Annotated in this window: 42 protein-coding genes, 4 tRNA genes, 1 rRNA gene and 1 other RNA gene; 20 read left to right on the top strand and 28 right to left on the bottom strand. The window is 65.8% G+C overall.

Annotation, left to right across the window (positions count from 1 at the left end):
• Window positions 1–320 precede the first annotated feature (320 nt).
• The 18 genes from darG to HNQ07_RS22570 form a co-directional block, all read right to left on the bottom strand.
• A complete protein-coding gene (darG, locus tag HNQ07_RS22655) occupies window positions 321–1,409 on the bottom strand; it encodes a type II toxin-antitoxin system antitoxin DNA ADP-ribosyl glycohydrolase DarG (RefSeq protein ID WP_221275298.1) in 1,089 nt (362 codons plus the stop codon).
• A 37-nt stretch (window positions 1,410–1,446) separates the two neighbouring features.
• Window positions 1,447–2,076 (bottom strand): type II toxin-antitoxin system toxin DNA ADP-ribosyl transferase DarT, encoded by a 630-nt coding sequence (darT, locus tag HNQ07_RS22650; protein WP_184116074.1) that lies wholly within the window; start codon window positions 2,074–2,076, stop codon window positions 1,447–1,449.
• 457 nt (window positions 2,077–2,533) lie between these two features.
• Window positions 2,534–2,869, bottom strand: coding sequence for a hypothetical protein (locus HNQ07_RS22645; protein WP_184116072.1), 336 nt, complete (start codon window positions 2,867–2,869; stop codon window positions 2,534–2,536).
• Window positions 2,870–2,908: 39 nt separating this feature from the next.
• On the bottom strand, window positions 2,909–6,058 hold the full coding sequence (locus HNQ07_RS24480) for a type I restriction endonuclease subunit R (protein ID WP_184116071.1): 3,150 nt from the start codon (window positions 6,056–6,058) through the stop codon (window positions 2,909–2,911).
• Window positions 6,051–8,960 carry a DUF262 and DUF1524 domain-containing protein gene (locus HNQ07_RS22635; RefSeq protein WP_184116069.1) on the bottom strand — a complete coding sequence of 970 codons (2,910 nt, stop codon included), beginning with the start codon at window positions 8,958–8,960 and terminating at the stop codon, window positions 6,051–6,053. The genes HNQ07_RS24480 and HNQ07_RS22635 overlap by 8 nt, the downstream gene beginning before the upstream one ends.
• Window positions 8,957–10,264, bottom strand: coding sequence for a restriction endonuclease subunit S (locus tag HNQ07_RS22630; RefSeq protein WP_184116067.1), 1,308 nt, complete (start codon window positions 10,262–10,264; stop codon window positions 8,957–8,959). The genes HNQ07_RS22635 and HNQ07_RS22630 overlap by 4 nt, the downstream gene beginning before the upstream one ends.
• Window positions 10,245–11,999: a type I restriction-modification system subunit M gene (locus tag HNQ07_RS22625; RefSeq protein WP_229832329.1), complete on the bottom strand. Its 1,755-nt coding sequence runs from the start codon at window positions 11,997–11,999 to the stop codon at window positions 10,245–10,247. The genes HNQ07_RS22630 and HNQ07_RS22625 overlap by 20 nt, the downstream gene beginning before the upstream one ends.
• A 421-nt stretch (window positions 12,000–12,420) precedes the next feature.
• The gene (locus HNQ07_RS22620; RefSeq protein ID WP_184116065.1) at window positions 12,421–12,897 is read right to left on the bottom strand and encodes a hypothetical protein; all 477 of its coding nucleotides are present in this window, start codon (window positions 12,895–12,897) and stop codon (window positions 12,421–12,423) included.
• Between the two features lie 127 nt (window positions 12,898–13,024).
• Window positions 13,025–13,300, bottom strand: a complete 276-nt coding sequence (locus HNQ07_RS22615; protein ID WP_184116062.1) for a hypothetical protein — start codon at window positions 13,298–13,300, stop codon at window positions 13,025–13,027.
• Between the two features lie 257 nt (window positions 13,301–13,557).
• The gene (locus HNQ07_RS22610) at window positions 13,558–14,544 is read right to left on the bottom strand and encodes an AAA family ATPase (protein ID WP_184116060.1); all 987 of its coding nucleotides are present in this window, start codon (window positions 14,542–14,544) and stop codon (window positions 13,558–13,560) included.
• Between the two features lie 129 nt (window positions 14,545–14,673).
• Entirely contained in the window at window positions 14,674–15,228 is a 555-nt protein-coding gene (locus HNQ07_RS22605; protein ID WP_184116058.1) for a hypothetical protein, read from the bottom strand.
• 343 nt (window positions 15,229–15,571) lie between these two features.
• Window positions 15,572–16,438: a phosphotransferase family protein gene (locus HNQ07_RS22600; protein WP_184116056.1), complete on the bottom strand. Its 867-nt coding sequence runs from the start codon at window positions 16,436–16,438 to the stop codon at window positions 15,572–15,574.
• The gene (locus HNQ07_RS22595; protein WP_184116054.1) at window positions 16,435–17,331 is read right to left on the bottom strand and encodes a tyrosine-type recombinase/integrase; all 897 of its coding nucleotides are present in this window, start codon (window positions 17,329–17,331) and stop codon (window positions 16,435–16,437) included. The genes HNQ07_RS22600 and HNQ07_RS22595 overlap by 4 nt, the downstream gene beginning before the upstream one ends.
• Before the next feature lie 125 nt (window positions 17,332–17,456).
• Window positions 17,457–17,532, bottom strand: a tRNA-Phe gene (locus tag HNQ07_RS22590).
• Between the two features lie 23 nt (window positions 17,533–17,555).
• A tRNA-Asp gene (locus HNQ07_RS22585) sits at window positions 17,556–17,631 on the bottom strand.
• A 98-nt stretch (window positions 17,632–17,729) separates the two neighbouring features.
• Window positions 17,730–18,491, bottom strand: coding sequence for a metallophosphoesterase (locus HNQ07_RS22580; RefSeq protein ID WP_184116052.1), 762 nt, complete (start codon window positions 18,489–18,491; stop codon window positions 17,730–17,732).
• A gap of 79 nt (window positions 18,492–18,570) precedes the next feature.
• Window positions 18,571–19,830, bottom strand: coding sequence for a sensor histidine kinase (locus HNQ07_RS22575; protein WP_229832328.1), 1,260 nt, complete (start codon window positions 19,828–19,830; stop codon window positions 18,571–18,573).
• Window positions 19,827–20,423, bottom strand: coding sequence for a hypothetical protein (locus tag HNQ07_RS22570; RefSeq protein WP_229832326.1), 597 nt, complete (start codon window positions 20,421–20,423; stop codon window positions 19,827–19,829). The genes HNQ07_RS22575 and HNQ07_RS22570 overlap by 4 nt, the downstream gene beginning before the upstream one ends.
• A 108-nt stretch (window positions 20,424–20,531) precedes the next feature.
• Here HNQ07_RS22570 and HNQ07_RS22565 point away from each other — a divergent pair, with 108 nt between their 5' ends.
• The 7 genes from HNQ07_RS22565 to HNQ07_RS22535 all read left to right on the top strand — a co-directional run bounded on the left by HNQ07_RS22565 (window position 20,532) and on the right by HNQ07_RS22535 (window position 27,117).
• Window positions 20,532–21,425: a DUF4384 domain-containing protein gene (locus HNQ07_RS22565; protein ID WP_184116050.1), complete on the top strand. Its 894-nt coding sequence runs from the start codon at window positions 20,532–20,534 to the stop codon at window positions 21,423–21,425.
• Window positions 21,426–21,664: 239 nt separating this feature from the next.
• Window positions 21,665–22,285, top strand: a complete 621-nt coding sequence (locus tag HNQ07_RS22560) for a 1-acyl-sn-glycerol-3-phosphate acyltransferase (protein ID WP_184116048.1) — start codon at window positions 21,665–21,667, stop codon at window positions 22,283–22,285.
• Between the two features lie 114 nt (window positions 22,286–22,399).
• Complete coding sequence (locus HNQ07_RS22555) at window positions 22,400–23,197, top strand: ABC transporter ATP-binding protein (protein ID WP_184116046.1); 798 nt, start codon at window positions 22,400–22,402, stop codon at window positions 23,195–23,197.
• On the top strand, window positions 23,194–23,895 hold the full coding sequence (locus tag HNQ07_RS22550) for an ABC transporter ATP-binding protein (RefSeq protein WP_184116044.1): 702 nt from the start codon (window positions 23,194–23,196) through the stop codon (window positions 23,893–23,895). Before HNQ07_RS22555 ends, HNQ07_RS22550 begins: the two co-directional genes overlap by 4 nt.
• Before the next feature lie 31 nt (window positions 23,896–23,926).
• Window positions 23,927–25,141, top strand: a complete 1,215-nt coding sequence (locus HNQ07_RS22545; protein WP_184116043.1) for an ABC transporter substrate-binding protein — start codon at window positions 23,927–23,929, stop codon at window positions 25,139–25,141.
• A 132-nt stretch (window positions 25,142–25,273) separates the two neighbouring features.
• Window positions 25,274–26,164 (top strand): branched-chain amino acid ABC transporter permease, encoded by an 891-nt coding sequence (locus HNQ07_RS22540; RefSeq protein ID WP_184116042.1) that lies wholly within the window; start codon window positions 25,274–25,276, stop codon window positions 26,162–26,164.
• A complete protein-coding gene (locus tag HNQ07_RS22535) occupies window positions 26,161–27,117 on the top strand; it encodes a branched-chain amino acid ABC transporter permease (protein WP_184116041.1) in 957 nt (318 codons plus the stop codon). The genes HNQ07_RS22540 and HNQ07_RS22535 overlap by 4 nt, the downstream gene beginning before the upstream one ends.
• Before the next feature lie 74 nt (window positions 27,118–27,191).
• Here HNQ07_RS22535 and nrdR read toward each other — a convergent pair whose 3' ends face one another.
• The 5 genes from nrdR to dnaB form a co-directional block, all read right to left on the bottom strand.
• Window positions 27,192–27,644 (bottom strand): transcriptional regulator NrdR, encoded by a 453-nt coding sequence (gene nrdR / locus HNQ07_RS22530; protein ID WP_184116040.1) that lies wholly within the window; start codon window positions 27,642–27,644, stop codon window positions 27,192–27,194.
• Between the two features lie 10 nt (window positions 27,645–27,654).
• Window positions 27,655–28,389: an SDR family NAD(P)-dependent oxidoreductase gene (locus tag HNQ07_RS22525; protein ID WP_184116039.1), complete on the bottom strand. Its 735-nt coding sequence runs from the start codon at window positions 28,387–28,389 to the stop codon at window positions 27,655–27,657.
• A 31-nt stretch (window positions 28,390–28,420) separates the two neighbouring features.
• The gene (locus HNQ07_RS22520) at window positions 28,421–28,624 is read right to left on the bottom strand and encodes a hypothetical protein (RefSeq protein ID WP_184116038.1); all 204 of its coding nucleotides are present in this window, start codon (window positions 28,622–28,624) and stop codon (window positions 28,421–28,423) included.
• A 146-nt stretch (window positions 28,625–28,770) separates the two neighbouring features.
• Window positions 28,771–29,451 (bottom strand): NUDIX domain-containing protein, encoded by a 681-nt coding sequence (locus HNQ07_RS22515; RefSeq protein WP_184116037.1) that lies wholly within the window; start codon window positions 29,449–29,451, stop codon window positions 28,771–28,773.
• Window positions 29,451–30,797 (bottom strand): replicative DNA helicase, encoded by a 1,347-nt coding sequence (gene dnaB / locus HNQ07_RS22510; protein WP_184116036.1) that lies wholly within the window; start codon window positions 30,795–30,797, stop codon window positions 29,451–29,453. The genes HNQ07_RS22515 and dnaB overlap by 1 nt, the downstream gene beginning before the upstream one ends.
• Before the next feature lie 386 nt (window positions 30,798–31,183).
• Here dnaB and HNQ07_RS22505 point away from each other — a divergent pair, with 386 nt between their 5' ends.
• Window positions 31,184–31,732 carry a DUF1802 family protein gene (locus HNQ07_RS22505; protein ID WP_184116034.1) on the top strand — a complete coding sequence of 183 codons (549 nt, stop codon included), beginning with the start codon at window positions 31,184–31,186 and terminating at the stop codon, window positions 31,730–31,732.
• 71 nt (window positions 31,733–31,803) lie between these two features.
• On the opposite strand, the gene HNQ07_RS22500 is transcribed toward HNQ07_RS22505, so the two are convergent.
• Entirely contained in the window at window positions 31,804–32,268 is a 465-nt protein-coding gene (locus tag HNQ07_RS22500) for a hypothetical protein (RefSeq protein ID WP_184116032.1), read from the bottom strand.
• A 232-nt stretch (window positions 32,269–32,500) separates the two neighbouring features.
• Here HNQ07_RS22500 and HNQ07_RS22495 point away from each other — a divergent pair, with 232 nt between their 5' ends.
• The 5 genes from HNQ07_RS22495 to HNQ07_RS22475 all read left to right on the top strand — a co-directional run bounded on the left by HNQ07_RS22495 (window position 32,501) and on the right by HNQ07_RS22475 (window position 41,535).
• On the top strand, window positions 32,501–33,265 hold the full coding sequence (locus tag HNQ07_RS22495; protein WP_184116030.1) for a class I SAM-dependent DNA methyltransferase: 765 nt from the start codon (window positions 32,501–32,503) through the stop codon (window positions 33,263–33,265).
• Complete coding sequence (locus tag HNQ07_RS22490; protein ID WP_229832324.1) at window positions 33,262–34,242, top strand: NAD(P)H-dependent glycerol-3-phosphate dehydrogenase; 981 nt, start codon at window positions 33,262–33,264, stop codon at window positions 34,240–34,242. The genes HNQ07_RS22495 and HNQ07_RS22490 overlap by 4 nt, the downstream gene beginning before the upstream one ends.
• A 298-nt stretch (window positions 34,243–34,540) precedes the next feature.
• Entirely contained in the window at window positions 34,541–37,579 is a 3,039-nt protein-coding gene (locus HNQ07_RS22485; protein ID WP_184116026.1) for an adenosylcobalamin-dependent ribonucleoside-diphosphate reductase, read from the top strand.
• A 16-nt stretch (window positions 37,580–37,595) separates the two neighbouring features.
• A complete protein-coding gene (locus HNQ07_RS22480) occupies window positions 37,596–40,712 on the top strand; it encodes an HD domain-containing protein (protein WP_184116016.1) in 3,117 nt (1,038 codons plus the stop codon).
• Between the two features lie 100 nt (window positions 40,713–40,812).
• Window positions 40,813–41,535, top strand: coding sequence for an SDR family oxidoreductase (locus HNQ07_RS22475; protein ID WP_184116014.1), 723 nt, complete (start codon window positions 40,813–40,815; stop codon window positions 41,533–41,535).
• Between the two features lie 12 nt (window positions 41,536–41,547).
• Here HNQ07_RS22475 and HNQ07_RS22470 read toward each other — a convergent pair whose 3' ends face one another.
• Together HNQ07_RS22470 and HNQ07_RS22465 are read right to left on the bottom strand one after the other, a co-directional pair.
• A complete protein-coding gene (locus tag HNQ07_RS22470; protein ID WP_184116011.1) occupies window positions 41,548–42,177 on the bottom strand; it encodes a phosphatase PAP2 family protein in 630 nt (209 codons plus the stop codon).
• The gene (locus HNQ07_RS22465; protein WP_229832321.1) at window positions 42,174–43,061 is read right to left on the bottom strand and encodes a diacylglycerol/lipid kinase family protein; all 888 of its coding nucleotides are present in this window, start codon (window positions 43,059–43,061) and stop codon (window positions 42,174–42,176) included. Before HNQ07_RS22465 ends, HNQ07_RS22470 begins: the two co-directional genes overlap by 4 nt.
• Window positions 43,062–43,095: 34 nt before the next feature.
• Between HNQ07_RS22465 and HNQ07_RS22460 the strand changes: the two genes are divergently transcribed.
• From HNQ07_RS22460 to HNQ07_RS22430, 7 genes are all read left to right on the top strand, one after another.
• Window positions 43,096–43,464 (top strand): hypothetical protein, encoded by a 369-nt coding sequence (locus HNQ07_RS22460; protein WP_184116007.1) that lies wholly within the window; start codon window positions 43,096–43,098, stop codon window positions 43,462–43,464.
• Window positions 43,465–43,528: 64 nt separating this feature from the next.
• Complete coding sequence (locus HNQ07_RS22455) at window positions 43,529–44,518, top strand: diacylglycerol/lipid kinase family protein (protein WP_184116005.1); 990 nt, start codon at window positions 43,529–43,531, stop codon at window positions 44,516–44,518.
• A 125-nt stretch (window positions 44,519–44,643) separates the two neighbouring features.
• Entirely contained in the window at window positions 44,644–45,372 is a 729-nt protein-coding gene (locus HNQ07_RS22450) for a PHP-associated domain-containing protein (RefSeq protein WP_184116076.1), read from the top strand.
• An 86-nt stretch (window positions 45,373–45,458) separates the two neighbouring features.
• Complete coding sequence (locus tag HNQ07_RS22445) at window positions 45,459–47,735, top strand: C1 family peptidase (RefSeq protein WP_184116003.1); 2,277 nt, start codon at window positions 45,459–45,461, stop codon at window positions 47,733–47,735.
• A 71-nt stretch (window positions 47,736–47,806) separates the two neighbouring features.
• Window positions 47,807–48,154, top strand: a transfer-messenger RNA (tmRNA) gene (gene ssrA, locus HNQ07_RS22440).
• 83 nt (window positions 48,155–48,237) lie between these two features.
• A tRNA-Leu gene (locus tag HNQ07_RS22435) sits at window positions 48,238–48,321 on the top strand.
• Window positions 48,322–48,394: 73 nt separating this feature from the next.
• Entirely contained in the window at window positions 48,395–48,613 is a 219-nt protein-coding gene (locus tag HNQ07_RS22430) for a hypothetical protein (RefSeq protein WP_184116001.1), read from the top strand.
• Between the two features lie 106 nt (window positions 48,614–48,719).
• Here HNQ07_RS22430 and HNQ07_RS22425 read toward each other — a convergent pair.
• Both HNQ07_RS22425 and rrf read right to left on the bottom strand, forming a co-directional pair.
• Window positions 48,720–48,795: transfer RNA gene (locus HNQ07_RS22425), tRNA-Gly, on the bottom strand.
• A 10-nt stretch (window positions 48,796–48,805) separates the two neighbouring features.
• A 5S ribosomal RNA gene (rrf, locus tag HNQ07_RS24575) occupies window positions 48,806–48,893 on the bottom strand; the annotation flags it as partial.

Raw genomic sequence — 48,893 nt, 5'->3', positions numbered from 1 at the left:
GACTCGCAGTGAATCGCAGATCGTGGGGGGCTCGAACCTCGGCATGGTCAATTCCTATCCGCCACTTTTGATCATTTTTAGGCCGCCAACGACAGCTCTACCAGCTGAGCGTTTTACCTCGTCCTAGACAGGATATATCGGGTTACACGGTGTGTCAAATTCTTGTGGGGAGCAAACGACATCTGCTGGGCTGGTCGCATGGAATGGCATGCTGACGCGGTCACCCGCAATTCCGTGGTACTGCCGATGGTTTGTCATGTGCTCCAGCCGAGTCCGAATATTGGGTTGGTTAACCAAAGCCACCATCCCAGACGTCTTTCTCAGGCAACGGGAGAGGGAAATGGGGGGTCATCTATAGGATCGACCGTCGGCAGCCAACCAAGCTCTTGCAGATGTCGCCACGCCAGGTCGACCTTGTCAGGGGTCATCAACAACTTCTTGCGAGGTGTCCAGTCAGCGATCCGCACCAGGGCCTCCGCTGGGGTGGTTGCCTGTTCCTGGGTGGCGACCCAGTGCACCGTCGCCAGCAATTCGAGACTGAATGGCGTCTCGAACCCCTCAATTAATGCCGTCACACGCTCCAGCGACTGCTCGATCTCGGGGGAATCGAGCAGCGTGTTCCTGGCTTCTTCAGCCGCTCCAGGCAGCAGATGAATCCGTGAACCGCTCTCCCCCGTGCCGTAACCCTGGATGTAGTGCCCTTCCATGCGCTCCAAGACGTAACGCACATTATTGTCATATGGGCCGAACTTGCTCTTCTGGAAGTTCAGCTTGAGGTCGAAGCCTGCGACCTGTAGGAAATACATCAGCTTCTGCGCCTCGGTTCGCCCCAGTGTGTAATCGGGAAGCAGATACTCCCTGAACAGTCGTAGCATGGCAGCGCTGCCGCGAGTCAAGTGAGGACGTTTTGTGATCGGCCGCAAAATCGGTGAATCTGGATCAGGGTTCTGATCTGGTGGGTAAAGATAGACATGCACTTCAGGCAGAGCTGCGAATGCGCCCTCGATCAGGGGACGGACTTCGGCCCACTCAAGCCCACCGTTCCCACAGCCCAGGGCCGGGATGGCAATTGAGCGGATACAGTGCTCACGGACAACTCTCACAAGATCTTCGAGCCCGGCCTCGATGTAGTTGAGACGCGAACTCCCACGCCAGTGACGCTTCGTCGGGAAGTTGATGATGTACCTTGGCCCACTCTCCAGGCTCACGGGGAGTTCGGTGACGAACATCTTCCCGACCTCCACCTGTTCCGCCTTGCAGGCAGCCACGTAGGCCTGGTAATTCGCCGGATAGCGCCGCTTGAACTGTAGGGCTACCCCCTTCCCCATGACGCCCTTGGTGTTGACGGTGTTCACCAGGGCCTCAGTGTGGGCCTCAAGCAGGTTGCCTCGTTGCAGCTCGATCATCATTCACCTCCCCCCGTTCAGCTGACAGCGAAATGGTGCATCAATAGTACCAGTCCGGGCGTACCCTCCCCCGCAGGGACACCTGCCGATCACGGAACAGCCGGTCTACCCGCTGCTTCACATCGGAGGTACGGGTCGCGAATCCTAGCAGCCCACTTAGGGGCAAGAACCCCTGCACCAGAAACTCCGACTGCCGCTTCCGACGCTCCTCGTCGTTACGCCAGCCGGATGCGTGCAGGACTCGCCAGTCCAGCTGGCCAAGGTCAGCTGGGTCATCGAAATACCGGATGTCCACCCGCATCTCAGCGTGACCATCAGTGAACGCGAAGGGCAGACCCAGCTCGACAACCCGCTCCACTGAGCTCACCAGATAGACCACCTGCTGCTGCACCCTCGTCCCTTCATCAAGATCCTGCTTGTATCTGCGGTGAAGCATGGGCGATCTCGGCGTGAAGTAGAAAGGCACATAATCGTGCAGTACACCGCCCGGCCCAGCCTCTACTCGCCGCCGAGACCGACGTTCTTGGATGCGGGCGTCCGAGATGTCTGCGACTGGCTGGGCTCGCACCTTACAGTGGAGGCCGCCTGCGGTCAGGATGGACGGCAGGTTCTCCAGGGCCGTGAAGTGATAGATCAGGCACGGAGTCGTGGGCTGCAGCAGTTGGGTCAACCCGACGCCTCACGGATTACGTGCATATCGAACGTCATTACCCTTCATACGGTAGCCGATCAACGAGCCGGGCTTCCGCCGGGTCGGGCAATCGGTAAATCCACAGCACTCGTCACCGGCAGTCACTGGTGGGAAAGCCCATGGCCTGGGTCGCTGCAGCGCTCGCCCTGTCACAGCGTCACCGATCGGAGTTACCCTGCTGCGTATCTCTAGTACGACAGCGGATCAGTCCATTCCCTGGTGCCATCTTCTGCGCCCAATGAGCATCCACGGCGGTCACGCCCTAGCTACAGCACACCTCGAGCACCAGAACCTACGTGAAGTCGTGGTGTCGTGGTGTCGGCGACCAACTCCACTCCACCACCTCCATCCACAGACATTTCAACCGGTGATTTCGACACTGCGAACCGCTGGATCAGTGCCCTGGTTGCCAGCGGATGATCATAGAAAATTAGACCTATGAGTTAAGAATTTCTTCTATTTCCTGCTCAGTAAATTGTTGATCCGGCGACGAATTCAAGCCGTAGATCCCGCTGAGATCTAGCTCAGGCATAGACTCAATGACCTCGATGTCCCTCAACACCGTTTCGATACCCTCCACTTCTGCTTCTATCTTTTTGTACCTGTCAACACCATAAAGCTTGTCGTCCATGTTTGCTAGCTTTTCATGCTCTGCGTCCCTGACCAACTCGAGCTGATCTCTCAGCTCCTCCAATGCGTCCAAAAACTCTCTTTGGGCCGCCTGAGCTTTTTTTTCAAGATTCTTAACGTGAGTCCTGTCCCTTTCATTCATAGGTACCTCCTCGCCCCATTCAGCAAAGTGCCATCATACTTACATGTAGATGTTTTCGTTATGGCTCTTATACGCCTCGTGAACATGCGAAAAAACGGCAACAACGGCTGCGTTATATGCCTGCTGATCATACCAATCAGGGAGTGCGTCCAGCTCCTGCCGGATTGCCTGACGTACCTGTGCCCGAGCCTGCTGCTTCTTGCGCCAGTCGAGCACCAGGCGGTCGGACTTCAACTTGGCCAGCAGACTGCGCGCGACGGTCTTCACTGACTCACGATCAGTGTCGCTGAGCGCAACACCGGCGGCCGTGATCTGGTCGAACACGGCCAGTTCCTCTTCGGTGAGCCCCTCGCGCAGGGCCCGCTTGACCTCTTCACTGAGATCACGCCCCAGGCGCATGAGTTCCTCGAAGAAGGCCTCCACGTTGGCGGAGCCGGAGTTGTACTCCTGAATCATGGCCTCCAACCGGGCCGCGTAGTTCACGCGGGTCTTGTTGAGCCGGGTGAGGCGCTGCACCTCACCGTTCAGGGCACCGCGCAGCTTCTCGGCCTCGGTGCGCTTGCGCGGCGTCTTGTCGAATAGGTCGCGAAGCTTGTCGAAGTCCACCTGGCTCAGGTCGACATGCGACGTGCCCTCGCGGATGACGTAGCCGTAGGCCGCCACCGAAGTATCAAGGAGCGTCTCCACCTGGTGCATGACGCCGTCGACCTCAGGGTCGTCCTCCTCGTCGAGTTCCAGCCGGGCGGCCAGCACCACATAGAGCGCACGCTGGGCCGCGAACGCCTGGGCCGCCGGGTCGGGGAGCACGGCCTTGAACAGCCGGTTGACGGTATTGGCGGTGTCCGTGAAGCGCTTGCGGATGTCGTCACCGGCCAGCAGTGCGTCAGTGGCATCCTTGAGAAGTTCGATCTTCCGTTCACCAGTGGCAGCGATGATCGCGGCCGGATCGATTCCACGCGCCGTGACCTGCGCCTCCGCCTCTCCGATGGCCGCCTGGAGGGCCGCCACCAGTTCTGCCTTGTCCTGCACCGGGGTCTCGTCCGCGCCGACGCCAGAGCCGTTCCCGGCGCCATACACGGCCAGGGCGCGCTGCAGGTTCCGGAAGACGCCGATGTAATCCACGATCAGGCCGCTGACCTTCTCCTCCCAGACGCGGTTGGCGCGGGCAATGGTCTGCATCAGGGTGTGGTTCCGCATGGGTTTGTCGAGGTAGATGGTGCTCACGCTTGGCGCGTCGAAGCCGGTCATCCACATGGCGCACACGAACACCAGCCGCAACGGATCCCCCGGATCCTTGAATCGGCCCTCCAAGTCTTCCTTGACCATCCGCCTGCGGTGGGGCGTGATGTCCAGCCCCTTGTCCCTGAAGTCGTCAATCTCGTTCTGCGCCTGCGAGATCACCACGGCCCGGTCAGTTTCCCGCAGAAACTGCAGCCGGCGCAGCAGGGCGTCGCGCTCGTCCCCACTTGCCTGCGCCAGTTGGGCCTCGGCGAGCGCGATCTCGTCATTCCAGTAGTGCTCGACCTTGTTGAACATCCGGACGGCGGTGGCCTTATCGAGGCTGACGACCATGGCCTTACCGAACTGCCCCCGGCCCAGGAAGTGCTGCACGAGATCCTGCGCGATCTTCTCCAGGCGGTCGTCGCGCGTGATGAGCTGGGCCTCCCGGCTGAACTCGCGTTCCACCAGGCGCTCGGCATCCTCGTCCACCCCCTCGCGATCGAGCAGGTCTTCCATGTGGGCCTGCAACTCGGCATTCGTCAGCTGCAGCTCCGGGATGCGGTTCTCGTAGTACAGGGGCACCGTGGCCCTGTCCTGAACGGCCTCGCTGAAGTTGTAGACCGAGACGTAATCTCCGAAGACCTCCCGCGTCTTCTGCTCCCCTTCCATCAGTGGGGTGCCAGTGAAGCCGATGAAGGCCGCGTTGGGCAGGGCAGCGCGCATGTTCCCGGCGAAGATGTCGTACTGGCTGCGGTGCGCCTCGTCGGTCATGACGATCACGTTGCCGCGCGCGGAGAGCTGCGGGTAGACCTCGCCCTGTGGGGTATGGAACTTCTGGATCAGCGTGAACAGGAAGCGGTGATCCTCGCGCAGAAGTTCCTTGAGGTGCGCTCCATTGGCGGCCCGCACCCGCTCCTCCTGCTCCTGCACGGTGCCGGTGCGGGCGAACGTGGTGTAGATCTGCTGATCGAGTTCGTCGCGGTCGGTGACGACCAGGAAGCTCCAGTTCCCATGCACCTTGCGAAGCACCTTCCGCGAGAAGAACACCATGCTCAGGCTCTTGCCCGACCCCTGCGTGTGCCAGAAGACCCCCAGGCGACCACGGTTTTCGCCGATGCCCTCCAGCGCCTGCAGGGCGTTATTTACGCCGAGCACCTGATGGTTCTTCGCGAGGATCTTGGCCACGCCGCCCTGGGTTTCAAGGTAGACGGTAAAGTTCTCGACCAGATCGAGCAGCCGCCCCGGCTCGCAGGTGCCTCGCAGGAGCGTACTCAGCCCCACCCGGCGCGGCTCGTCCTCGCTGGCCACGCGCACCCACTCGGCAAAATGCTCCCAGCCGGCCGTCATGCTGCCCACGACCCCGTCAGTGCCGTTGGAGAGCAGCACCACACCGTTTGCATGGAACAGGTGCGGGATGGTCGAGCGGTAATCCCGCAGGTTGTCCCTGTAGGCATTCTTGAGGCGGCGATGCGTGGACTTCAGCTCGATGAACACCAGCGGCAGGCCGTTCACGAAGCCGATCACGTCTGGCCTGCGGGTGTACAGATCGCTCTTGACCGTCAGCTGCTGGACGGCCAGGACGGTGTTGTTCGCAGGATTGATCCAGTCGATGACGCGCACGCGATCCGGCTTTTCCCCACCGCCCTCGTCATCTGGAACCAGCACCGGGACGCCGTGAACCATCAGGTCGTACAACTCCTGGTTGGCTGCGACCGGCGAGAGGGCCGAGCGATCCAGCGTCAGCACCTCGACGGCTTGCTCGATCACGGAGGCATGGAGGCCTGGATTCAGCGTGGTCAGGGCCGCACGCAGGTCACGCGCCAGCACCACCTCCCGCTGGCTCTCGCGGCCCAGGGTGCCGTTGACTCCGAGCACCTCGTGGGTCGCGTCCAGGGTGGCCCAGCCCAGCTCGCGCAGGATGGTGAGGCAGGTCTCCTCGACCAGCCGCGCCTCGCTGAATTCACGCACGGACGATCTCGTAGGCCTGCTGGATGAGCGGCAAGACGGCCTCCACGCCTTCTAAAGTCGTCACCCTGTATTCGAAATGACCGTCGGTGAAGCCGGTCGTCTCGTTGCCTGGGTCGACCATCTGCCCCACACTGTCCGGATTGTCCAGCGCCGCCGGCAAGACGTTCAGTCGGACGCCAGCGTGGCCACTCCGGGCGCTGCTGTACAGCCGCATGAACTCCCTGGCTCCCTCGCCTGACGGAGCAAAAAACTTGACGCTCTTCTGGGTCGTCACCACCTCAATGTCATCGCTGAGTTCCGCCGTCTTGCTGGCCAACTGGGCGTAGATGGTTTTGGCCAGCTTGTATTGCTGGTGACTCACTGCCGGTGGCAGCGCGTCCGCATCGTCCGAGTCCCCGTCCTGCTGCCGGGTGAAGGCGGCCACGATGCCTGGCCACGCCCGTTCGAGCTCCTCCATGGAGCGGACAGGACGCGCCAGCCACTGACCGGACGTCACCCAGCCCTCGAAAGCGTCCGGCTCCAGGGCGGCCGGGGGGATCTTCACCGCCACGTTGATGCTGCCGGTTCTGGGCTTGACTTCCATGAAGACGCGGCGCGCCCGGAACGCCCGGTAAAACTGGGTCGAATGGGCCTGGATGTCGCTGCTCAGGCCAGTGGTGCGGGTCTCCAGCGCCTGGAAGACGGCCAGCACCTCCGGGGGAAGCTGCGAGAAATCGACTTCTTTTCCCACCTTGCCCTGACCAGCCGGGGTAGAGGCCTTTTCATTGCGCCAGAGCTGGTATTCGAGAGCCTGGTCCGCCAGGGCGGTGAACGCATCCAGATCAGACTGGGCCGACAAGGTGAGTTCGACGTTGCCATTGCCCGGCTTGCCCTTGCCCGTGATGTCCCGGGTCATGTGCAGGGGATCGTCGAGGTCGGCCGGCGGCAGGTTCAGCCAGCACTTCACCGTATCCAGGGCCGGCTGAGGCACGATGTCGCAGAAGTTGGTGCCCACCTTGTATGCCACGTAGTGCTTTTGCGGCATCTCCACGACCCGGTCGTCCAGAGCGAGCAGCCGTTCTCGAACCTGCGCGAACAGGGTACGCAGCGCCGGGCTGCTGGTCTGCAGGTGATCGTCGACCGTTCTGACTTTGCCGCGCTGGCGTCCTTCCGCCCGGAGCGCCGCAACTTCTTCCGGCGAGAAGGCCGGGAAGGGCCAGAGCTCCAGCGCACGTTCGATCAGCTCGCTGGCCCGGTTGACGATCACGCTCTCAGTCCACGCGGGCAGCGCCGCGATCTTACGGGTCATCAGGAGTCGGCTATGCTCGTAGCCTTTCGGCTCGGGCAGGGTCTTCTTCTCGCTGAACGGCCGGTCGCCCAGTTCGCTGTTGTAGCCGGTGAGCGTGAGGTTCCCCAGCATGTGTACCAGCCGCCCCTGCACCTCCGGCCAGGCCGTGCCCAGCATGTCCCGCCACTCCTGGCTGAGATCCTCGTTCTGGGGCATGACGTGCTCGATGGTCAAGTTGGCGCTCTGGAACTTCTCCTTCGGGTTCATGCTGCGTTCCAGGCGCACGAGCAGCGGCTTACAGACGTTCAGGCGGTAGAGGGCCGCCTCACGCAGCGCCCGCGCGAAGGGCTCGTTGCCTGGGAAGCCGTCCTGATCCCGATCCTGGAAGCGGACGAGGGCGCGCAGTAGTGAGCGCAGATAGTCCTGCTTGTTCAGGTCGCGGCCCAGCCCCGCGAAGAAGCGGTTGAGCGGCGAGGTGCGCTCACCCACCACGGCGCGGCGCAGGAGGAACGCCTCCAGCGCCCGGAGCGAACCCACCAGATCGTCATCCGTCAGCAATCCCTGCTCGTGATCTTGCAGGAGTTCGAGCACGAACGGGGAGATGATCCGCAGGCGGAGTGCCATCAGGTCTTCCATGGCCACCTGCACGTCCGCGTTACCCATGCGGGTGGGGTCGATGATGCCCATGTACAGCTTGCCCAGGTGCGCCACGTCCCTGACCAGCGTCTCGACGCCTTCATCAGCCGGGCGTGACGACCGGTACGCCTTGAACGCCGCGTACACCTCCTGCTCATTGGGCAACCCGCGCGTGCGGAGCGTCAGGAAATCGCGCATGAAGCGGTCGAACGTGCCCTCCTCGGTATCTGCGAACCCCTCTTCGAGCTTCACCCAGTAGTCACGGCTCAGCATGTCCTGCTCGGCCGAGGGAAGACCCATCAGCACGTTGTTCCGGATCAGGTCAGCCTGGGTCAGATCCTTCCCGGTGCTGTTTAGGCTCTCGAAGATGAGCTGCGGGTCGTCGCGCCCTTCCTCCAGCGCGACCGTGACCACCTGGAGTTTATTGACGCCCCGCAGCACCTCTTTCAGGTTCACGCCGGGCTGGCTCAGCCGCTGACGGAAGAAGTCTGCGCCGGCCTGGATCTCGCGCGACACCTTCGGGGGGAGCGGCCCATTCCCGATTAGATGCCGCAGGGTATCCCTGTCCACGTGGGTGGGCGACAGCTTGTAGCGCGAGTCTCCGGTGAGGTTTTTGTTCACCAGATAGTCGTTGCGAATGTCGGCGGCGTCCACCACCTGGGTGTCGCTGGTGCCCTCTAGCGGCAACTCCAGTTCGCCGACCTGCGCCAGTTGCTCCGACAGGGCCAGCATCAGCAGGGTCAGCGTGGTCAGGCGCTGCTGGCCATCGATCAATCGTGCCCGTTTGAGGTTGCCGGCCATGCTGCCGGTGCGCTCCATGAACACCACGGAACCCGTGAAGTGCATCCCCGGCTTCGGATCACGCCCGGCCCGCAGGATGTCGCGCCAGAACTGCTCGCGCTCCGGCGTTCCCCAGGAGTACGGACGCTGGTAGAGCGGCACCTCAAACTGCTTGGTGCCCTCCAGCAACTCGGCCAGTTTCGCCTGCTCTGCAATCACGCCACCGCCTCCTCTTCAACCTCTGCCCCAATGGCTTCCAGCCCCAGCCCCCGCACATCCAGCGCAGAAACGTCCAGCTCGCCCGACACCAGCCGGGGCAGCAGCAGGTCACGGGTACGGCGGAGGTTGGCGTTGCGCTGTCGGAGTGCTGAGGTCAGCTCTAGAGCTGGGGCTACCACCTCGGTGAAACGCTGCACAACCTTCTCCGGAGGCAGGACAAGTGGCAGGATCGCCAGGCCCTTGGGCGAGATCCGTTGATGGCTAGACGAGGTACCCGAAGCCATTGCTGCCAGCCGTTCAAGTAGCTCGGGGGCCGAGCAGAGGCAATACAGCCAATACTTTGAGTAGCCACGTGCGGGGAGCAGCGGCAAAAACTCCGTTGACGCGATCTGACGGCTACCCATAGAGGCCGGCGGCAACCAAACTCTAGGGATCCGCGGGTTGAGCTTAGGTAGAAGCACACAATTCTTGGGCACACGGTTCTTGCTGCTCTTGATCATTTCTCCCAACTCGACAACTGGGCGTTGGCCCTCATCGAAGGCAGGGAGGCTAAAGTGTTCAAACTCCTCTTCGGGGAAGTGTGCTGGATTGAGTGTGGTACTGAACACGACCGCTGCGTCGGAAAACGTGCCCCTCTCCCACCCTTCAGGCATCCGCCCGTGCTCGTCTTCCACGAACTCGGCGGTGTCGTGGCCGGGGAAGCGGTATTCCACGAACCACTCGCGGTAGAGGGCACGCGCCATCTCCTCCAGCACCTGCACGCGCCTCGTGTTGTTCTCGATCAGATCATCGTATGCAGAGAGGACTGTTGCGATTTTGCGTTGAATGGGGAGAGGGGGAAGGGGTAACGAAAACTCCTCAAGAGTACCTTTCGTCAATGCTTCTCGAGTGGCACCCCCTTGAGCAAGGCTCAACAATCTGTTCTTACCCAGAGGTGAAGTCAGGTAATACATCAGATATAAAGGCGAAACCTTGTCCTTGTGACCGCGAATAATTGCTACATGCTGATTAACCCGAGCAGGAAGCGCTGAACTTGGCACCTTGCAACATCTAGCGACCGATGCGCCAGTGATGTTCAACAACACATCATCCACTTGCACAACAACATTGTCGAGCTGTTTTGCTTGCTCATCACCAATTCTTGCCAAGTTGTCCCAATTAAAGGACATATCGTACACATTCATGCTGCGTATGAGCGCAATACCTTCAGCAGCGTAGCTCTCTTTGCCACCGCGCGGCGTCGCCCCACTCCCAATTTTGGTTGTGATCGCTTTAAGCGGAGCTTCAGGCCAGGACTGTGTCATTCATGGCCTCCCCATTAGCGCCCTCTAGCAAAACCTGAACGTTTTCACTGATGCGCACTTCAAGTTCGTGCGCTTCCAAGTTCAGCACCTCCAGCTCCTCGCTCAACTCACCCAGGCGCACACTAAAGTCGAAGTCATCGGCCGCTCGCGCCTGCACGCCTATGTAGCGGCCCGCGTTCAGGCTCCAGCCCTGCACCTCGATCTCGGCGCGCGTGGCCACTTTGCACAGGCCAGGAACGTCGCGGTAGGTACCATTCGGGAAGTGCTCCTGCATCAGCGCGTCGCTGCCGTGCACCGTCTCGGTGGGCTCGCCCCGGTAGAGGTTAGCGATGTTCGCGATGAACTCGATCTGCGCCGCGCTCAGCTCGCGGATGGCGCGTGTGACCGGGGTGTAGATGTGCCGCGCGTCGATGAACAGCACCTGATCCTCACGGGGGGTGCCCTTCTTCCGACGGTCGAAGAACCATACGGTGGCAGCGAGAGGAACCGTGTAGAAGAGTTTAGTGCTAGTCGCCAGCATGATATCCACACCGCCGTCCTCAATCAGCTGCCGACGAATCTCCATCTCGCTGCCGCGTGCGTCGCTGGCGCTGTTTGCCATGACGACTCCGGCACGTCCGCGTTCATTGAGGCTAGAGTAGATGTACTGCATCCACAGATAATTGGCGTTGTCACCCGTGGGCACGCCAAATGGCAGGCGCGGATCGACGCCGATTCTGTCCTTATCGACGCCACTGACATTGAAGGGAGGGTTGGCCATGGCGAAGTCAAACTTGCCGGGGCTGGTGTGAGGATCCTCGTAGAAGGTGTTCGCCTGCTTGACGTCGCCGGAAAGCCCATGGATGGCCAGGTTCATCTTCGCGAGCCGCACGGTCTCGGCCGTCTTCTCCTGACCGTAAACGCTGATCTCGGCGTTGGGGCTCCTGCGGTGCTCCTCGACGAAGCGGGCGGACTGCACGAACATGCCGCCCGAGCCGCAGGCCGGGTCGAAGATACGGCCGTGGAAGGGCTCCATGATCTCGACCATCAGCTTGACCAGGCTGGTCGGGGTGTAGAACTCGCCGCCCTTGCCGCCCTCGTCACGCGCGAACTTGCCGAGGAAGTATTCATAGATCTTCCCGAACGCGTCGCCCTCCAGGCCGTCGGCGATCTCGGCGAAGTTGAACGCCTTGAGCAGGGAGATCAGGATAGAGTTGTCGAGCCGGTTGTACAGCTTGGGCAGGACGCCGCGCAGATCTTCGTTGTCCTCCTCGATGGCCCGCATGGCGTCGTTGATGGACTGCCCCACGTTGGCACCCTCGGGGAGTTGCAGCAGCCACGAGTACCGCGCCGCCTCGGGCACGTAGAGTACGCCGGCGGCCTGATAGTCGTCCTTGGTGATCCCGCTGCGCCGGCCAGTTCCCTCACCCATGCGGGCCTTCGCCTCGGTGAAGCGGTAGTCGGCATAGGCCAGGAAGATCAGGCCCAGCACCGGGACGCTGTATTCGTGGCTGCGGAGCTTGCTGTTCGCGCGCAGGTTGTCGGCGGCGGCCCACAGGCGGCGCTCGACTTCGGTCGTATTGGCTGGCATCGTGTGCTCCAGAATACTCGCCTGGATCCACGTGCCGGGCCACAATTGAGCGCCTGCATGCGGGATTTCGGGGTGAACACGCCACGTGCCGCCGTTCTCCTGCCGCGCCGGCACGTAGCAACGGACAGCGAAATCGCGAACATCACCCCACGTGGCGTGGCTCACCCTCAACACCACACCAGTTCGAGCGCATAACACCCAAGCGCCGAACGAAAATGGATGAAACACCCGGCAGCCGGACCTGAAGCGCACGATTTCTGGACGACCTGGGTGCATGCATTACCACGCCCCAGGATCGGCCCAGAAAAGCTCGCTGCCATGCACGATACGGCGGTCTCCACCACTGTTTGTTTGTGCCCGACAGGGCACTCACACGTGGCCAACGCGGCTGTATGGGACGTCCGGCCCATGACGATAACCGCACTGCTGTGGTGTGGGGGCTGGGCCTCACCGCCCACACCGTCGCTGGCAGGAAAGGGAAGCCGATCGTGCAGGTCCTCAGTGAGATCGCAGCTCTCCGGCTGCCACTGAGTTCAGTCCAATTGGCGGACCCTGACGGCTGGATACGGGGAGAGTTCGCGGCACCTCAGGCAGGTATGTGGAACGACCTCACCGCACAGGCGATGATCTGGGCAATCGTGAACCGATGGTAGAGCTTCGCCTCAGCAGCGGGGATGACCACCGCGTGCGTACACGACCACAGCTGGTCGAGCCACACCACGACGTAGCCCAGGTCGTCCGCAGTCAAGGCGTGGGACAGGGTAAGTCCCATGAAGTCGACTCCCGACCGCATCGTCCGGATCAGGATGCGGTAACGGCCCTGAGGAGTGACTAGGAAGGCCGGCGCGTTGACGCGCCGCGGGATGACTACCTGCCACTCGGCATGGCCCAGCTCACGGCACAGGTACCTCACCAGATTCTGCCGACGGTGGAGGGCACGGCGACTCTCCCGGTGACGAGGAGCCAGGCGACGTGGCCCAATCGCCGCGAGACGATCGGTGAGGGTGTGGATGAACGAGCGGACGGGACGAGGCATGAAGGGGTTCCGGGTCGTCAGGGTCATAGGTGCTCCTGCGCAGCCAGGCGGCAAGATTCTGTGCCGGCCGTTGAATTGGTGGTGGGTCTGCAATAACCCGTACGTAAGGTGGAGCTCAGCGGCCTGGCTCCACCTGCGGCAGTTGGTATCGCAGTCAGGCTCGAATCCCCTCGACGCTTGGCATCAGCCATTCGGCCATCTCTGGCGCGCGCTCCAGCATGGCCACTTCCGACGCGTACTGCAGCGACCAGCAGGCGGTCATCGGCGAGTCGGTATGGAAGATGTCCACGCCGAACTCGGCATTCCCGGCAGCGGTGTGCATGATGACCCACGTGCGCAGGTCGGTGACGACGCCCAGGGCAGCGTGCATGCTGTCCGCGCGGACGACAGTGTGACCCTCGCGGGTCTCGAAGATCAGTTCCTGATTCATTTTTTCTCCTGTGATGCTCGGGTTCGGCGTGCCCTGTGCAGCCAGAAGGGTTGAGAGGTATGGCCCGGTCACCCCCGGGGAGTAGGGGGGAGTCCTGACAACCTCGCCGAGGCCAGGCGTTGCGGGGCGACGTCACCGAAAGTTGCCGGCCCTCGTGTCACGGGCGACCGCCTGGATCACCGACAGCTGCGGCTGCTCGGTGTCCAGTCGGTGCCCGACGGACAGGGGGTTATAGGGGGAATGTCTGTCTGTCGAGATCAGGCGAGCATCGAAGTGGCCGCGAGTGTGAACTGGTTACTCCGGCCCACACGTGCCCTGGTAACCAGACCATCATTGACGGTGTCACTCAGGTCGCGCTCCAGCGATTTTCGGCTCCGGCCGGTGACTTTCTGGTATTCACCTTCGAGGTCATCCACGGTGCACGGCCCGTTGCGTAGCTGTTCGAGCAGCCACTCCCGCCGCTGATCCTCGTGTTCAGACGCGTCCTCGCTCTGCGTACCATGGAGCAGCGGATGACCGGAGGCGTCCCAGCTGAGCGGCTCCACACCGTACCGGGACTTATCTGAATTCAACTCCAGCATCCTCGTCCGCCGATTAAGGGTCAGTTTGAGCATCATGTCGGACAAGGCCTTAATGCGCTGACTTCCGTCGTACTGGACATTGCCCTTGTTGGTGTGATGCAGCACGACGATCGCTGTACCAGACTGGTGTGCGAGATCAGCCAGCGGCTTGAGCACCAGTTCGGCCACGCCGTTCGAGTTGACGGCATTCTCGTGGCCGGTCTGATTGCTGAGCGAAGCGTAGGAGTCCAGGATGACCAACTGGCAACCATCCGCGATGGCCGCCTGAATCAGAGGTTTCAGGTCGAGCAACGGCACATCGTGTTCCGCTCGGATCATACCCCGGAGACCCAAGCGGTTGCCGTAGCGCCGAAAGTTCTGCTCACCCATCTCGTAGTCGACGTACAGCACGTTGGATTTACCAGCAGTGCGACCGTAGAAGTCTGTCTGGTTGGCCACCGCATTGGCCAGCTGGAGTGCCACCTCGGTCTTTCCCAGGCCGGAGGGGGCGTACAGGACGGTCAGTGCGCCCGCAAGCAGGAGGCGATCGACTAGGGACACCGGCTCTGGCACCGGCGGCAATTCTTCCCAGGCCGTGTGGAAGAAGCGGCCTGTTGTTCCCTCAGCTGGGGTGGGGCTAGGCGATGCGTCCGCAGAACTCCCGATCTGGAGCGCCAAGGTCAATGCGTCAGTATGTTCGTGGGAAAGCGTAATGGTGTTCTCCTTGAAGATGCGGCGTCGGCCGCAAGAAAGGACGAATGGGAAAACCTCCCGAACCCCTTCGGGAGGTCATGGGCTGAATACGGAGGGCGGTCAGGCGCTGAGGGCCAGCAGGTGCATATCGAGCAGGCTCCAGTCGTTCCTGATCACGTCGTAAGGGCCACCGGCACGAATCCGCACGTCGAGGGGCAGGTCGTGCGTGGGGAGGAGGTAAAAGTCAGGCGCCCCAAACGCGCGTAAGGCCACCAGCACCACCAGTTCGCAATCGGCGGCGTAGTCCTTGGGGTACGTGTAGCCGCCATAGAAGCTCCGCCGTTCCCGAGGCAGGCGGAAGCGCCAGGAACCATCCGCAAGCTGCATGGTGGCCTTCACGTCGACCCGCTGGCCCTGAATCACGAAGTCGCTCTTGTCGTTGTTGGTGGGCCGCATCACGACGCTCAGCCCACGTGCACGTGCAGCTTCAGCCACGAGCTGCTCCCCCTCCTCACCGCGGAGAGCGGTGACTGAATTGGTCTTGAGGCCGAGTTTCTGCCGGTAGCGCTTGGCCGTCGCGATGCTGACCCCGGCGCTCTGGGCGATGCCTGGATCGAGTTCTCCTGCTGCGTATGCCTCCTTGATGCGTTGAACCTGATGAAGTGAAATGGCCATGGGCCTCCCGACGCGCACCCGACCGGGGCCGGGGAGTGGGGCGGTGTCTTCCAATGTCGCCAAGGATGTGCCCCAGGCGTGGACCTGGGGCTATAGGTGGGTCAGGTTAGTAGGTGTCTGGACTGCGCGTGCCGTCCTGCCACCAGTAGAGAGCACGTGTCAAGCCCCCTGTTTGTGAAACACCCCAAACTACGCGAGAGCGCGGCGGGCCGACGCTAGGCGGGTCGGGCGGGCCAGCGGCTGGGCCGCGCTTGCCAGGCAATCTGGCTAGACCCGGCCCACATGACGGGCCGCACAGAATTGACCCGATCGGGCACAGCAGGTGAATTCAACCGGAACGCCGTCAGAAGGAACCTCGCTGCTCAGTCAGCCCTAATAGGTTCAGTTGCCCATCCAGGAGGGCTGCCAGCCGACCGGGTTCCCGGAACCCAGCGTCATGCGTGCTCACCTCCCGATCCGCCATCACGCTGAGATCAAGCCACTGCCGGAGGCGCGCTACCAGCAGCAAGCCCGCGCCGTCACTTCCGTAGCCCTGGATCACGAGCGGCACGGCCACATCGGGAAGGTGCAGGAAGTCAGCCCCTGGTTCACGCAGTCCGGCAAGACTCCAGTCAGTCAACCCAAGGACGACGCTCTGGGATGGATCGGTGATGATCCAGGTGGACTGCACGACGCCATGCGTCGGCACCAGACGAGGAGCCTGTGGCAGGAGTCGGAACCAGGAAGCCAGCCACCGCCGCTCCACTGCTGTCAAGCGACCAGCGGCCTCGAGTTCGTCGAGCAGGCTGACATCCAGCGGCCGGGGGCCTGGGGCATCTGTATGCCGCGGCGTGATGCCGGAGGCGTGTAATGCCCGCAGGTACCGCCCCAGGGCCACCCACGTCGATTCATGCACTTCGTGGTCTTCATCGAACCGGAGCGCGTCCGGGAGGAGCAAGTGTTGCACGCTGGCAACGTAGTCAGCCTGGGCGGCGTCAAGATTCAACAACCGCGGGGCTGGGACATGGAAGTGCTCCAGGACGGCCAGCATTGCGGCGTCCCGCTGGATGTGCGGCGCCGCATTACCGTCGGCTGGTGCCCAGCGCAGCACGCGCGCCCCCTGCCGCAGACGCCACTCCTGTCCACCCTTGAAGTGCTCCAGGGTATAGTCGTCATCCAGCGCGAATCCAGCCCTGACAGCGACGCCTTCAAAGGCCTCCGGAACCGTCACAGCCGGTCTCCGGGCGAGAACCGCAGATGGGCCGCCTTCAAGTCCTCGTCCAGGAAGTTCACGTAGCGGCGCGTCATCTCCAGGCTGCTGTGGCCCAGGATCTGCTGCAGGGTGAACACGTCTCCCCCATTGCGCAGGAACTCCACGGCGAAGCCCCGGCGGAAGGTGTGGGGCGTCGTCTCGGCCCGCTCGAAGCCCTCCTGTGCGGACAGGCGCTTGAGCAAGATGGAGATGCAGCTGCGGGTCATAGGCTGACCACGCCTATTGAGGAACAGTTCGTGGATTCCAGCGTGCCGAGGGTGCCGCTCGCGCAGCATGTAGGTGTTGATGGCCGACAGGGCGCGCGTCCCTATCGGCGCGCTACGCTCCCGGTCGCCCTTGCCGATGACGCGCAAGACGCCCTTCTCAGGCTTCACGTCGTCCTTGCGCAGGGAGATCAACTCCTCGAGCCGGACGCCAGTGTCGAAGAAGGTCAGCACGACAGCCGCGTCTCGCAGCGGCTGATCGGAGCGCTTGGAGGCTTTGAGCAGCCGCGACACCGCGTCCGCTGTCATGGTGGCCATGCGCCGGCGAGGCAGCGAGGGGCGCTCCAGTCGGGCAGAAGGATTGACCGTGAGCAGCTCTTCGCGGTGCGCCCAGCCGAACAGGGACTTGAGGGAACGCACGTGTGCATGGATTCCACCAGGGGCAAGGCCTTGACCCTCCAGCCACACGATGAAGTCCCGCAAATGACTCACCCTGATAAGGTCGGGGGAGGTCGGCAGGCTGCCTGTGGCCGCCGCGAACCGCTGCAGAGCCCGCTGTGTGGTGCCGTAGAAATGCAGGGTGGTCTTGGCGCGGCGCTTGATGCGAAGGTGGTAGTAGAACTGCTCCCAGAGTTGATCCCAGGTCACGAGTGACCTCCTCTGACGAGTCCCGGCTGGTGGGTTGTGGAGCACACGATCACGGTTCGTTGTGCCGAGTTCATGAACCGAGTCCAAAACAAAAAATCCCCGTCTGTGACGGGGTTTTCTGTTCTTGGTGGCCAGGGCCGGACTTGAACCGGCGACCCAACGATTTTCAGTCGTTTGCTCTACCAGCTGAGCTACCTAGCCGTACTCCCCATGTGGGGAGGGTGTGGCGGTCCGGACGGGATTTGAACCCGCGACCTTCTGCGTGACAGGCAGATATGCTAACCGCTACACTACCGGACCGTGCTGGTGATGGTGAGATCGCTGCCAAAAAGCAGCGGGGTTAAGGATAGCCGCGCTTCCTGATCTTGTCAATGCGCGGCCCACTCAGACCGGGCGTGTCAGAAGGGCACGGTGCGGACACTGTGCAGCGGCGTGCGGTGCTGGGGGTCCACGAGCAGTTCGAGGTACTCGCGGGCGTGCAGGGCGTCGATCATCGCGAGGCGGTGCTCCTGGTCGAGCAGCACGCCATCATCGATCTGGGTGTGGCCATACACGCCGAAGCTCAGGCCCGCCATCTCGACGTACTCGGGCGTTTCCCGGAACCAGCGTTTGGGGCTGTGGTCGGCGTAGAAGAGGTCGTCGTAGTGGCTGTGGGCGGGCAGCGGAGACACGTGCGCGAACTGAAGCGTGCCGACCCTGATCTCGCGCGGGAAGGCCTGCATCCACACCCGCAGGTGGTCCGGGAGCATCAGGCCGCCGTGGTCCGGGTCGAATTCGGTGTGCACCACGCCGCCGCTGGTGCCCAGCACGTAGTTGGTGTTCAGCACGGCGTCGTCGTGGTTGCCGAGAATGATGTGCACGGCGTGCGGGGCCGCGTCCTGGTAGGCCTTGAGGGCCTCGAGGTGCTTGACCTGCTCCCGGGCGGCGAGAAAGAGGTGTTCCGGGTCCCGCGCGTCGAAGCGGGGCACACCGGCCAGCCGGGCGTACTCGCGCTCGTTCTTGGGGTGGACGAGGTCGCCGATCAGGATCACCTGAAACAGACCGGCGCGGACCGGCGCCGTGGGCTGGTGGGCCGCGTCGGCGCAGCTGGCGGCGCGCAGGGCGCTCCAGAGGGTGTCGAAGTCGGCATGCACGTCGCCGAACGCCAGAAACTTGTGCATTGAGGGCCAGTGTAAACGGCCGGGCCGCTCCTGAGCCCGGAGGTCTTTCACACTCGGGCAAAAGGGCAGGGAGCAGCGTTCAGAAGAGCGTGGGACGGCGGGGTTCGGCGAGCGGGGCGGGCGGCTCGCCCAGGTGGATGGTGGCGATCAGGCCGCCGCCCGCCGCCGCGGTGAGGCTCACGTCTCCGCCGTGTGCGCGGGCGTAGCGGCGCGCCAGAGGCAGGCCCAGACCGTGCCCGTCCCGCCGCCCGAGGGGACCGCGGTCGTGGGGCAGGAACACGGCGTGCAGCTGGTCAGGGCTCAGACCGGGGCCATGGTCGCGGACGGTGATCACCGGGGTGCCGTTCGCGCCGTGGAGGGCGACCTCGACTGGACCGGCCGTGTAGGTCAGGGCGTTCTCGACCACGTTCTCCACGACCTGCCGCAGTCGGTCCCGGTCCACCGCCCACATCAGCGGTTCGGCGGGCACGGTCACGGTGACGCGGCCGGACGCGAAGGAGCGCAGGACCGCGCGCAGGTCCACGTCCTCGAGCCGCAGGGCCACGTCGAGGTACAGGTCGTTCAGGCGCGTGAGGTCGGCGCGGCTGGCAAGCTGCGCGGCGCTGTCCTCGATCAGGGACAGCAGGTGCTGCTGGCGTTCGGCCGTGTCGGCGTGCCGCAGCAGGTCGCTGGCCAGCAGGAGCGACTGCAGGGGGCGGCGCAGCTCGTGGCTGGCGAGTTGCAGGGCCTCGCGCTGCCGGGCCTCGCGGCGGGCGTGTCGGTGCCGCTCCGCTCGCCACAGCGCGAGGGCGCGGACGATCAGCAGCATGCTCAGCACGCCGGTGATGACCGCCGTGCCGATCAGGAACCAGCGCATGGACGTCAGCGCGCGGACGTACTGTTCACTGAGCCGGCGGGCCTGCTCGTCCGCCTGGGACCCCAGTTGGATCGCCTCGAACGAGGCCGCCCGCAGGGACGCGGGGGTGCCCTGCTGAAGCAGCTCCGCGACGGTGGCCAGCCGGGCCGCGCCCTTGTGCTCGACCACGTCCAGCGACTTGAACTGGCTGGGGTTTGTCGCGCTGGACAGCGCGCGGTCAAGGGCCACCTGCCGCTGCTCGGCCGTCAGGTCCGGGCTGAGCGCGGCGAGTTCGGCCGTCTGGACGTCCTGCGCGAGGCCCTGGTAGGCGTAGAAGCGTTTGCCGTTGTCGCCATTGATCAGGGTGCGGTACGCGGGCTGCGTGGCGAGCAGCAGGAGGCTGACGGTCAGGGCGGCGGGCAGCGCGGCGAGCAGGCCCTCACGCAGCGCGACCAGACGCGCGGCGCCGCGCGCTGTCCGCTGCAGGGCGGCCCTGAAGTTCACGGGGCAGGCGTGATGCGCTCCGCGAACCACACCCACGCGGCCGAGTACGTTCCCCGGTGAAACCGTTCCGGCTGGGCCGGCAGCACCACCGTCAGCGGGCCTTTCTTGAGGGTGGGGATGGGCCGGCCGTCGGCGGAGTACGCGAGCATGATCGGGTAGTTCATGTAGTCGCTGGCCGCGATGGTGGCGGCAAACCCGTTGGCGGCGGCCAGCCGCACGTCCTGACCGGCGAAGCCGCCCAGCAGCGCGAGGTCGCGCAGGGCCACACCCTCATAGGTGTAGTCCTGGCGCAGTTGCATGTGCGTGGTGCGGTAGCGCACGGCCGGCAGCGACTTGAGCTGACGCAGCGTCAGGGTGCGGTGAACGCGGCCGTTGTCGATGCTGAACACCGTCGCCTCGCCGGGCAGGACCGGCGGCATGGTGCGGGCGGGGTGGGCGTACTCGAACACGGGAATGCCGGGCAGCGGGCGCTCGGGTGCGGTCGGGGCGCCCGTCGCCGCGTCTCCGGCGCCGGCCACCAGCAGGGCGCACAGCAGCACGCCGGCGCGGCGAGGCCGGACAGGGCGCGGGGCGGCCGCGATGCGGGGAGTCACGGGTCCAGTGTAACGGGCGGCCCCGGAGCGCCGCACCGTGCGGACTCGACGACCATTCACAGGTGGGCGCATCAGCCTGTGGTCATCCGTAGGGCGCACACTGCCGGTATGAAGAAACGCCTTGCCCTGACCGTCCTGGGCGCCGCCCTGGTGGCCCCGGCCCACGCCGCGCCGAAAATCAGCGCGCAGAGCATCATCGTGAACCCGGTGCCCAGCCCCGTGAACGTGCGCGTGTGGACGGACCGCGACAGCAGCGGCACCGGCACGCCGGACTACGCGCCGGGCGACAAGATCCGCCTGTACACCTCCGTCGCGCAGGACGCGTACGTGTACCTGTTCAACGTGGACCCGTCCGGGCAGATCGACCTGATCCTGCCCAACCGGTACCAGGGCGGCGGGAACTTCCTGAAGGCCGGCGCCGTGAAGGTGTTCCCCGGGGCCGGCGACGGCTTTACCTTCGACATCGCCGCGCCGTACGGCGTGAACAAGGTGCTGGCGCTGGCCAGCCGCACGCCCCTGAACATCGACGACATCGCGTCGTTCAAGAGTCAGCAGGGATCGTTCGCGAGCGTGAGCGTGCAGGGCCAGGGACAGCTGGCGCAGGCACTGAGCATCGTGGTGACGCCGGTGCCCGACAACGCGTGGGACAGCGCGACGGCGTACTACCGCGTGGCCGCGCGCCCGGTGCCGCTGGCCGTGCCGGTGCGGCCGGTCCCCGTTCAGCCCGCGCCCGTGCAGCCGGCGCCCGGGGCGGGCATTCCGTGGGGCGCGGGGCGCGAGTGGGCCGCGATGGACCCCCGGACGAACCTGCGGCAGGTGCACGACGAGTACGTGGCGCGCCTGCGGGTGGAGGGATACGTGCTGGTGCAGTCCACGCAGACGCGCAGCGAGATCCGCAGTGAGTTCCGTAGCGCCCGCGGCGGCAAGGCCGAGCTGCGGGTGCGCCATCGGGGCAACCGCATCCTGGTGACGATCGAGCGCGACGGCACCGAACGCGACTGAACGGACCCGGGCGGCCCACCCGACCGGGGGTGGTGCGGGCGCGGTCCGGCACGCCGAGAGAAAAACCTAATATGAAGGCCAGGTGAATGCTGGCATGATGCCGGCATGGAACTGCTGCTCGCCGGGCTGGCCATCGTGATCTCGCTGGTGCTGGCCGCGTGGCAGGACCACCCGGCCGCCCAGCGCAGCCCCGCGCGCCCGCCCCGTCGGCGCTGAGCGCGCCCGTATACTCGCCGGACATGGCTCCCCTGTGGCCCGGCCGCACCCCCACGCCCACCTCACGCGCGGCCCTGCTTGCGCTGAGCGCCCTGGGCTGGACGGTGGTCCTGGCCCCGCCGCCCGGTCCGAAGGTCGTGGCGGCCGTCGCGCCCCACACCAGCAACGCGGACTTCTGGCCGGGCATCCTGCTGGCGACCGCCGTGCGGCTGCCGGTGCGCTTCCTCGCCAAGCGGGAGCTGTTCACGTTTCCGGTGGGCGTGGTCATGCGGGCGCTGGGCGGCCTGCCGGTCGACCGGCAGCGGGCCGGGGGGAACGTCGTGGACGCGGTCGTGGCGATCATCGACCGCGAACCGGAACTCGTGCTGGCCGTCGCGCCGGAGGGCACCCGGGCACGCGGCGAGTACTGGAAGACTGGCTTTTACTACATGGCGCTGGAGGCCGGCGTGCCCATCGGCGTGACGGTCCTCGACTGGGGGCGACGGCGGGTCGGAATCGTCGGGTACGTGCAGCCGACCGGAGACCTCCATGCGGACTTCGCGCACATCCGCGCGCTGCTGGAGGGCGTGCGCGGCCACACGCCCGGTCAGGAGACGCCCGCGTACCCCCGCCCGGTGCAGGACGGCGGCCCCAGCCGGCTGTGAGTCCCGGCGACCCCCGGCTGTAACGGGCGCGTCACGCCCCGGTCGTACACTCCCCGCGTACCACAACCGCACGAAAGGGAGGACGATGCCCCACGCCGCATCCGGCCGGTCGCCATGACGGCCAACACCGCACATCCGGCGCCCGCGCCCCCGCCTGGCAGGCCCCCGGCCCTCGAAGCGCGCCACCTGGTCAAGGACTTCCGGGGCTTCCGCGCCACCAACGACGTGACCCTCGGCATCGAGGAGGGCGAGATCCACGCGATCATCGGGCCGAACGGCGCGGGCAAGACCACGCTCTTTCACCTGCTCTCCGGCTTCCTGACCCCCACCTCCGGCGAGGTGCGGCTGTTCGGGGAGCGGATCGACACGCTGCCCCCGCACGCGGTGGTGCGCCGGGGCCTGAGCCGCTCGTTCCAGATCAGTTCGGTGTTTCCCAGCATGACCGTGCGCGAGAACGTGCTGGTCGCGCTGCAGTCGCCCACCCGGCTGCCGGGACAGTTCTGGTCGCGCCTGTCGACCCTGGACGCGCTGGCCCCGCGCGCTGAGGAGATCCTCGCGGACGTGGGCCTCGAGGGCGCGCACGCCCGGCTCGCCGCGGACCTGTCGCACGGTGAGAAACGGCAGCTGGAGATCGGAATTTCCCTCACGCAGGACCCCCGGGTGCTGCTGCTGGACGAACCCACGTCCGGCATGGGCACCGAGGGCATCGCGCGGGTGACCGGACTGGTGGAACGCGTCGCGCGCGGGCGTACGGTCGTGCTGGTCGAGCACAACATGGGCGTGGTGGCGCAGCTCGCGCACCGCATCACGGTGCTGCAGTACGGCGCGGTGCTCGCCAGCGGCCGCTACGACGACGTCCGGCGCGATCCGCGCGTGATCGAGGCGTACCTGGGCGAGGAGGCGCACGCGTGACCGGGCCCCTGCTGGACGTGCGCGACCTGAACGCGTACTACGGGCAGAGCCACGTGCTGCACGGCGTGAACCTGTACGTGAATCCCGGTGAGGTCGTCAGCCTGATCGGCCGCAACGGCGCCGGCAAGACCACCACCCTGAAGTCGGTCATGGGCGTGCTGCGCAGCCGCACCGGGCGCGTCACCTTCGCCGGCGAGGACATCACCCGCCTGCCCAGCCACCGGGTCGCGGCGCGCGGCCTGGCGTGGGTGCCGGAGGAACGGGCGATCATGGGCACCCTGAGTGTCCGCGAGAACCTGGAACTGCCGCCCGCCCGCCCGGGCGGCTGGAGCACCGAGCGCGCCCTGGAGACCTTTCCGGTGCTGCGCGAGCGCGGCCACCACCCGGGCAGCAAGCTCTCGGGCGGCGAGCAGCAGATGCTCGCCATCGTGCGCGTGCTGCGCAGCGGCCCCCGGCTTCTGCTCCTCGACGAGCCCAGCGAGGGCCTCGCCCCCGTGATCGTGCAGGGCATCGCAAAGATCATCGAGAACCTGCGCGCGGACGGCATGGGCGTGCTGCTGGTCGAGCAGAACCTCAAGTTCGCCGCCCGGCTGGCCGACCGCCACTACGTGTTCGTGGACGGCCACATCGTCGATGAGGTCGCGCGCAGCGAGGTCGAGACCCGCCGCGGCGACCTGCTCGGCGCCCTGAGCGTATAGAGTCCGCTCCCCATTCCCTGGAGGTACTGCCATGAAGACCACCACCATGACCGCCCTGCTCGCCGCCGCCCTGTGTGCCGCTCCCGGTGCCCTCGCCCAGACCCTGACGGGCGGGAGTATCAAGGTCGGCGTGCTGACCGACCTGTCCGGCGTGTACTCCGAGCTGTCCGGGCAGGGCAGCGTGAAGGCCGCGCAGATGGCCGTAGACGATTTCATGAAGGCCAACAAGGCCTACGCCGGGAAGATCAGCGTGGTCGGCGTGGACCACCAGAACAAGGCGGATGTGGCCGGCAACAAGGCCGCCGAGATGATCGACCGCCAGGGCGTGGACGTGCTCCTGGACCTGCCGACCAGCAGCGCGGCGCTGTCCGCCTCGGCGGTCGCCAAGGGCAAGAAGATCCCGGTGATGGTCGTGACCGGCGGCACCACCGCCCTGACCAACGAGAGCTGCAACAAGTACACCTTCCACTACGCCTACGACAACTACATGCTCGCCAACGGGACCGGCACGGCCGTCACCAAGCGCGGCGGCAGCAGCTGGTACATCATCTACCCCAACTACGCCTTCGGGCAGGACCTCAACCGCCAGATGACGGCCGCCATCCAGGAGAACGGCGGCAAGCTCGCCGCGCCCAGCGACGCCACACCCTTCCCGAACACGGACTTCTCGTCGTACCTGCTCAAGGCGCAGAGCGTGAGGCCCAAGATCTTCGGCACCATGCAGGCCGGCAACGACCTCGTGAACGTGGTCAAGCAGTACAACGAGTTCGGCCTGAAGAAGCAGGGCATCGGCCTGGGGATCGGGCTGCTGTTCGAGACGGACGTGGCCGCGCTCGGCCAGGACGCCTTCGCGGGCGCCATCGCCACCGTGCCGTGGTTCTGGAACTACGACGCGCGCTCGCGGCAGTGGTCCGCGAAGTTCGAGGCGGCCTTCGGCAAGAAACCCACGTGGGCGCAGGCCGGCGTGTACTCCGCCACCATGACGTACCTGCAGGCCGTGGCCCGCGCCAAGTCTGACGATGGCGACGCGGTGGTGAGGGCGCTGGAGGGGTACTCCTTCGACGACATGTTTGCCCGCCACGCCACCATCCGCCCGCAGGACCACCGCGTGCTGCTGGACGTGCACACCGTGATGGTCAAGGCCAAGGCCGACGCAAAGGAGACCGGCGACCTCTTCACCCGCCTCCAGACCATTCCCGCCGCGAAGGCGTTCATGCCGCTGAGCGAGAGCAAATGCAAGATGTGAGGAGCCACAGAGCGTAGCAAGTCGGCCTCCTGGGAGGCCACGGACGCGGAGGACAGGAGTAGAGCAGACGCCGCTCCTGTCCGGAGGTGGAGGGGCCGGGCGGACGTGGGCGTCACCGGCTGAAGGGACGGAATGAATACACAGTTACTGCTGATTCAGGTCTTCAACGGCCTCGTGAACGGGGCGTTCTACGCGCTGCTGTCGCTGGGGCTGGCGGTGATCTTCGGGATGCTGCGGATCGTGAACTTCGCGCACGGAGCGCTGTACATGCTGGGCGCGTTCACAGCCTTCGCGCTGGGACAGGCGCTGGGACTGGGCTTCTGGCCGTCCCTGGTGATCGCGCCGGTGCTGGTGGGGCTGCTGGGAGCAGTGCTGGAACGCACGCTGCTGTCGCGGCTGTATGGCCTGGAACCCAGCTACAACCTGCTGCTGACCTTCGGCCTGACGCTGCTGACCCAGGACCTGGTCAAGCAGGTGATGCTGAGCCGCTTTGCGGTGTCGAGCGCGCCGTACACGCCGCCGGAGGCGCTGTCGGGCGTGGTGAACCTGGGCTTCGTGGTGTTCCCCAAATACCGCCTGTTCGTGATCGCGCTGTCGCTGGTGATCTGCGTGCTGACGTGGTTCGTGATCGAGAAGACCCGCGTGGGGGCCGTGATCCGCGCCAGCACCGAGAACCCGGCGGTGACGCGCGCCTTCGGCATTGACGTGGGCCGCTGGGTCACGGGGGTGTTCGCGGTGGGCGTGGGTCTGGCGGGGCTGGCGGGCGTGCTGGCCGCGCCGATCTACTCGGTGGAGCCGTACATGGGCGCGGAGCTGATCATCACGACCTTCGCGGTGGTGGTGATCGGGGGGCTGGGCAGCATCCTGGGCAGCGTGATCACGGGCTTCGCGGTGGGCGTGCTGGCCGCCGTGGGCGCGGCGATCTACCCGCCGATTGCCAACACGCTGGTGTTCATCCTGATGGCCGCGGTGCTGCTGGTGCGGCCCAGCGGGCTGTTCGGCCTGCCGGAGGGGGCGCGGTGACGGCGCTGCCGCGCGTGGCTGCGCGCACCGACCGGGAACGCACCACCCGCGCCGCGTGGCTGGCCGGGCTGGGCGTGCTGCTGCTGGTCCTGCCCAAGCTGATCTACCCGGTGCTGGCGCTGGACATCCTGGCGTGGGGCCTGTTCGCGGTGGCCTTCGACCTGCTGTTCGGCTTCAGCGGCCTGCTCAGCTTCGGGCACGCGGCGTTCTGGGGCAGCAGCGCGTACGTCACGGCGTATCTGCTCGCGCACGGTCAGAGCGTGCCGGTCGCAATCCTGGGCGGCACCCTGAGCGCCCTGCTGCTGGCGGTACCCATCGCGTTCCTGAGCGTGCGCTCCAGCGGCATCTACTTCTCGATGATCACGCTGGCCTTCGCGCAGATGGTCTCCTTCCTGGCCCTGCAATGGACGGACGTGACCGGCGGCGAGAACGGCCTGCAGGGCTTTGACCGGCCCGCGTTCCTGGGGCTGGACTTCAGCAACTCGACCACCCGCTACTACGTGTGCCTCGCGCTGTTCGCGCTGGGCTTCGCGGTCGCGTGGCGCACGGTGCGCAGCCCCTTCGGCCGCGCGCAGCAGGCGGTCCGCGACAACGAGGCGCGCGCGCAGAGCATCGGCTACGACCCCCGGCGCTTCAAGTTCACGGCGTTCCTGATCAGCGCGGCGCTGGCCGGGCTGGCGGGCAGCATGTACACCTTCGGGCACGGCGTGGTCAGCCTGGAGGTCGTGAACTGGCGCACGTCCGGCGAGGTGGTCATGATGACCCTGCTGGGCGGCACCACCACCCTGTTCGGCCCGGTGATCGGCGCGGGGCTGGTGCTGCTGCTGCGCGACCAGCTCACCACCGCGAACCTCCCGGTGGGAATCGTCACGGGCGTGGTGTTCGTCCTGGTCGTGCTGTTCTTCCGCCGGGGCGTGGTGGGTACGGTGCAGCACTGGACGCGCCGGAAGTAGGCGGCCCCCCTCTCCTCTTCCCTGCCCCCGCTCCGTGCGGGGGTCGTCCGTTCAGCACACCCGGCGGTGCGGCGTCAGCCGTCCTCGTCCTTCTTCAGGCCCTGAATCTCCTCGATGAAGCGCTCCAGGCTGTCGAAGTCGCGGTACACGCTGGCGAAGCGGATGTACGCCACGTCGTCCAGGGGGCGCAGGAAGGTCATGGCACGCTTGCCGATCTCGGTGGCGGGAATCTCGCTCAGGCCGACCTCGTCCTCGAAGCCGTACGCGAAAGCGCGCAGGGCGGCCGGATCGACCGGGCGTTTCTCGGTGGCGAGGGTCAGGCCGCGCAGCAGCTTGTCCGGGTTGAAGGCCTCACGCGGGCCGCTGCGCTTGATCACCATCAGCGGTTCGAGCTGCGCGCGCTCGTAGGTGGTAAATCTCCGGGCGCAGTTCAGGCACTCGCGGCGGCGGCGGATGCTGGCCCCGTCGTCGCTGGGCCGCGAATTCACGACCTTGCTGTCCGGCGCGGAGCAGTACGGGCATCTCACGCCGCGCGCCTCACAGGCCGGGGCCGTAGGGGTGGTCGGTCACGCGCCGTTTCGGCAGGGCGGGCAGCGGCACGTCGATCACGTTGCCGCGCAGGTGCGTCATGCCGGGCAGCGCCAGCGTGAGCACGGTGTCCGCCAGCGGCTGGTCCAGAAGTTCCTCGCCGCTGCTGGAGCGCGACGGCAGCACCAGGTTCAGCCGCAGGTCCTCGATGTGTGCCTGCTCGACCAGGGCGCGCAGGGCGCCGCGCTGCGGGAACGCGTGCAGGCCCTGCTCGTCGAGGTGCGGACCGACGATGGTCAGCCACGTGCCGGGCAGGCGGCGGCGCACGATCTGCGTGATGCCCACCGAACTCTTGACGTTGCAGTTGAACAGGTCCATCCACTCGTTCTCGCTGAGCATGGTGAAGTCCGAACTGGCGCGCTTGTCTGCGAGGTGCACGATGCCGTGCAGCGCCCCGAAGATCTCCAGGATGCGGTTTTGCGCGCTGAGCCAGTCGAGCGGCACGCCCACGTCGGCCTTGATGGGAATGGCGGTGCCGCCCAGCTGCTCCAGGCTGCTGGACGCGGCGGCCAGCGTCTCGGCGTTCCCGCCGATCAGGACGACGCTGGCGCCCGCGCGGGCCAGCGCGGCGCTGATCGGGCGCCCGTAGCCCTGGTCGGCGCTGGTGACGGCGACCACCTGCCCGGCCAGCGGCTGGGTCGGGAACAGCGCCGCGCGGGGCACGGTGGCGGTGGGGCCGGTCATGCCCACCAGCATACCGCGCGCGCCGGGCTCCTCAGCTGGCCTGCTGCTCCCGCAGCGCGCCCTGCGGCGGATCGCCCGCGCGGTGGCCGCGGCCGCACGCATGGCACCAGTACGCTTGGTCGCCGTCGCGCAGGTCGTGCAGCGTCATCGGCTGCCCGCAGGTGGGGCACACGTGGACGTAACCGCGTCCGCTGGCGGGATGGATATCCACCTGGTTACGTAATTGACGCTTCATATTCTGATGATAGCAGAGCGTGTGGGCACGTCAAGCTGGCCGCGCTGCCGTGTGGGCGCAGGTACAGCGCAGCACCAAACCGGGAGCGAACACGCTGCCCACCTCCCGGGACATCCGGGGGTGGGCAGCGCTCGGGTTCCCCGGCGTTACAGGTCGGGTTCGCCGTCCGGCTCCACGTCCGGCTCGACCACCTGCGCGCTCCCCACCGGGTCGCCCACCCGGCGCCGCTTGCGCAGCATGGCCGGCTCGCGGTCGAGGTTGAACACGAAATGCCGGGGCCGGCGCTCGCGCAGCCACGTCTCCAGCGCCACCAGCCGCGGCCGGAACCGGATGAATTCCCGGAGCTGCCGGATCGGCACGAACTTCGCCTCCTGCACGTCCTTGTCCGGATCGCGCGGCGACAGCGTGCCGCCGACCTCGCGGCCGGTGTAGAAGAACTGCAGGTGGTGCCCCCACGTCTGCGCCTGGAACTCCACGATGAACGCCAGGTCGCGCAGTTCCACCACGATCCCCGTTTCCTCGAAGGTCTCGCGCCGCGCACCGTCCTGCACGAGTTCCCCGGACTCCAGGCCGCCCTTGGGCAGCGACCAGCGGCCCCGCTCACGCACCAGCAGGATCTCGTCGCCGCGCAGCACGATGCAGCCCACCGCGATGCGCGGATCGGCCAGCGGGCGCTTCTGCCCGCGCTTCTGCGGCGCGGCCGGCACCGGCACGGCCGTCGTGTTCGTCACCTGACCGGGCCGCAGCGCCTGCCCCTGACCGCCCCCCCGCCGCCGGCGACGCCGCCGCTGCGACGTGCCCTGTCCCGCCACCTGATCCTCCGCCATCACACACCCTCCGGCGCAAGATCGTTGAACCGCACGTGCGCGCTGTGAAACTGCAACTTCACCGTTCCCACGGGCCCGTTGCGCTGCTTGCCGATGATGATCTCCGCGATGCCCTGCTGATCCGTTTCCTTGTTGTAGTACTCGTCGCGGTAGATGAACATCACGATGTCCGCGTCCTGCTCGATGGCGCCCGACTCGCGAAGGTCCGAGAGCATCGGCCGGTGGTTGGGCCGCTGCTCGACCGCGCGGCTGAGCTGCGAGAGCACGATGACCGGCACCTCCATCTCGCGCGCCAGGCCCTTGAGCCCGCGCGAGATCGTGCTGATCTCCTGCTGGCGGTTGTCGCTGCCGCCGCTGCTCTTGCCGCCCGACATCAGCTGCAGGTAGTCGATCACGACCAGCCCCAGCTGCCCGTGCTGCGCCGCGATCCGGCGGAGCTTGCTGCGCAGGCCGTTCAGGGTCAAGTCGGCCTCGTCGTCGATCACCATCGGCGCCTCGGCCAGCCGGCCCGCCGCGTGCGCCAGGCGCTCGAAATCCCGCTCGTTGAGCTGCCCCGAGCGGATGCGGTTCATGTCCACCCGCGCCTCGCTGCACAGCATGCGCAGCGCCAGCTGCACCGACGGCATCTCCAGGCTGAACACCGCCACCGTCTTCTCGCCGCGCAGCGCGACGTTCTGCGCGATGGACAGGGCGAAGGCCGTCTTGCCCATCGAGGGCCGCGCCGCCAGCACGTTCAGGCTGCCCTTCTGCAGGCCCGAGATCTGCTCGTCGAGGTCGCGAAAGCCGCTGCTCACACCGTCCGGGATGCCCTTGTTGGCGTGAAGCAGGGTGATGTACTCGAAGGTGTCGTGCACGACCTCACCCATGTCGGCAAACGACTCGCCCTTCTTCTTCTGCTCGGCCACCTCGAAGATCATCTTCTCGGCCCGGTCGAGCAGATCTTCCAGCGGCAGGGCCGCGTCGTAGGCGAGCTGCATGGCCTTGCCGGACGCGCTGATCAGCTGGCGCAGGGTGTGCTTTTCCTGCACGATGCGGGCGTAGTGCTCGGCGTACGCGGCGGTGGGCACCTGGTCCGACAGGCCGATCAGGTACGTCAGGCCGCCGACCTCGTCGAGCTGGCCCTTGACGCGCAGGTCCTCGGAGAGCGTGACCAGATCGACCGGTTCGCCGCGGTCTTGCAGGGTGCGCATGCTGGCGAAGATCTTGCGGTGGCCTTCCCGGTAGAACATGTCCGGCCCGACCGAGTCGCCCAGGGTGTTCAGGGTGTCGTTGTCGAGCAGGATGCTACCCAGCACGCTGATCTCGGCGTCGGTGCTGTGCGGGGGAACGCGCGGCGTGAGTTCCAAGGAGACCTTCCTTCCGGACGTCCGCCGCGTGGCCGGGCCGCCGCAGGGGGCGCCGTCGTGCGGGGCGGAGTCGTGGGGGTGGAGTGTGGGGGAGTCGCCCGGAGGCGCCAGCCCATTCGCCAGGGCCTCGGCCGCTGGACTGAACTGAGGGGCAGCATACCACCCCGGGGGAGCAGCACAAGGGCAAGCCCCGCGCGCACAGATGTGAAAGATGGCCGGATCTTCATCTCCCGCTTCATGAGGAAAAGACCGGTGCCACGGTGCTCAACGGGTGCTTCCGGTGCCGACCGGGCCGCCCATTCTGAGAACGGGCACCGCCGGCCGGACGCAGTCGGCGTGGAATGCCGCTCTCAAAGCGGGCGGGGTGGATCGCCTATTCTCGGCGCATGTCCATCACGGCCCTCAAGGAATGGGATGCCCAGTGCCAGCTGCTCACGACCGGCACGCTGTCGGTACTGGTCCGCAAGGGCGGCATCGAGGAGACGCAGGGCGACTTCCGGGTGGAGCACCGCTCGTTCCTGCTGTACCCCACGTTCCTGCACCAGAACCCGGTGGAGCTGCGCCCGGAGTTCAAGGCCCTGCTGCGCACCGATCCCGACCCGGGGCGAGTGCACGTGCCGGCGCTGGCCGAGGTGGTGGCGGTGCACCGGGTCGAGAACGAGGAACGGGTGCGCGCCCTGGAGGACGTGCAGGCCCTGACGCTGGGCGCCCTGGAGCGGCGCTACGCGTACCGCGGCAAGCCGTGGGTGCACGTGCTGGTGCTGCGCGTGCGGCCGCTGCTGGAGCCGCTGGCCCTGCCGGAAACCCCCGCCATGCTGGGCTGCGTGAGCTGGGTGCCGCTGGGCGACGTGAACGTGCGCGCCGGCGAGGGCGTGATTCCCGAGCCGGAGCTGGCCGCGCGGGCGGCGGCCGTGGCGGCGCGGCTGACGCCCTGACCAACCGGCGGCCTCACAACAACAGGCAGGGGAGGCGCGTGGCCTCCCCCGGGGGTTCCTGATGCCCGGCGTTACATCGCGTCGAGGTCGTAGTTGTTCAGCAGCGTGGTCTGCACGAAGCCGTTGCTGGTCGTGACGAGGTTCCAGCCCTTCTTGGTGCCGTTGTAGAACTGGTTGTCGCTGCTGGCGTAGATCAGGCGCTTGCCGTTGTCCTTGGACAGTACGGTGTCGCCGGTGTCGTAGCGGTTATTGTTGTTCGCGTCGCGGAACACGATGACGCGGTACGTGCCGACCGGCAGGTTGGTGGGCAGGTCGAGCGAGAAGCCGCCGGTGAGGAACTTGTCGATGATCTGGCTCTCGGTACCGTCGGCGGTGTACTGGCCGTTGTTGAAGCCGATGATGGCCAGGCCGAGGTTCTGGTTGGCGTTGAAGCCGCGCAGCTGACCCGTCACGTCCTTCTTGATCGGGTTGCCGGCGAGCGTGCAGGCGCTCAGGGCGACGGTACTGATGGCAGCGATGGCGAGCAGTCGTTTCATGAGGCTGTCCTCCTGGGTGAACTGGGATGGGTGATCTCTGGGATTTACCCTAATCGGCCCTCTGTGGCGCTGGCTACCGTGGTTCCGTTCCGGATCGGCTCACGGCGGGCTCACGGGGCGCCGGAGCACGGCGGGGTTTTCGGCGGCCTGCTGGGCGTACGGCGCGTGTAAAGGCGCGTTTAGGTGCGCGGCGGGCGCCGGCCGCGCGGGGTGCACGTCTATACTCGCGGGGATGCAGCACGAGCCCTTTACCGCGCTGGCCGCCGTGTACGACGCGATCATGGCGGACGTGGAGTACGACCACTGGGCGGACTTCGTGCTGACCTACGCGCGCGACGGCGGGCTGGCCGTGCCGGGCGCGTCGGCGCTGGACCTGGCGTGCGGCACCGGCGGCTTCACGCGGGAACTGCTCGCCGCGGGCCTGGACGTGACGGGGCTGGACGGCAGCGCGCAGATGCTCGCGGAGGCGCGGCGGCGGGTGCCGGGCGTGCCCTTCGTGGCGGGCGACCTGCGCGACTTCGAGCTGCACCGGCGCTTCGACGTGATCACCTGCGTGTTCGACTCTTTGAACAACCTCCTGACGGCGGCCGAGTTGGGGCGGGCGCTGGAACGCTGCCGGGCGCACCTGACCCCGGGCGGCCTGCTGGCCTTCGACGTGAACACCCGCCTGGGCGTGCGCGAACTGTGGGAGGACGACGCGGTGGAGGGCGTGGCGCCGCTGCCGGGCGGCGGCGAGGTGCACTACCACTGGTCGCACCACCACGAGCCGGACACCGACCTGGGCGTGGTGCAGGCGTTCTGCCGCGTGCTGGACGAGGACGGCGGCGGTCAGGAATTCATCGAGACGCACCGCGAACGCGGGTACGATCCGGGCGATCTGGAACCGCTGCTCTCGGGCCTGGACTTCGCGCGCTTCGAGATCGTGGAGTACCCGGACTACGCGCCGCCGACGGCGGACACGCCGCGCGTGTGGGTCTTCGCGTGGGCGCCGGCGTGACGCCGCTGCCGGTGCTGGGCGCGGGCGGGTGGGGCACGGCGCTGGCGGTGAACGCGGCGCGGGGGCGCGTGCCCGGCGCAGCCCCGGTGCGGCTGTGGGCGCGGCGGCCGGACTTCGCCGCGCAGCTCGCCGCGGCGCGGGTGAACGCGGACTACCTGCCGGGCGTGACCCTGCCGGACACCGTGGAGGTCATGGCAGACCTGGGCGCGGCGGTCGCGGGCGCGGACTTCGCGCTGGTGGTGGTGCCCAGCGTGGGCGTGCCGGAGCTGCTGATGGAGCTGCCCCGAGCGCTGGGCGTGGTGCTGTGCGCCAAGGGTCTCGCGCCGGACGGCGGGCCGCTGACGGCGCTGGCACGCGAGATGGGCTTCACGCGCGTGGCCGTGCTGAGCGGCCCCAACCACGCCGAGGAGATCGGGCGGGGCCTGCCGGCCGCCACGGTGGTCGCCAGCCACGACACGGCCCTGGCCGCCGCGGTGCAGCGCGCCCTGATGACCCCGGCCCTGCGGGTCTACACCAGCACCGACGAGACCGGCGTGGAACTGGGCGGCGTGCTGAAGAACGTGATGGCCCTCGCGGCGGGCCTGAGCGATGGCCTGGGCCTGGGCGACAACGCGAAGGCGGCGCTGATCACGCGCGGCCTGCGCGAGATGGGCCGCTATCTGGTGGCGCTGGGTGCCCATGAGGACACCGTGTACGGCCTGAGCGGCCTGGGCGACCTGGTCGCCACGGCCACCAGCCGCCACAGCCGCAACCGCGCGGCGGGCGAGGCGATCGCGCGCGGCGAGCCGACAGCGCAGGGCGGCAAGGTCGTGGAGGGGCTGCGTACGGCGGGCCTGCTGGACGCGTGGGCGCAGGCGCACGGGCACGACCTGCCCATCGTGCGGGCGGTGGCGCGGGTGGCGGCGGGCGAGTGGACGCCGCAGACGGGCATCGAGAGCCTGATGGGCCGGGACGCCAAGGCCGAGCGGCCGGCGTAGGCTCCGGCACGCCGTACCGGCCCCAACTGTGAACTTGTGCCCAAATGTTCCGTCCAGCACGTACTTTCAGGCACTCTTCATCTGGAGCGGGGTCACACCGCATCTTGTACTCAAGGCGGCGTTACCGTACTAGCGCTTGTACATCCCCCCGGCCGGTGGTACAGTCAGACCCGGCCTAAGCCCCCCGTACTCACCTGAGCACCATAGTGTTCGCCCGCCGCTTCCCACGGAGCCCCGGGAGTGGGTGTCGTTTTCGTTTTCGCCTGCACGTTCGTCTTCGCCTGCAAGGAGCCCCACCATGACCACCCTGTCCGACAAGCCCGCCCAGAGTCTCTCGAACTTCGACGAGAACGCCCACCACATCGCCAAGCGGCAATACCTGCAGGCGGGCGACGGCGACCTGGGCGGCATGTTCTGGCGGATTGCGAACTGGGTGGCGGGCGCCGAGGCCGAAAGTGCCCGGACGGGCTGGGCGCAGGCGTACTACGACCTGATGGCCGAGAAGAAGTTCTGCCCCGGTGGCCGCGTGCTGGCCGGCGCGGGCACGCAGCACGGCAACGTCCTGAACTGCTTCGTACAGGGCGCCACCGAGCATGAGCCCAGCACCTTCGAGGGCGTGATGGAAGTCGCCAAGAAGCTCGCGCTGGTCACCAAGGTCGGCGGCGGCAACGGCGTGAACCTCGACGTGTACACCCCGCGCGGCGCCGGCAGCCGCCCCGACGCCGGCGTGCGCGGCTGGGCGTACATGCCCGCCGCACACGCGGACGTGCAGGACTTCATCGAGGGTCTGATGCGGCCCCCCACGCAGCCGGACGGCGACAAGCAGCCGGTCGCGGTGCGCAACTGGACGCGCGTGGTGTACGGCCAGGTCATCCGCCCGGAGCTGGTGGCGCTGGCCCGCGCGAACGGCGTGTCGGTGGTGCGCGCGCTGCCCGAGGGCGTGCAGGCCGTGCCGGACGACATGGGCGGGATCATTGACGCGGCGCGCAAGGTCGCGGAGGACGCCAAGCTGGGCCTGGAACCCCGCATCGACCTGAGCCAGATGCGCCCGGAAGGCGCCCCGATCAAGGGCTCCGGCGGCACCAGCAGCGGCCCCGTCAGCTTCCTGATGGAGATCTTCGACAACTTCCTGGAGTGGAGCAACCGCGGCGCGGAGCACGCCGGGCCGATCAACACCCTGCGCTTCGTGTACGCCCCGGTGCTGCGCGTGGTGCGCCAGGGCGGCACCCGGCGCGGCGCGGGCATGGCGACCATCTCCATCGAGCACCCGGACGTGCTGGACTTCCTGACCGCCAAGGACCTCGACCGCGAGGCTGCCGAGGGCGACATCAGCACCTTCAACATCAGCATCCTGGTCACGGAGAAGTTCTGGGACACCCTGCAGCGCGACGCGCTGTGGCACATCGCCGCGCAGGAGGTGCCGGGCAAGTACCACCTGCTGCCCCAGGACGGCGCGTACACCGGCACCCTGCCCGAACTGCAGGACCGCGAGGAGGACGGCGCGCGCGGCGTGCCCCTATACCGTGAAGCGCAGCCCGGCCTGTTCGACCCGGCCGACGACCGCCCCGGCATTCCCGCGAAGTGGCTGTGGGACCAGATCGCGCAGCACGCGTGGAGCACCGGCGAACCCGGCCTGATCTTCAGCGACCGCGTGAACGAGTTCAGCGCCCTGAAGAACCTCGGCAAGCGCTACGAGATCCGCAGCACCAACCCCTGCGGCGAGATCCCCCTGACCGTGGGCGAGCCCTGCGACCTGGGCGCGATCAACCTCGCGGCGTACGTGAAGGGCAGCGACTTCGACTACGCGGGCTTCCGCGCCGACGTGCGCACCTGCGTGCGCTTCCTGGACGACGTGCTGGACGTGAACGTGTTCGCGCTGGAGGACAACCGCGTGGCCTCGCAGGACCTGCGCCGCCTGGGCCTGGGCGTGATGGGCCTCGCGGACGCGCTGATCAAGATGGGCCTGCGCTACGACAGCAAGGCCGGCCGCGACGCCATCTACGACATCATGACCGCCCTGCGCGAGGAGGCGGTCGCGGAGAGTGAGCGTCTGGGCACCGAGCGCGGCGTGTACCCCGTGTACGCCCGCAACAGCGGCAAGATCGCCCACGAGCCGCGCCGCAACGTCGCCGTGCTGACGGTCGCCCCCACCGGCACCACCAGCATGCTGATGGGCGTGTCCAGCGGGATCGAGCCCGTATTCAGCCCGTTCATCTGGCGCAAGATCGGCAGCGAGTACCGCGCCCTGCTGGCCCCGCTGTTCGTGGAACTGCTGGAGACCTACCCCGCCCCCAGCGGCATGAGCACAGGTGGCGGCTGGGACTGGGACAAGGTCACGGAAGCCGTGTCCGAGAACCACGGCAGCGTGGTCGGCCTGAACTTCATCCCCGAAGCGCTCCAGAGCGTGTTCGTGTGTGCCCACGACATCAAGCCCGTGGACCATGTGCGGATGCAGGGCACCGTGCAGATGGCCTTCGACGCCGAGGGCCTGGCCGCGAACAGCCTGAGCAAGACCATCAACCTGCCCAACAACGCCACCGTGCAGGACGTGCAGGACGCCTACACCGAGGCGTACAAGACCGGCTGCAAGGGCATCACCGTGTACCGCGACGGCAGCCGCCAGTTCCAGGTGCTGAGCACCAGCAAGAAGAAGGAGAAGAAGGCCGAAGAGACGCCCGTGCAGGCCGCCGCCGAGGTCATGGGCGAGCAGGTCGAGAGCGCCGAGCCGAAGCCCGTGAGCGCCCCCGCCCCCGTGGCCGCACTGCCGCAGGCGCCCGCCGCGCAGACCCCCAAGGCTCCCGTGTACGAACGGCCCGCCCGCCTCGCCGGGATCACGGACATGGTCAAGCTGACCGACCCCACCAGCGGGCACCGGCGGTCGTTCCTGGTCACGGTGAACCACCTGAACGGCAAGCCGGTCGAGGTCATGGTGATCTCCGGCCGCGCGGGCGACGAGGCGAACGCCGACAGCGAGGCGCTGGGCCGCGTGGTGTCCATCGCCCTCCAGCACGGCGTTCCGGCCAGCGCGCTGATCAAGACCATGCGCGGCATCAACGGCGGGCTGTATGGCAGCTACAACGGCCGACTGGTGGGCAGCAAGGCCGACCTGATCGCGGTCGCGCTGGAGACCTTCCAGAAGGACATGGAGGCCGCGCAGCTTCCGCCCCTGGCCGGTGCCAGCAGCGCGCCCGCCCCTGCCAGTGCGCCCACGGGCGTGAGCGTGAGCAGCATGGACGGCATGAGCCGCGAACGCTGCCCCGTGTGCGAGGAGAAGGCCGTGATTCGGGAAGAGGGATGCCTGAAATGCCAAGCCTGCGGATATAGCAAGTGTGGCTAAGGTGTAAATTGGCTGTGTGACCCTACCGAATCAGAGCTTGTCGAGCCTATGCGAGTCTCAGGCGCTGAAAGCCCAGAATTTGCCGGCCTTTTCCAACATTAATCTTCAAGGCATAAAAAATGATTTGGCCGCACTCCTAAATCTTATAGGGCGCGGCCATATATTTGAAGAATATACCATTCACGATATTGGGCACATAAATAGGATGCTCGAAATAGCAGATTGGCTAATCGATTTCGAAACAAGGAAGCTTCTAACTCCAGCTGATTATATGATGATCACTCTCAGTATTTACTTGCACGATCTTGGCATGCTTGTAACAAGAGAGGAATTTGACAAAAGGCACGCATCAGATTTTCCTTCATTCAGAGAATCGTTTCTAGTTTTAGACGAAAGCAGCGAAGATTATAATGTAAATTTGAATAAAATATATCCAGATGACCTTGAGAGAGAAAAATATGTTTACCAAGAGTTCGTAAGAGGTGGTCACGCAAAGAGGATTAAGAGATGGATACAAAACGACAGCTCATTAGACTTAGGATATTGTGTTTCCCAACTAAAAGAGGTCAATCTACTTCTTAGTAAAGTGAACGAAAACGTCAGAGATGATGTAGCTCTGCTGTGCGAGAGCCATCATCTGTCTGATATCAGCGACACAGATCAATTTGAGGTTTCAAAGCCATATGGCCATACGCCCCATGAGTCGGCCAATCTACAGTATTGCGCAGTCATACTCAGGACAGTCGATCTACTTCATGTTACAGGCGAAAGGGCTCCGACTATCCAATTCCGAATAATTGACCCTAAAAATCCATATTCAAAACGGGAATGGCTGAAACAGAATGCGGTAACTTCGATAAGGCCCAAACCACTTACACAAGACGAGATACAGGCTAAAAAGCCACAAGACACTATTGAAATAAGGGCGGAATTCAAAGATCCACAGGCGTATTTTGACCTCCAAAGATATATTTCATATTTAAGGTCAGAAATTGAATTATGTTATGAATGGATCAAAAGGTCAAAGGAAAAGTTTGGACTAAATATTAAATTTGAGTGGAGATATATTGATGCCTCAAAAATATCTACCAGAGGATTTCACCCAAAGCAGCTCAGTTTTACTCTTGATCAAAACAAGATATTAAAATTGTTGACCGGCCAAACTCTATATAACGATATAAGCGTCTCCCTAAGGGAACTGATACAAAACGGCCTCGATGCAGTAAAATTGAACGCGCACATTCTTTCATTGTCCGAAACTCCATATGCCCCGAGGATCGACATATTTTGGGATGCCGAATCTGGAGTGTTGCAGATCCTCGACAACGGCGTTGGCATGTCGCAAGATGAGATAGAAAGCTACTTCTTAAAAGCGGGATCAAGCAAATATCAAGTTCCGGAATTTAAGAAAAAATACCCCAATTTTTCACCAATAGGAAGATTTGGTATTGGTGTTTTGTCGTGCTTTATGATAAGCGATGATGTGGAAGTCTATACGACGACGGGAAGAAAAGATACTGTAAGGAATTTAAAATTAAGCGACGCTCAATCAGACTATCTAGTAAGAGATGTTGATAGAAATGACTTAGGGGCAGAAAAGCTTTCCGAATCAGGAACGCTCATTAAAATGCTCATTAGGCCTTCCCTGCGAAAATATGATTTTAAGCAATTGGTACAAAAATGGATTATGTTTCCGTACTGTGAAATAATTTATCACGATGAAGGCGGTCTGGAACGTATTGGATTTAATTCGACCCGTGAAGCTGTACAAGACTTGCTCACTGACCAAGGATACCCACTCGCGAAAGACAATGTACCAGAGGAGGAGCTCGTACACGGAGATATGAAAATAATCTCACATACAGAAAAAGGTTTGGATATCTCTTATGCTGTTTCATGGAATAAATGGGGACAACAATGGGAATTCGTCGGATATCAGCAAAGACAGCGTAATGAGTCTGTGCAATTAGGCACGTTTGTTGAAGGGGTCTTTGTTTCATCTGGAACCCCCGGATACAAGAACAATGTCTTCATAGCATTGGCCAACTTTACCGGAGAGAATGCTCCAAAAACGAACGTCGCCCGATCAGATTTCGAGATCACGCCAGAGCTTGAGTCTTCTCTAATGAAGATATATTCCTCCTACTCGGAACACGTCAATAAAGAAATCAGAGAGATGTCCAATAATAAAAAGGTCTCATTAACTCAAGCCGCCACCGACGCACGATCTATGATGAATCAGCTTAGTGAGTCTCCTTCATTTCAAGTAGTTCCAATCAGAACAGACTTGCTTAAGAAGGCCATCAGGGAAATCAACGGCATACTACTTGACAATGGCGAGGAGAGAACGCTGGTATCGATAAACGAGGTTAGGAAACATAGCGAAATATGGACGATCCTATGGGATATGATAGATTCAGTAAACTACTTATCAAGAAATCTATATAATAGCTACTCCGCCTCGAAGATTCTCAAGAGCCTCGGCGATTTTCCGCCTATTCCCGACATAGTAGTTCCAACCACTTATTTGCAGGACTCCGGTAAAATAAACAATGTATTCTCAGACAGGCAAATCTCCAAGGTAAAGATATATAGCGAAATAGAAAGAGTAAACATTTCTTGGACTCGCTCCGATGGTTCTGACAGTAGTTGGATAAATATATCCGATGCCGGTTTCAGGAAATTAGTTAATATTGTTGCCAGGACTGGTAATGGCAGAGCCAACAAAGATAAATTTCTCGTGATCGCCCCAAATTCGACCATTGATATTTCGGGTGGCGAAAAGATAAAAATTGTTTCAAGCAACGATTACTATTATATCATCAGAGAATGTAAAATAGCCGACCATTTGAGAGAATTGATTACGCAAATTGAAATCTCCACCAGCGAAACAGATATTAACTCAGCGTATATTATACTTTCAACATACTCAAGCATACTCATGAGTGACTACTCCCGAATAGATAGATCCGAGCTTTTAGATACGCTGAGCAGGAGAATCCCGTATCAGAATATGGAGGGAACCGCCAATCGAATTATGGATTCGTTAATTGATCTAGGGGAAGGGGTGGTTTATATAGGCCGACGGACGAAATCGTTCACTTCACGATTTTTCGGCGCTAGTTGGCAGTGAGATGGCACTATCCCGGCCGACTCCCCCTGTAAATAGCGATGAGCTACATGGCGATCCTGCAAAATGAATTGGTGAGCAACGCTGATGCTACCCTCCTCCTATGACCTCCTTCTTCTCCGGCAAAGTCGTCATCATCACCGGCGCGTCCTCCGGCATTGGCCTTGCGGCGGCGGAGGCGTTTGCGGCGCAGGGGGCGAAGGTGGCGCTGGCCGCCCGCTCCGAGGACAAGCTGCGCGAGCTGGCCGCCCGGCTGCCGGACGCGCTGGCCGTGCCGACCGACATGCTCGACGAGAACTCGGTGGCGCGCATGGTGGCGCAGACGCACGCGCACTACGGACGGATTGACGTGCTGGTGAACAACGCGGGGCGGGGCATGCACGTGCCGGTGGCGCAGGCGGGGCTGGCCGAGTACCGCGAGTTGCTGGAACTGAACGTGGTGAGCGTGCTGAATGCCATGCAGCAGGTGCTGCCGATCATGACGGCGCAGGGGTCGGGGACCATCGTGAACATCAGTTCCGGCACGACCAAGATGCTGGTGCCGGGGCTGGCGCCGTACTCCAGCACCAAGCACGCATTGAACAACCTGACCCTGATCGCCCGCGAGGAGTTCCGGCCGCTGGGCATCACGGTCAGTCTGGTGCATCCGGGCATGACCGCCACGGACTTCGGGCACAACTCCGTGCAGAGCGACCCGAAGCGTGCGGCGGCGTACGTGCAGGGCGACAGCGCCGAGTATGTGGGCGGCCTGATCGTGCAGGCGGTGCAGAGTGGCGACGCCGAGGTCTATGCAGAGAGCGTGCGGCGGCGGCTGAAACCGGCGTAAGCACGGAGCGTCCTACGGGAGCGGCAACCCTGCCCGGCGTGTACGGCGCCACGTCTCCCCCACCCACGCGGCGAGCAGCCCCACGCCGAGCCCGAGCAGCCACCCGCCCAGCACATCGCTGGGGTTGTGCACCGCCAGCAGGACACGGGCGGCGCCCATCGCCAGCGCGTACGCGGCGGCGAGGATCACGGTGGGCCAGCGCCAGCGGGTGCGCCACGCCACGGCGGCGGCCAGGGTGCCCAGCGCGGCGGCCAGGGCGGCGTGCCCGCTGGGGTACGACAGGCCCGGCGCGGCGACCAGATGCGGGTACAGCGTGGGCCGGGGCCGGTGGACGGCGGCGTTCAGGGCGAGTTGCGCGGCCAGGGTGGCGCCCATGCCGCCCAGCAGCGTCAGCGCGTGCCGGCGGCGATGCCGGGCGGCGAGCAGCGCGGCCACGACCAGCGTGCCGGGCACCACGACGGCCAGCGTGCCCGTCACGTTCAGCACGTCCGCGCCGGTCACGTCCGGCGGGGTGGCGTGCGTGTGCAGCCACACGCTCAGCGGCCGGTCGAAGGGCAGCGCCGCGCCGGCCACCACGGCGGCGGTCAGGACCAGCACCAGCAGCAGCGCCGTCAGCGCGCCGGCCAGCAGCGGGCGCGTCATGCGCGGGGCGCGAGCACCTGGAGCGCGGCGGGCCACACGCGGACGTCCACGGTGCCGCCGGGCGGCCCTTCGGGGCGCGTCTCGCCGTCCACATGGAACACCTGCCCGGCGTACGGGATCTGCACGGTGCTCAGCGGCGTCTCGCTCACGCTGGGCAGGGTGTCGAAGTCGCCGCGCAGCAGGGCCGCGCCGTACGCCAGCAGCGAGTCGCGCTGCTCGCCGTTCACGCGGATCAGGTTCAGGCGGCCGTCGCCGGGGTGCGCGTTCGGCGCCAGGCGCATGGAGTTGCCGGTCGCGCGGATGTTCATCACTTCCAGCAGGGCCAGCGCGGGGCCGGGGTGCGGCTGGCCATCCACGGTCACGTCGAGGTCCGTGGGCGTGAAGCGCGGCAGGGTGTCCAGCAGCGCCTGTACGGCGCGCAGCGGGCTCTTGGGGGCGTCGGGGTCGTAGGCGTGCAGCACATCCGCAAACACGCCGCAGCCGCAGGCCTCGAAGAACACGTCCTCGCCCCACGGAGCAGTCACGCACCCGGCGTCGAAGGGCCGCGCGGCGGCGCCCGCGTACGCGCGGGCCACGTCCAGCGGCGCGCCGCTCAGGCCCAGCGTGACCGCCACGTTGTTCGACGTGCCCAGCGGAATCACGCCCACCGTCACGTCCGGCCGTCCGGCCAGGGCCAGCGCGGCGGCGCGGAAGGTGCCGTCGCCGCCCGCCACGAACACCGGGCCGGTCACGCCGTCCAGCACGCGCGGCACGTCGTCCTCGTGCGCCGTGGGCCGGTGCCGGGCGTCGTACCCGGCGCCTTGCAGCGCGGCCAGCAGTTCATCCAGCGGAGCGCGGTGGCTGCTGCCGCCGCCGGCGTTGTAGATCAGCGTGGCCGGGATCATCGCCGCACTGTAGAGCGCGGCAGTACGCTGGCGTATGAACCCTGCGTCCATCCAGCGCTCTGCCGAACGCTACCGCCACCCGTCGGCCGACCGGATTCGCCTGTACGGCGCGCTGCTGCTCATGCTGGTGCTCACCGCCGTGCTCGGGCGCGCGCGGCCGGGCGACCTGGGCACGCGGGGCGCCCTGAAACGCAGCGCGTTCACGCGGATCATGTTCATGGACATCGGGGCGCTGTCCACCCTGGGCGCGCTGTATCTGGTCCTGAACGGCCGCACGGCCGTGCGCGTTCCGGCAGCCATCGCATCTCTGTTCGTGGGCAGCTTCGCGCTGCTGCCCGCCCTGGCGTACGAGGACTGGGCGGCCTTGCGGCGGCAGCACGAGGAAGCCGGGGGCGCGGCCTGAGGGCAGCCCATCCGTTCACGGTTTCCTCAAGGCGGGCCGGGAGGGCAGTGCGTACAGTGGCGCCATGACCCTACACGACGCCGCTCCCGGAGTCGCCCCCGAACCCGGCGTGGTGCCCGGCGGCGACACGCTGCCCACGACCGAGGCGACCCTGATCTACAACACCCGGGCCGGCGGCAGCGAGCGCAGCAGCCCGGACCACCTCGTCGAGGCGCTGCACCAGCTCGGGTACCGCCCGGTGTACCGCGCGACGGACTCCGAGGACGACCTCGTGCACGCGCTGCGCGAGGTGGAGGGCACGGTGTTCGTGGCGGGTGGCGACGGCACCATCCGCGCCGCGACGATGCACCTCGCGGGGCGGGAGGGCGTGATCCTGGGCATCATCCCCATGGGCACCGCGAACAACATCGGGCGCACGCTGGGCATCCAGGGCGAACCGCTGGACGTGATCGCCGGGTACCGGGGCGCGCAGGTGCAGCCCTTCGACCTGGGCCGCGTGACCGCGCCGTGGGGCGAGGACGTCTTTCTGGAGGCCTGCGGCTGCGGGGCCTTCGCGGAGGTGCTCGCGGAGTACAACCCGGACGACGGCAAGAGCCCGCTGCGCGCCGTGCAGGCGCTGGGCAGCGCGCTGTCGACCTTCGACCCGGCGCCGATCCAGCTGACCCTGGACGGCACGCCGGAACCCGACGAGACCCCCTACGCCCTGCTGGAGATCCTGAACACGCGGGCGACCGGCCCCCGGCTGCGGCTGGCGACGAACGCCGACACGTCGGACGGCCTGCTGGACGTGATCCGCATCGACGCCGACCACCGCGACGGCATGCTCACGTACCTGGCGGCCCTGGCCCGCGACGACTTCGAGGCGCTGCCCAGCGTGCGCAGCGACCGCGCGCGCGTCATCGAGATTCCGTACCACGGACAGGCCTTCCACGTGGACGGCGAGGTGCGGGCAGGCGAGCAGGGCGCGGTCGGCACGGTGCGCGTGGAGTGCTGGCCGGGCGCCGTGCAGGTGCTGGTGCCGGTGGCCGCTCCCGCCGCGGCGGACACGCCATGACCCGCTCCGGCCCGCGGCGATCGCCGGACGTGACGGCCGCGCGCCGCACCACGCCCATGCCGGTGTCGGTGGTGCACCAGGCGCAGGACTTCGTGGGCAAGGTGCTGGGCCGCCCGCCGCACACCATGCGGGGTCTGCAGAACAACGTCGTGTGGCGCCAGGGCGTGCAGGTCATGCGCATGGACCTGCACTGCCACACGGCGGTCAGCCACGACTGCCGCACCGCGCTGCGCGACATCCCCGGGTGGATGCTGCGCACGAACACCCGCGTGATCGCGGTCACGGACCACGACCAGCAGCGCGGCGGCCCGGAACTCCAGGCCATCGTCGCGGACATGGGTCTCGCGGACCGCCTGAGCGTCGTGCCGGGCGAGGAGATCACGACCAGCGAGGGCGAACTCATCGGGCTCTTTTTGCACGAGCGCATCCCGCCGGGGCTCACGCCGGAGGACACCGTGCGCGAGATCAAGGCGCAGGGCGGTCTGGTGATGCTCCAGCACGGCTTCGATCCCCTCAAGCGCTACCGCCTGCGGCCCGAGGCGACCGTGCGGATCGCCGACCACATCGACATCGTGGAGACCTTCAACTCGCGCCTGTCGCAACACCGCTGGAACCACACGGCGGACGAGTGGGCGCGGGCGCGCCGGCTGCCCACGTGTGCCGGCAGCGACGCCCACACCCTGCGCGACATCGGCGAGGCGTGGGTAGAGACGCCCTTCCGCACGGTGGACTCGCCCGCCGCGCTGCTGGCCGCGCTGCGCGAGGGCACGGTCGCCGGCAAGTGGACGCACCCGGTCTACGCCTACGGGCGCAAGCAGTGGCGATTCTTCAACCAGCAGTTCCGCCGCGACTGAGCGTCCCCGATCACGGGCCGGTCATGCCTGGCCGGGCAGCATGACAGGGCGCGCCCCGAGAGTTCCCGGTGCGCCAGGGAGCCGGCATGCCGAAGATGGTGGAGGACGGAGAGATCCAGGTGGGCGCGCAGGCCTTCACGTTGCAGGTCAAGCCGGACGTGTTCGACGCCCGCGACCTGCCGTACCGGCCCAAGATCCCGCTGCTGCCCGAGCGGCTGGAGCCGGATCTGGACGCGCTGGTGCTCACACAGGTGGGGCAGTCGTGCACCGGGCACGCGCTGGCCGCCGTGATCAACACTGCCCGCGCAGCCGCCAGGCGAACGCCGCGCCGCAAGCGCGTCACGCTCAGCCCGGATGAACAGGCGAGTCCGTACATGCTGTACGCGCTGGCCCGCCGCTACGACGAGTTCCCGGGCACCGCCGACGCCGGGTCGTCCCTGCGCGGGGCGCTCAAGGGCTGGTTTCACCACGGCGTGCTCAGCACCCGCGAGTGGCCGGAATTGCAGACGGACCTGAACCTCGACACGGACGACGTGCGGCGTCACGCGGCGGCCATGCCGCTGGGCGCGTTCTACCGCGTGAACCCGCGACGACTGGACGACATGCAGTCCGCCATCACGGAGCTGAATGCGGTCGCGGCGTCCGGCACCATCCACGCGGGCTGGCAGCGGCCGGCGGTCATGCAGCGGGGCGCCCGGACGCTGCACGTGATCGACCGCGCGGTGAGCGACGCGCCGCTCGGCGGCCACGCCTACGCCCTGGTCGGCTACAACGAGATCGGCTTCGTGGTGCAGAACTCCTGGGGAGCCGCGTGGGGCGACCGGGGCTTCGCGGTGCTGCCCTACGAGGACTGGCTGGAGAGCGCGTACGACGCGTGGGTCGCGCGGCCCGGCGTGCCCGCCGCGAAGCTGTACGTGAGCGGCTGGGAGAACGACGTGCGGGCGGCGGGCGGCACGCTGGTCGCGGTGCCGGGCCCGGAACTTGAGCGCCTGTCGCGGTACGTGGTGAACCTCGGCGCGGGCGGGCGCCTGAGCGACAGCGGCCGCTTCGTGAGCACGCCCGCACAGCTGCGGGACGTCGTGGAGCACATGCAGGCCTTCCACGCCACGCAGCAGGAGGCACATGTGGTGCTGTACGCGCACGGCGGGCTGGTCAGCGAGCGCGACGGGCTGGTGGGCGCCCAGGAGCACCTGAACTGGTGGCTCAACAGCGGCGTGTATCCCATCACGCTGGCGTGGCAGAGCGGGCCGGGCGAGACGCTGTATTCGCAGCTGGCCAGCAGCCTGGGCCTGCGGCTTCCGGCCGGCGGGCTGGGGCAGGAACTCGTGGAGGGCTTCGACCGCATGGTCGAGGGCGTCGCGGGCCGCCTGATCCGCTGGCTGTGGCAGGAGATGAAGGCCAACGCCCGCGCTGCCGGCGACGCCACCGACGAGGCGGGCGGCACGCAGCTCCTCGATCTGCTCGCGCAGGCGGCGGGCAGCGAGACGTACCGCACCCGGCCGCTGCGCGTGCACCTCGTCGGGCACAGCGCGGGCAGCGTGATGGTCGGCGCACTCCTCGCGCGGCTCGCGGAACGCCAGCTGCGGGCCGAGTCGGTGCAGTTTCTCGCCCCGGCCATGACCGTGCAGGAGTTCGCGGACGTCGTGCTGCCACATCTGGGCGGGCCGGCCGCAGACGTGGAGCGCTTTGCCCTGTTTACCCTGACCGAGCAGGACGAGCTGGACGACACGTGCTCGTACGCGGGCATCACGCCGTACCACAAGTCCCTGCTGTACCTCGTGGCCCGCGCGCTGGAAACGCCGGGCACCGAGACGCCGCTGCTCGGCATGGCGAAGTACCACACGCGGCCCCTGCTGCCGGGCGGACAGACCCTGGCGGACACCTTCCAGGATCTGGGGGTGGTGTGCGTGTCGCGCGGCAGCGCCACCCAGGCGGACGCCCTGACGGATGCCCGCGCGCACGGCGCCTTCGACGACGACAAGCCCACCATGACGTCCGTGCTGCTGCGCATCCTGAACCAGCAGGCGGTGAACGGCCGCGACTACACTCCGAACGCCGCCCTGAACCCAACAGTCTCTGCCGCTGGAGATCCCGTCGCTGCACCCCGGCCCGCGGGCGGCCCACCCGTCGCGGGCGCCGCTCCGGCCCCCGGTCTGGCCGCTCCGCCCCGCGTGGGGGAACGTCCGCTCAGCCCGCCGCCGCCCCCGGTGCCGTCGAACCCTCAGGTGGACGAGGTGGCCGCGCCCAGCTCCGGCCGCGTGATCGTCGACCGCATGCTCCGCAACGGCTGGACGCCGGTGAAGGAGCCCGGCGATTTGCCGCCCCCGCCACGGCGCCGCCGCAAGGCCCCGCGCGGAACATAGTGGAATTGGTCAATGTGCCGTCAGCGCGCATTTGGTAGAGTGGTCGGACTGGAGAAATCCAGTGCGCTTCTGGGGGTGACCCGGTTTCGACAGGGGAACTGCAGGCGCTGCTGCGTGTCGAGGTGCCGTTGGCCTCGTTAACAAACGGCAAAGCCATTAACTGGCGAACAGAACTACGCTCTCGCTGCTTAAGTGAGACAGTGACCGTCTAGCCCGGCCTTTGGCGCGGCGCGAACTGCAATAAAAGAAGGCTAGCCGACGCGAGGCTCCATAGCGGTAGGCGAAACGAAGTGGAGATACGGCCGACGAGAACCCGCCCTCTGGTGAGCGGCGGCCCGACAATCAAACAGAGGGATACACACGTAGACGCACGCTGAACGGACTCTTGGACGGCGGTTCGACTCCGCCCACCTCCACCACCTGCCCCGCCCCAAGGCGGGGTTTTTTTGCGCCCACGGGCGGGGCGGCGTGTCCTATACTGGCCGCGCCCAGCTCGGGTAGGGCCGGGATGGCGGAACGGTAGACGCATCCGACTTAAAATCGGCCGGGGCAACCCGTGCGGGTTCAAGTCCCGCTCTCGGCACCACGCTCGCCCCCACCCCTGTTCGGGTGGGGGCGTTGTAAGAGTTCTGATCCAAAGCCCTCCGCATCATGGACGTATGACCTCGACCGGCCTCGGACGCCACAACAGCAAACCCATTCTGGACTGGGACGATGTCGAGATGGAGAAGGACACCCCGGACATCGGGCAGGACCTGTCCGGGCGTGCTGAGCGGCTGCCCACTGTGGCTGCCCAGCCGGAGCCGCGGGCCGAAGCTGTCCCTGAGGACAAGGCAGGGTCGCCCTGGAGCGCGATGCGCAAGCTTTTCAAGCGTTGAAATGACACGAAAGCAGCCGCCCCCAGTTCAAGCCTGGGGGCGGCTGCTTTATCCGTGGCGTGGGCACAACAAAAGCCCCCCTCGTGTGAGGGGGGGTCCTGAATTCTGGAGCGGGAGACGAGATTCGAACTCGCGACATCTACCTTGGCAAGGTAGTGCTCTACCAGCTGAGCTACTCCCGCAATAAAAAAACCCCCGCACTGACCGACTTTTCCGGGCTGCTGCCAGCCGAGTATCATTGGCGCGGACTCGTTTCACGACCCAGTTCGGCATGGGATGG

Origin of the sequence: Deinococcus metalli (assembly GCF_014201805.1) — a bacterium.
GTDB lineage: Bacteria > Deinococcota > Deinococci > Deinococcales > Deinococcaceae > Deinococcus > Deinococcus metalli.
This window is presented reverse-complemented; position numbering and strand designations above follow the sequence as displayed.

Coding starts and splice junctions, on each gene's coding strand:
- HNQ07_RS22455 (WP_184116005.1), top strand. CDS start 43,529: ATGACCCTACACGACGCCGCTCCCGGAGTCGCCCCCGAACCCGGCGTG.
- HNQ07_RS22525 (WP_184116039.1), bottom strand. CDS start 28,389: ATGACCGGCCCCACCGCCACCGTGCCCCGCGCGGCGCTGTTCCCGACC.
- HNQ07_RS22500 (WP_184116032.1), bottom strand. CDS start 32,268: ATGAAACGACTGCTCGCCATCGCTGCCATCAGTACCGTCGCCCTGAGC.
- HNQ07_RS22630 (WP_184116067.1), bottom strand. CDS start 10,264: ATGACACAGTCCTGGCCTGAAGCTCCGCTTAAAGCGATCACAACCAAA.
- HNQ07_RS22445 (WP_184116003.1), top strand. CDS start 45,459: ATGCCGAAGATGGTGGAGGACGGAGAGATCCAGGTGGGCGCGCAGGCC.
- HNQ07_RS22565 (WP_184116050.1), top strand. CDS start 20,532: ATGAAGAAACGCCTTGCCCTGACCGTCCTGGGCGCCGCCCTGGTGGCC.
- HNQ07_RS22520 (WP_184116038.1), bottom strand. CDS start 28,624: ATGAAGCGTCAATTACGTAACCAGGTGGATATCCATCCCGCCAGCGGA.
- HNQ07_RS22580 (WP_184116052.1), bottom strand. CDS start 18,491: ATGCACAAGTTTCTGGCGTTCGGCGACGTGCATGCCGACTTCGACACC.
- HNQ07_RS22470 (WP_184116011.1), bottom strand. CDS start 42,177: ATGACGCGCCCGCTGCTGGCCGGCGCGCTGACGGCGCTGCTGCTGGTG.
- HNQ07_RS22485 (WP_184116026.1), top strand. CDS start 34,541: ATGACCACCCTGTCCGACAAGCCCGCCCAGAGTCTCTCGAACTTCGAC.
- HNQ07_RS22460 (WP_184116007.1), top strand. CDS start 43,096: ATGAACCCTGCGTCCATCCAGCGCTCTGCCGAACGCTACCGCCACCCG.
- HNQ07_RS22465 (WP_229832321.1), bottom strand. CDS start 43,061: ATGATCCCGGCCACGCTGATCTACAACGCCGGCGGCGGCAGCAGCCAC.
- HNQ07_RS22540 (WP_184116042.1), top strand. CDS start 25,274: ATGAATACACAGTTACTGCTGATTCAGGTCTTCAACGGCCTCGTGAAC.
- HNQ07_RS22505 (WP_184116034.1), top strand. CDS start 31,184: ATGTCCATCACGGCCCTCAAGGAATGGGATGCCCAGTGCCAGCTGCTC.
- HNQ07_RS22605 (WP_184116058.1), bottom strand. CDS start 15,228: ATGGCCATTTCACTTCATCAGGTTCAACGCATCAAGGAGGCATACGCA.
- HNQ07_RS22430 (WP_184116001.1), top strand. CDS start 48,395: ATGACCTCGACCGGCCTCGGACGCCACAACAGCAAACCCATTCTGGAC.
- HNQ07_RS22475 (WP_184116014.1), top strand. CDS start 40,813: ATGACCTCCTTCTTCTCCGGCAAAGTCGTCATCATCACCGGCGCGTCC.
- HNQ07_RS22515 (WP_184116037.1), bottom strand. CDS start 29,451: ATGGCGGAGGATCAGGTGGCGGGACAGGGCACGTCGCAGCGGCGGCGT.
- HNQ07_RS22645 (WP_184116072.1), bottom strand. CDS start 2,869: ATGAATGAAAGGGACAGGACTCACGTTAAGAATCTTGAAAAAAAAGCT.
- HNQ07_RS22620 (WP_184116065.1), bottom strand. CDS start 12,897: ATGACCCTGACGACCCGGAACCCCTTCATGCCTCGTCCCGTCCGCTCG.
- HNQ07_RS22545 (WP_184116043.1), top strand. CDS start 23,927: ATGAAGACCACCACCATGACCGCCCTGCTCGCCGCCGCCCTGTGTGCC.
- HNQ07_RS22555 (WP_184116046.1), top strand. CDS start 22,400: ATGACGGCCAACACCGCACATCCGGCGCCCGCGCCCCCGCCTGGCAGG.
- darG (WP_221275298.1), bottom strand. CDS start 1,409: ATGATGATCGAGCTGCAACGAGGCAACCTGCTTGAGGCCCACACTGAG.
- HNQ07_RS22450 (WP_184116076.1), top strand. CDS start 44,644: ATGCGGGGTCTGCAGAACAACGTCGTGTGGCGCCAGGGCGTGCAGGTC.
- HNQ07_RS22495 (WP_184116030.1), top strand. CDS start 32,501: ATGCAGCACGAGCCCTTTACCGCGCTGGCCGCCGTGTACGACGCGATC.
- HNQ07_RS22560 (WP_184116048.1), top strand. CDS start 21,665: ATGGCTCCCCTGTGGCCCGGCCGCACCCCCACGCCCACCTCACGCGCG.
- HNQ07_RS22615 (WP_184116062.1), bottom strand. CDS start 13,300: ATGAATCAGGAACTGATCTTCGAGACCCGCGAGGGTCACACTGTCGTC.